Raw genomic sequence first — 57,671 nt, forward strand, 5'->3', positions numbered from 1 at the left:
AAAAGACGAAAAAAAACCCCTGTTGGATCACCAACAGGGGTTTTTAGTATAAGAGCTTGACGATGACCTACTTTCACAGGCGCACAGCCCACTATCATCGGCGCAAAGGCGTTTCACTGTCCTGTTCGGAATGGAAAAGGAGTGGTGCCACCTTGCTATGGTCGTCAAGCGTAAAACGGTCACTGGGCTGCTGGACGCAGCGCAGTCAATCTGGGAAAAAGCACACGTTGATCCGTACGGATCAACGGGGTAGTGTATTCGTGAATTTGGATTGCGTGTTAAGTTTTTTGATGTACGACACTTGAAACTCAGTAACCTAAAAGGTTATAGGATCAAGCCGCACGGGCAATTAGTACTGGTTAGCTACGTGCATTGCTGCACTTCCACACCCAGCCTATCAACGTCCTGGTCTCGAACGACCCTTCAGGGGGGTCAAGCCCCCGGGATACCTAATCTTCAGACGAGTTTCCCGCTTAGATGCCTTCAGCGGTTATCTCTTCCGTACTTAGCTACTCGGCGATGCCATTGGCATGACAACCGATACACCAGCGGTACGTCCACTCCGGTCCTCTCGTACTAGGAGCAGGCTCCGTCAAGTATCCAACGCCCACGGCAGATAGGGACCAAACTGTCTCACGACGTTTTAAACCCAACTCACGTACCTCTTTAAATGGCGAACAGCCATACCCTTGGGACCGGCTACAGCCCCAGGATGAGATGAGTCGACATCGAGGTGCCAAACACCGCCGTCGATATGAACTCTTGGGCGGTATCAGCCTGTTATCCCCAGAGTACCTTTTATCCGTTGAGCGATGGCCCTTCCATACAGAACCACCGGATCACTATGTCCTACTTTCGTACCTGTTCGACTTGTCAGTCTCACAGTTAAGCACGCTTATGCCATTGCACTATCAAGACGATTTCCGACCGTCTCTAGCGTACCTTCGAACTCCTCCGTTACACTTTAGGAGGAGACCGCCCCAGTCAAACTGCCCACCATGCACGGTCCCCGATCCGGATAACGGACCTAGGTTAGAACCATAAACAGACCAGGGTGGTATTTCAAGGTTGGCTCCACGCAGACTAGCGTCCACGCTTCAGTGCCTCCCACCTATCCTACACAGGCCGGTTCACGATCCAATGCAAAGCTACAGTAAAGGTTCATGGGGTCTTTCCGTCTAGCCGCGGGTAGATTGCATCTTCACAACCACGTCAACTTCGCTGAGTCTCAGGAGGAGACAGTGTGGCCATCGTTACGCCATTCGTGCAGGTCGGAACTTACCCGACAAGGAATTTCGCTACCTTAGGACCGTTATAGTTACGGCCGCCGTTTACCGGGGCTTCGATCAAGAGCTTGCACCCCATCACTTAACCTTCCGGCACCGGGCAGGCGTCACACCCTATACGTCCACTTTCGTGTTTGCAGAGTGCTGTGTTTTTAATAAACAGTCGCAGCCACCGATTCACTGCGGCCCCTTCATGCTTTGCGCGCAGGCGCATCACACTACCAGGGCATACCTTCTCCCGAAGTTACGGTATCAATTTGCCGAGTTCCTTCTCCTGAGTTCTCTCAAGCGCCTTGGAATATTCATCCCGTCCACCTGTGTCGGTTTGCGGTACGGTCTTGTAAAGCTGAAGCTTAGAGGCTTTTCTTGGGACAACTTCCAATCAGTTTGGGTCCGTAGACCCATTCAGCGACACCCTTGAATTACGCGCCCGGATTTGCCTAAGCGCCTTCTATGATGCCTCAACGAGGTAATCCAACACCTCGATGACCTTCCGTCATCCGTCCCCCCATCGCACTTTACAATGGTGCGGGAATATTAACCCGCTTCCCATCAGCTACGCATCTCTGCCTCGCCTTAGGGGCCGACTCACCCTGCGCCGATGAACGTTGCGCAGGAAACCTTGGACTTACGGCGAGGGAGCTTTTCACTCCCTTTATCGCTACTCATGTCAGCATTCTCACTTCTGATACCTCCAGCATGCCTCTCGACACACCTTCGCAGGCTTACAGAACGCTCTCCTACCACGTGAATAAATTCACGTCCGCAGCTTCGGTAACTGGCTTAGCCCCGTTACATCTTCCGCGCAGGACGACTCGATCAGTGAGCTATTACGCTTTCTTTAAAGGGTGGCTGCTTCTAAGCCAACCTCCTGACTGTCTATGCCTTCCCACTTCGTTTCCCACTTAGCCCGTTTTAGGGACCTTAGCTGGCGGTCTGGGTTGTTTCCCTCTTGACACCGGACGTTAGCACCCGATGTCTGTCTCCCGTACTGTACTTGTCGGTATTCGGAGTTTGCCATGGTTTGGTAAGTCGCTGTGACCCCCTAGCCATAACAGTGCTCTACCCCCGACAGTAATATACGAGGCACTACCTAAATAGTTTTCGAAGAGAACCAGCTATCTCCAAGCTTGTTTAGCCTTTCACTCCGATCCACAGTTCATCCCCTAATTTTTCAACATTAGTGGGTTCGGTCCTCCAGTAAGTGTTACCTTACCTTCAACCTGACCATGGATAGATCGCCTGGTTTCGGGTCTACACCCAGCGACTGAATCGCCCTATTCGGACTCGCTTTCGCTACGCCTCCCCTACTCGGTTAAGCTTGCCACTGAATGTAAGTCGCTGACCCATTATACAAAAGGTACGCAGTCACACCACGAGGGTGCTCCTACTGTTTGTATGCATACGGTTTCAGGATCTATTTCACTCCCCTTCCGGGGTTCTTTTCGCCTTTCCCTCACGGTACTGGTTCACTATCGGTCGATTACGAGTATTTAGCCTTGGAGGATGGTCCCCCCATATTCAGACAGGATTTCACGTGTCCCGCCCTACTTATTCGACGCTTAGTACCACCAGTTAGATTTCGCTTACGGGACTATCACCCACTACGGTGTGCCTTTCCAGACACTTCAACTATCTAACTGACTATCTCGTCCAGGCTGCTCCGGTTTCGCTCGCCACTACTTCCGGAATCTCGGTTGATTTCTTTTCCTCGAGTTACTTAGATGGTTCAGTTCACTCGGTTCGCTTCACTGCTCCTATGTATTCAGAGCAGGATACTGTTTAAAAACAGTGGGTTCCCCCATTCGGAAATTTACGGATCAACGCTTGTTTGTCAACTCCCCGTAACTTATCGCAGACTACCACGTCCTTCATCGCCTGTAATCGCCAAGGCATCCGCCGTATGCACTTATTCGCTTGATCCTATAACGTTTTAGGCTATAGGATTATGAGTTTACGTATTTGTGCCGTTCATCACTCAAGTGCTTTGAGTCGCTACATTGCTGTAGCTATTCAATCTATTGAGAACTATTTGAACAAAATTGTTAATTTGCAATCACAACCCGTCTATTCAGAGGTTAACTAGTTAGTTAACCGCATGAATACACTTTTCGTTGTGCTTTTTCCAGATTGTTAAAGAGCAGAACTGCATTGGGCCTCAACCCAACGATAAGAGCAGTAGTGTATCAGGGTAAACCCGAAACTACAACGCTTATCGTTGAACTGATATGTCACCATACCGTGTTCTGTGTTCCATACGACCGTACCGCAAAGGTAGTGGTGGAGGATGACGGGATCGAACCGACGACCCCCTGCTTGCAAAGCAGGTGCTCTCCCAGCTGAGCTAATCCCCCGAGGTATTTCGTGGTGGGTCAAGTTGGAATCGAACCAACGACCCCCGCCTTATCAAGACGGTGCTCTAACCGACTGAGCTACTGACCCAACTGATTCACCAGTAGGTGATAACCTTGGTCATGGAACCAATACTAACAGCCAATAAGTGTGGACGCTTTCGCTTTGTGAGCTTCGCTCTTAAAGGAGGTGATCCAGCCGCAGCTTCCGCTACGGCTACCTTGTTACGACTTCACCCCAGTCATGAATCCCACCGTGGTAAGCGCCCTCCTTGCGGTTAGGCTACCTACTTCTGGTGAAACCCACTTCCATGGTGTGACGGGCGGTGTGTACAAGACCCGGGAACGTATTCACCGCGGCATTCTGATCCGCGATTACTAGCGATTCCGACTTCATGGAGTCGAGTTGCAGACTCCAATCCGGACTACGATCGGGTTTCTGGGATTAGCTCCCCCTCGCGGGTTGGCGACCCTCTGTCCCGACCATTGTATGACGTGTGAAGCCCTACGCATAAGGGCCATGAGGACTTGACGTCATCCCCACCTTCCTCCGGTTTGTCACCGGCAGTCTCATTAGAGTGCTCTTGCGTAGCAACTAATGACAAGGGTTGCGCTCGTTGCGGGACTTAACCCAACATCTCACGACACGAGCTGACGACAGCCATGCAGCACCTGTGTTCCGGTTCCCTTGCGGGCACAATCCAATCTCTTAGATCTTCCAGACATGTCAAGCGTAGGTAAGGTTTTTCGCGTTGCATCGAATTAATCCACATCATCCACCGCTTGTGCGGGTCCCCGTCAATTCCTTTGAGTTTTAATCTTGCGACCGTACTCCCCAGGCGGTCAACTTCACGCGTTAGCTGCGCTACTAAGGCCTATTGGCCCCAACAGCTAGTTGACATCGTTTAGGGCGTGGACTACCAGGGTATCTAATCCTGTTTGCTCCCCACGCTTTCGTACCTGAGCGTCAGTATTATCCCAGGGGGCTGCCTTCGCCATCGGTATTCCTCCACATATCTACGCATTTCACTGCTACACGTGGAATTCTACCCCCCTCTGACATACTCTAGCTAGGCAGTTAAGAATGCAGTTCCAAGGTTGAGCCCTGGGATTTCACATCCTTCTTTCCTAGCCGCCTGCGTACCCTTTACGCCCAGTAATTCCGATTAACGCTTGCACCCTACGTATTACCGCGGCTGCTGGCACGTAGTTAGCCGGTGCTTATTCTACAGGTACCGTCATTGGCACCGGGTATTAACCGGTGTTGTTTCTTCCCTGTCAAAAGTGCTTTACAACCCGAAGGCCTTCATCACACACGCGGGATGGCTGGATCAGGGTTCCCCCCATTGTCCAAAATTCCCCACTGCTGCCTCCCGTAGGAGTCTGGGCCGTGTCTCAGTCCCAGTGTGGCTGGTCGTCCTCTCAAACCAGCTACGGATCGTTGCCTTGGTAGGCTTTTACCCCACCAACTAGCTAATCCGACATCGGCTGCTCCAGTAGTGAGAGGTCCTAAGATCCCCCTCTTTCCTCCGTAGAGAATATGCGGTATTAGCCACTCTTTCGAGTAGTTATCCCCCGCTACTGGGCACATTCCGATGCATTACTCACCCGTCCGCCACTCGCCACCAAGAGAGCAAGCTCTCTCGTGCTGCCGTTCGACTTGCATGTGTAAAGCATCCCGCTAGCGTTCAATCTGAGCCAGGATCAAACTCTTCAGTTTAATCTCTGTTTTAAGTTGTTTTGGTTAAAAACCAAAACGGAGTGTACTCAAAGAAATATTCAGTTATTTGCACAAGGCAAAACCTATATTTCTTTATGCGAGCACTTGATATAACTATGTGGCGCATCCTCGTGAGAGGATGTTAGCTCACTCATTCCAAGCGCCCACACTTATCGGCTGTTAAATTGTTAAAGAGCAAAGTAAACCCAAAAGGTTAACTTTAAATCGCAACCACTGCAGCAAACGTGTTTGCATTGCGGTGATCAGCGAAGAATTAAATTATGACTTAATTCTGAAACACTGTCAAGTGTTTTTGAGAATATCTTTATTAAGACATTTTCAAAAAAACCTGTTTGTTTGAAGTAGTAATTATAACAAATTTATTAAAACTTGCAAACATACCGGGAAATAAAACCCCGTCGGATCACCGACGGGGTTTCGGTATAAGAGCTTGACGATGACCTACTTTCACAGGCGAGCAGCCCACTATCATCGGCGCAAAGGCGTTTCACTGTCCTGTTCGGAATGGAAAAGGAGTGGTGCCACCTTGCTATGGTCGTCAAGCGTAAAACGGTTACTGGGCTGCTGGACGCAGCGCAGTCAATCTAGGAAAAAGCACACGTTGATCCGTACGGATCAACGAGGTAGTGTATTCGTGAATTTGGATTGCGTGTTAAGTTTTTGATGTACGACACTTGAAACTCAGTAACCTAAAAGGTTATAGGATCAAGCCGCACGGGCAATTAGTACTGGTTAGCTACGTGCATTGCTGCACTTCCACACCCAGCCTATCAACGTCCTGGTCTCGAACGACCCTTCAGGGGGGTCAAGCCCCCGGGATACCTAATCTTCAGACGAGTTTCCCGCTTAGATGCCTTCAGCGGTTATCTCTTCCGTACTTAGCTACTCGGCGATGCCATTGGCATGACAACCGATACACCAGCGGTACGTCCACTCCGGTCCTCTCGTACTAGGAGCAGGCTCCGTCAAGTATCCAACGCCCACGGCAGATAGGGACCAAACTGTCTCACGACGTTTTAAACCCAACTCACGTACCTCTTTAAATGGCGAACAGCCATACCCTTGGGACCGGCTACAGCCCCAGGATGAGATGAGTCGACATCGAGGTGCCAAACACCGCCGTCGATATGAACTCTTGGGCGGTATCAGCCTGTTATCCCCAGAGTACCTTTTATCCGTTGAGCGATGGCCCTTCCATACAGAACCACCGGATCACTATGTCCTACTTTCGTACCTGTTCGACTTGTCAGTCTCACAGTTAAGCACGCTTATGCCATTGCACTATCAAGACGATTTCCGACCGTCTCTAGCGTACCTTCGAACTCCTCCGTTACACTTTAGGAGGAGACCGCCCCAGTCAAACTGCCCACCATGCACGGTCCCCGATCCGGATAACGGACCTAGGTTAGAACCATAAACAGACCAGGGTGGTATTTCAAGGTTGGCTCCACGCAGACTAGCGTCCACGCTTCAGTGCCTCCCACCTATCCTACACAGGCCGGTTCACGATCCAATGCAAAGCTACAGTAAAGGTTCATGGGGTCTTTCCGTCTAGCCGCGGGTAGATTGCATCTTCACAACCACGTCAACTTCGCTGAGTCTCAGGAGGAGACAGTGTGGCCATCGTTACGCCATTCGTGCAGGTCGGAACTTACCCGACAAGGAATTTCGCTACCTTAGGACCGTTATAGTTACGGCCGCCGTTTACCGGGGCTTCGATCAAGAGCTTGCACCCCATCACTTAACCTTCCGGCACCGGGCAGGCGTCACACCCTATACGTCCACTTTCGTGTTTGCAGAGTGCTGTGTTTTTAATAAACAGTCGCAGCCACCGATTCACTGCGGCCCCTTCATGCTTTGCGCGCAGGCGCATCACACTACCAGGGCATACCTTCTCCCGAAGTTACGGTATCAATTTGCCGAGTTCCTTCTCCTGAGTTCTCTCAAGCGCCTTGGAATATTCATCCCGTCCACCTGTGTCGGTTTGCGGTACGGTCTTGTAAAGCTGAAGCTTAGAGGCTTTTCTTGGGACAACTTCCAATCAGTTTGGGTCCGTAGACCCATTCAGCGACACCCTTGAATTACGCGCCCGGATTTGCCTAAGCGCCTTCTATGATGCCTCAACGAGGTAATCCAACACCTCGATGACCTTCCGTCATCCGTCCCCCCATCGCACTTTACAATGGTGCGGGAATATTAACCCGCTTCCCATCAGCTACGCATCTCTGCCTCGCCTTAGGGGCCGACTCACCCTGCGCCGATGAACGTTGCGCAGGAAACCTTGGACTTACGGCGAGGGAGCTTTTCACTCCCTTTATCGCTACTCATGTCAGCATTCTCACTTCTGATACCTCCAGCATGCCTCTCGACACACCTTCGCAGGCTTACAGAACGCTCTCCTACCACGTGAATAAATTCACGTCCGCAGCTTCGGTAACTGGCTTAGCCCCGTTACATCTTCCGCGCAGGACGACTCGATCAGTGAGCTATTACGCTTTCTTTAAAGGGTGGCTGCTTCTAAGCCAACCTCCTGACTGTCTATGCCTTCCCACTTCGTTTCCCACTTAGCCCGTTTTAGGGACCTTAGCTGGCGGTCTGGGTTGTTTCCCTCTTGACACCGGACGTTAGCACCCGATGTCTGTCTCCCGTACTGTACTTGTCGGTATTCGGAGTTTGCCATGGTTTGGTAAGTCGCTGTGACCCCCTAGCCATAACAGTGCTCTACCCCCGACAGTAATATACGAGGCACTACCTAAATAGTTTTCGAAGAGAACCAGCTATCTCCAAGCTTGTTTAGCCTTTCACTCCGATCCACAGTTCATCCCCTAATTTTTCAACATTAGTGGGTTCGGTCCTCCAGTAAGTGTTACCTTACCTTCAACCTGACCATGGATAGATCGCCTGGTTTCGGGTCTACACCCAGCGACTGAATCGCCCTATTCGGACTCGCTTTCGCTACGCCTCCCCTACTCGGTTAAGCTTGCCACTGAATGTAAGTCGCTGACCCATTATACAAAAGGTACGCAGTCACACCACGAGGGTGCTCCTACTGTTTGTATGCATACGGTTTCAGGATCTATTTCACTCCCCTTCCGGGGTTCTTTTCGCCTTTCCCTCACGGTACTGGTTCACTATCGGTCGATTACGAGTATTTAGCCTTGGAGGATGGTCCCCCCATATTCAGACAGGATTTCACGTGTCCCGCCCTACTTATTCGACGCTTAGTACCACCAGTTAGATTTCGCTTACGGGACTATCACCCACTACGGTGTGCCTTTCCAGACACTTCAACTATCTAACTGACTATCTCGTCCAGGCTGCTCCGGTTTCGCTCGCCACTACTTCCGGAATCTCGGTTGATTTCTTTTCCTCGAGTTACTTAGATGGTTCAGTTCACTCGGTTCGCTTCACTGCTCCTATGTATTCAGAGCAGGATACTGTTTAAAAACAGTGGGTTCCCCCATTCGGAAATTTACGGATCAACGCTTGTTTGTCAACTCCCCGTAACTTATCGCAGACTACCACGTCCTTCATCGCCTGTAATCGCCAAGGCATCCGCCGTATGCACTTATTCGCTTGATCCTATAACGTTTTAGGCTATAGGATTATGAGTTTACGTATTTGTGCCGTTCATCACTCAAGTGCTTTGAGTCGCTACATTGCTGTAGCTATTCAATCTATTGAGAACTATTTGAACAAAATTGTTAATTTGCAATCACAACCCGTCTATTCAGAGGTTAACTAGTTAGTTAACCGCATGAATACACTTTTCGTTGTGCTTTTTCCAGATTGTTAAAGAGCAGAACTGCATTGGGCCTCAACCCAACGATAAGAGCAGTAGTGTATCAGGGTAAACCCGAAACTACAACGCTTATCGTTGAACTGATATGTCACCATACCGTGTTCTGTGTTCCATACGACCGTACCGCAAAGGTAGTGGTGGAGGATGACGGGATCGAACCGACGACCCCCTGCTTGCAAAGCAGGTGCTCTCCCAGCTGAGCTAATCCCCCGAGGTATTTCGTGGTGGGTCAAGTTGGAATCGAACCAACGACCCCCGCCTTATCAAGACGGTGCTCTAACCGACTGAGCTACTGACCCAACTGATTCACCAGTAGGTGATAACCTTGGTCATGGAACCAATACTAACAGCCAATAAGTGTGGACGCTTTCGCTTTGTGAGCTTCGCTCTTAAAGGAGGTGATCCAGCCGCAGCTTCCGCTACGGCTACCTTGTTACGACTTCACCCCAGTCATGAATCCCACCGTGGTAAGCGCCCTCCTTGCGGTTAGGCTACCTACTTCTGGTGAAACCCACTTCCATGGTGTGACGGGCGGTGTGTACAAGACCCGGGAACGTATTCACCGCGGCATTCTGATCCGCGATTACTAGCGATTCCGACTTCATGGAGTCGAGTTGCAGACTCCAATCCGGACTACGATCGGGTTTCTGGGATTAGCTCCCCCTCGCGGGTTGGCGACCCTCTGTCCCGACCATTGTATGACGTGTGAAGCCCTACGCATAAGGGCCATGAGGACTTGACGTCATCCCCACCTTCCTCCGGTTTGTCACCGGCAGTCTCATTAGAGTGCTCTTGCGTAGCAACTAATGACAAGGGTTGCGCTCGTTGCGGGACTTAACCCAACATCTCACGACACGAGCTGACGACAGCCATGCAGCACCTGTGTTCCGGTTCCCTTGCGGGCACAATCCAATCTCTTAGATCTTCCAGACATGTCAAGCGTAGGTAAGGTTTTTCGCGTTGCATCGAATTAATCCACATCATCCACCGCTTGTGCGGGTCCCCGTCAATTCCTTTGAGTTTTAATCTTGCGACCGTACTCCCCAGGCGGTCAACTTCACGCGTTAGCTGCGCTACTAAGGCCTATTGGCCCCAACAGCTAGTTGACATCGTTTAGGGCGTGGACTACCAGGGTATCTAATCCTGTTTGCTCCCCACGCTTTCGTACCTGAGCGTCAGTATTATCCCAGGGGGCTGCCTTCGCCATCGGTATTCCTCCACATATCTACGCATTTCACTGCTACACGTGGAATTCTACCCCCCTCTGACATACTCTAGCTAGGCAGTTAAGAATGCAGTTCCAAGGTTGAGCCCTGGGATTTCACATCCTTCTTTCCTAGCCGCCTGCGTACCCTTTACGCCCAGTAATTCCGATTAACGCTTGCACCCTACGTATTACCGCGGCTGCTGGCACGTAGTTAGCCGGTGCTTATTCTACAGGTACCGTCATTGGCACCGGGTATTAACCGGTGTTGTTTCTTCCCTGTCAAAAGTGCTTTACAACCCGAAGGCCTTCATCACACACGCGGGATGGCTGGATCAGGGTTCCCCCCATTGTCCAAAATTCCCCACTGCTGCCTCCCGTAGGAGTCTGGGCCGTGTCTCAGTCCCAGTGTGGCTGGTCGTCCTCTCAAACCAGCTACGGATCGTTGCCTTGGTAGGCTTTTACCCCACCAACTAGCTAATCCGACATCGGCTGCTCCAGTAGTGAGAGGTCCTAAGATCCCCCTCTTTCCTCCGTAGAGAATATGCGGTATTAGCCACTCTTTCGAGTAGTTATCCCCCGCTACTGGGCACATTCCGATGCATTACTCACCCGTCCGCCACTCGCCACCAAGAGAGCAAGCTCTCTCGTGCTGCCGTTCGACTTGCATGTGTAAAGCATCCCGCTAGCGTTCAATCTGAGCCAGGATCAAACTCTTCAGTTTAATCTCTGTTTTAAGTTGTTTTGGTTAAAAACCAAAACGGAGTGTACTCAAAGAAATATTCAGTTATTTGCACAAGGCAAAACCTATATTTCTTTATGCGAGCACTTGATATAACTATGTGGCGCATCCTCGTGAAAGGATGTTAGCTCACTCATTCCAAGCGCCCACACTTATCGGCTGTTAAATTGTTAAAGAGCAAAGTAAACCCAAAAGGTTAACTTTAAATCGCAACCACTGCGGCAAAACGTGTTTGCGTTGCGGTGATTAGCGAAAGATGAATTATGAAGTGTTTTTGAAAACATGTCAAGTAATTTTTACTAGACCTTCATTTCATCGTTTAAATCAAAAGGCTTGGAAATAAAATAAAGCACTTTAATTTAAACCCTGGTAACCAGGTAAGCATTAAACTATAACAAGTATTTTTTAATGCTGCAAGTTATTTTTAAATATATTTAAAAGTAACTGCGCTGCGTTTGAAGCAAGGAACGTATAGTAAGCTAATATCGTTGCCGCTGTCAAGCGGCCAAAAAATAATTTTTTTGGCCTGCCGCTTTGCTTGTTAGGGTTAACCCCTAGGTGTTCCGCGACAGAAAAGTAACTATAGCACTAAGTTTATGAAACTGACAAGTCTTTTTTTAAAAAAATCATAAATAATCTTTAAAAGGCTTTGAAAACACATAGAGTCGCGTACTTCTCTTTACGCATAATCGTGCTGCCCTCTATATATATAGCAATGCTGCCCTCTTATATATAGCAGCGTTGTCCTCTCCTCTATATATAGAGCAATAATTTTCGTGCTTTTCATAGAGACGCTTTTCAACCACGGGGTTCACTACCTATAAAGACTTCATTGATACAATACGCCCTACTCTTTTGGAGCTCATTTATGTTTGCTTATCTCTCTCAGGTGGCACAGCGTAGCTGGCGCATGTTTTTAACTGTGGCCAAAATTATGGTGCCTGTTTTATTTATTGTGCATCTAGCAGATCAACTGGGCTTAGTAACATGGATTGCCCAACTGCTTTCGCCTGTAATGGCTCTGCTGCATCTACCTCCTGAGGCAGGTATTGTGTGGGTAACCACTATACTCACTAATATATATGGCGGCATTGCCACCCTAGGAGCCTTATCTGACTCATTAAGCTTGAACGCAGCACAGTTAAGCGCTTTAGGTGCCATGATGCTTATTGCACATAATTTACCAATGGAGCAGGCCATAGCGCAGCGAGCAGGTGCTAGCGCATTTATCACCGGGGCATTGCGGATAGGGGTCGCTATGATCTATGGTGCCTTTGTGACTTGGACTCTAAGTGCTATGAATGTGTTGGCTGATCCTGTTAATTTAAGCTGGCTAAGCACAGAAATACCAAAAGAAGATTTAGGTTTTTTTGACGCATGGGGTGTTTGGCTAATAGGTACGTTACGAACTTTGGGTATGACGGCACTTATTATTACGATGCTAGTTGTGATATTGGATCTGTTAGAGCGTGTCGGTTTCACCCGATTGCTAGCCAAAGCCCTAACGCCCCTTTTAAGACTATCTGGTTTAGATCAGCGTGTAGCCCCTGTAACCACAGTAGGTGTACTACTAGGTTTAAGTTATGGTGGAGCACTAATAATAGAAGAAGCACAAAAAAGTAACTTTGATGCCAAAACACGGTTATTGGCTTTGTCGTGGCTTTCGTTGTCCCACTCGTTAATTGAAGACACCTTGTTAATTGCTGCATTAGGCGCTGATGTCTGGATTATTTTGGCTGGGCGCGTCGCCATTACCTTAATTGTAATGGCGGTTATGGCATGGATACTAAAACGCATGCAGTTTGGCTCTAGAACCGTCACACCACTGCATTAATCATTGCGAGTCTTAATTAATGTTTTATACGCTTTGGAAAACTCGCGCAGTTTAGGTTGAATCACCTTCATACTATAAGGCTGAGTAGAATTTAGCAGGTAGTAATCTGAATGTTCGGGCTCGGCCGGCCAAAAAACAGAAGCGGGTATCAGGCGCGTTACGATGGGTTTTTTAAGTTTAAGCTCGAGCTGATCTATACGCGCCTGAGCCGCTGCGTGTTGTTCGGGCAAAGTATAAAAAATAGCAGATGCGTATTGACTGCCCTCGTCTGGGCCTTGCTTATTAAGACTAGTGGGATCGTGCAGTGAAAAAAACACGTCTAATAAGGTTTCAAAAGTAATCCTGTCTGGGTCATAGCGTACCTGTACTACCTCGATGTGTCCGGTATTGCTGTTGTGTACTGTCTGCCGAGTGGGGTAATGCGTTTTCCCACCACTGTATCCTGGGTATACATAAGTGACCCCTCGTAATGCGCCAAATGCGGGCTCGATTGACCAGAAACAACCCGCCCCAAATAAAACAGCTGCAGTCATCGTGTCTCCTTTTGTGTATGATTTGGTATTCATTCTTATTTCACACTGCAAAGCCTAGCTTATCGTTTGAGCTCGTTTCCGGCTATTTAGTATTTCTACCGTAGGATCTGAAAATCATGCTCCATCATCCACAGTTTGATCCCATTGCTATTCAATTAGGGCCTTTGGCAGTGCACTGGTACGGATTGATGTATTTAATTGGCTTTGCTTTGGTTTGGCTGTTGGGAAACTATCGCATACGGCAGGGGCAGGCTCCTCTGGATAAGAAAGGACTAGAGGATTTAATTTTTTATTGTATTTTGGGCGTAATCTTGGGTGGTAGGCTGGGTTATGTCTTTTTTTATCAGGCCGCTTATTATTTGCAACCGGACCATTGGTGGCACATTTTTTATCTGTGGGAAGGCGGCATGTCCTTTCACGGTGGTCTGATTGGCGTGCTTACCGTTTTGTTTTGGTTTAGCCATAGACGCAACATCTCTTTTTTTCGCCTAGGCGATTTTCTGGCCCCACTTATACCATTAGGGTTAGCTGCAGGGCGTTTAGGTAACTTTATCAATGGTGAGCTATGGGGTCGTCCCACTGATGCACCTGGGGGGATGGTATTTCCTCAGGCCATGGATGGCTTAGCACGCCACCCTTCGCAGCTTTATCAGATGCTGCTTGAAGGCATTTGTTTGTTTATTATTTTATGGTGGTTTTCAGCTAAGCCTAGGCCCAAAGGCCAGGTCAGCGGTTTGTTTCTAATAGGCTACGGCTTATTCCGCTTTATTGTGGAATTCAGCCGTGAGCCTGATGCTTTTCTGGGACTTCTGTGGGCCAACCTTTCCATGGGGCAATGGCTTTCTATCCCAATGATGATCTTAGGGTTGGTTATTTTTTATCAAGCAAGTAAATCGAACCGCTAAGACTCAAGCTAAGTTCCTCTGTACCTGAATCTATAGGTAAATCTTGTGCAGCACCCACCGCAGAGGCGGCCATCATTTCATACTGTGCACGTGGTGCTTTAAATACAGCGCCTCTGCCACCAAGATTCACTTCTTTGAGTCGGTACGAACTAAAGCCTAACGCTTGTGCCATTGCTAGAGCGCGCTGCTGGAAAGCTTGGGCTGCGTCTTGCATTAATTCACTCTCAACCTGCATGCGCGTTTTTTTCGAAACAGAAAAATTCACATTTGCCACAGGCATTTGATCTTGATAAGTGGCTGCTAATTTTGAAGCCGCTTCAATATCTGTGGACTCAAATAACAACTGTGACTGACCAATCCAACCCGTGACTTTGCCGTCTTTATCGTGCTGCGGTCGTACATAATAATTGCCACTGCTGACTTTTACTTTGTCTTGTTTTTTAGCTTCGGCAAGCACGTGGCTGACAACCTCTGTTAGTTGCTGAGTCACTACGGCCTGCTCGCTGCTTTGACGTGTTGCCTGCAAAGTAATAGTAACAGTGTCTTGTTGTACCTCGGTGTAGGCTTGAGCTTCGAGGTTTAAAATAGGCAACTTTCGAAGGGAAGACGGCTCTGCATGAGCAGCACTAAGTAAACTCAAAGTTAGTGAAGTTACCGCCAATGAAGATAACCATGTAGTACGCATTAAAAGGCTCCTAGAAAAAAAGCCGGCAAAAGCCGGCTTTTATAAGAAATGCCCCACCTGTGGCGTCAAGGCCGGCATCCTGGGAACCTAGGGTTCACAAGGTGGTTGCCATCAAACAAGTTTCGGGATCACTAGACAAAGTAGCGATGCACTCCTGCTTGTTAATCCAGCAACCTAATGCCATAAGCATTGGTTCAAGGAATATATGGCCACGTCTCGCACACGGCAGGGACTTAAACGATACTACCTATATATCTTACCAAAATCTGTAAGTTTTATTTAACGATTTTGATCATTTGTTCCGAGCACACCATCCATCAGACGGTGCATATCATCTATTTTACGCTTAAAGTCGCCTAAAGCAAGATCACCAAGAGGACCATTCGGGGCTTTCATGGACAAAAGCTCGACAGCAATTTGAATAGCTGCCATTACTGCAATGCGCTCGTTGCCGCTAGTGCGACCAGCGTCTTTAATGCGCTCCATGTGCTGATCCACATGCTGGACTGCTTCAAGCAACTTGGCTTTTTCTGATGGGGGGCAAGCCAACGTGTAATCACGCCCAAGTAAATTGATATCCAAGCGTTCCATTTAAGGCTCCAGCTGTTCAGGAACAAGACTAATAGCACCACTGGGCAAACGATCGAGGATATGACTGACGTGATCTCGCGCCAAGGTAGCGGCCTGCTCTAAGGTAGCAGCTCTGGTTTCGCTATGCTGTAATCGCTGACGTAGCTGAGCGAGTTCCTCTTGCTGCTGTATAAGTTCGTTGTATAAGAGTTCTTGTGCCTCTTCAGCGGTTTGCTTTGCGCTTTGCATTTCAACCTGATGGCGAGTTACTACCTCGGCCATCGAAGCGTACTCATTTTGCTGAGTGCTGAGTTGGTCACGCAATGTCGTGCGCTCTTGTTCAAGAAGCTTAACGCGCGACAGAAGCTCAGAGCGTTCACTTTTTAAACGTTCGGAGTACGAAACCAAACGACTAATGCGATTGGCTAATTGGTCTAGATCCTGCAGCATAGGCATAATCAGTAAAAAGAGAACCCAAAAGAATAAGACGAGGATTTATCATAACCCCATGTAAGCACATAGGGCTATGATTAACTAGTTATTATGCGTAAGATTTAACTCTGTGTTTTGGCGCTGCCTATAGGCGGCATAACCTCGTTGACGTAAAAAACGAGTTTCTTGCTTGTGTTTAAAAACATGCACCGATAATTCATTCAGTGCTTGGAAATAAACTTCTCGCTTAAAATCAATGACTGCGTCTAAAGGTACCCAATACTCACTCCAGCGCCACGCATCAAACTCAGGGGTTTCTGTAGCTCTTAGGCTAACATCACTATCGCGTCCAACCATGCGAAGCAAAAACCAAATTTGTTTTTGTCCCTTGTAATGACCGCGTGCCTCTCGGCGCACGAAGTGATTGGGTACGTTATATCGCAACCAATCGCGCGTCCGTCCTAAAATGCGGACGTGTTCGGGTAGTAATCCGACCTCTTCGTGAAGTTCTCTGTACATAGCTTGTACAGGACTTTCACCTTGTTGGATACCGCCTTGAGGAAACTGCCAAGCGTGTTCCTTTATGCGCTTACCCCAAAACACTTCATTCTTGCGATTCACAAGAATGATTCCTACATTTGGACGGTAGCCTTCACGATCTAACATAGGCCACCTCTATATAATTTCAATACAATTACTTAGATTATACGTACCTGTTGAGTTCACTACCATGTATGCAAGCCACTATCACATTAATACCTTAAAAGAAGCCCCTTCTGAAGCCGAAGTTGCTAGTCATCAGCTCATGACACGTGCCGGGATGATTCGACGTGTAGCAGGTGGCATTTATACCTATATGCCACTTGGATTAAAGGTTTTACGCAAAATTGAAAATATAGTACGCGAAGAAATGGATCGCGCCGGCGCTCTTGAGCTATTGATGCCTGTGGTTCAGCCTGCAGAACTTTGGCAGGAAACAGGACGTTGGGACGAGTACGGTGCAGAATTACTGCGTATTAAAGACAGACATCAACGTGACTTTGTCTTACAGCCCACCTCTGAAGAGGTAGTTACCGATATTGTGCGCAACGAAATTCAAAGCTGGCGTCAATTACCCGTTAACTTCTATCACATCCAAACTAAATTCCGCGATGAGCGTCGTCCTCGCTTTGGCTTGATGCGTGGTCGCGAATTCACCATGAAAGATGCGTACTCATTCGATCGCAACGAAGAAGAGGCGCAAAAAAGTTATGACATCATGTATGCGGCCTATACCCGTATTTTTGAGCGGCTTGGTCTGACTTTCCGCGCGGTTGCAGCAGACACTGGCTCGATTGGTGGCTCACGCAGTCACGAGTTTCAAGTGATTGCAGATACTGGTGAAGATGAAATTGTATATAACCCGAACAGTGATTATGCTGCCAATATAGAATTGGCCCCTGCACCTGGTTTAATTGCTGAGCGCGCTGCGCCAACGGCTGAACTAGAAAAAGTGGCTACACCCGATGCGACTAAATGCGAGTTAGTTGCCGCACAACTTAAACGTCCACTCAGCGATACAGTTAAAGCCGTCGTACTCGCTACCGAGCCCACCAGCACCCAAGCTCATTCCCAAATTTGGCTCTTGTTAGTGCGTGGTGATCATGATCTTAACGAGGTCAAAGTCGGCAAGCTCCCCGGTTTTGAAGAAGGGTTTCGCTTAGCCACCGAAGAAGAAATCCAAACGCATTTTGGTTGCGTACCAGGCTATCTTGGCCCTGTTGGACTGTCGGATACGGTCAAAGTCATTGCCGATACAACTGTATCCAACATGAGTGATTTTATCTGTGGTGCAAACGAAGCCGGCTATCACTACGTAGGGGTAAACTGGGGTCGTGATTTAGCTCAGGCTACTGTTGCGGACTTACGCAATGTAGTTGCTGGCGACCCTGACCCACAAGGTTCGGGACAACTAGCTATTCAGCGTGGTATTGAAGTGGGTCATGTTTTCTTTTTAGGCGACACCTACTCCAAAAAACTCCAAGCCACCTATCTGGACAAAGACGGTAAACCGCAACTCATCCAAATGGGGTGTTATGGAATCGGCGTCAGCCGTATTGCAGCGGCAGCCATAGAGCAAAATCATGATGCTAAAGGTATTATTTGGCCTAAAGCTCTTGCACCATTCGAAGTGGTCATTTGCGCCTTAAATTGGAACAAAAGTGAAGAGGTACAAAAAGCCGCAACCAGCTTATACAATCAACTAAAAGAACAAGGCATTGATGTAATTTTAGATGACCGTGATGTGCGACCAGGTGTAATGTTCGCGGACTGGGAGCTAATCGGTGTGCCAATACGCGTTACCATTGGCGACAGAGGCCTCAAAGATGGCATTATCGAAGTGCAACAACGTCGTGGCGGCGACATAGAGAAGGTTATTACCGCTTCAGCTTTAAGCCATATTCAACAAAACCTAGCCAGCTTATAACCCTAACCTAGCCGAGACGACTTCAGTCTCGGCCTATTTTCTTCACATTATTTACAAAGACATGCCAACTGAAATGAGTCAAAATGCCAATGAGCTTCAGATTCGCGTATATTACGAGGATACTGATGCAGGCGGCATTGTTTTTTATGCCAACTATCTTAAATTTTTTGAGCGTGCTCGTACGGAGTGGCTCAGACGTTTAGGTATTAATCAATCGCAATTGGCTCAAACTGATCACCAACTCTTTGTAGTAAAACAAGCAAGTATCGACTATATGCGCCCAGCACAGCTAGATGATCTGCTCACTATACGTAGTGAAATTACTCACATCGGGGGGGCTTCGGTTCACTTTGCCCAAGAAGCTTGGTGTAACGAACAGCTTTTGTGTCAAAGTACTATTGTGGTGGTGTGTGTGGATGCCAATGCCATGCGCTCTACAAAAATTAAACCTCATCTTCGATCCATTTTAGAACAAGCTCAGGGTTGACCATGCAAGCTAGCAGTGAACTATCACTAATCTCATTATTACTTGACGCCAGTATTCCAGTTCAGCTTGTAATGCTGTTACTGGTAGGTATTTCCATCGTGTCGTGGAGCTATATTTTTAGCAAGCGCGCAGCCATTAAGCGCACCGAGGAGCAAACTCGTCGCTTTGAAGATGACTTCTGGACAGGGGGTGACTTAACCGTGTTGCAACAAGCCATAGCAACACGACGTGAAGAGCACGGAGCCCTCGCGCGTATCTTTGAGGCTGGTATGTCCGAGTTCATTAAAGCGCGTCGTAGCAACCAAAAAGGTGATGCGCTTCTAGACGGGCCGCGCCGCGCTATGCGAGCCACCTTCCAACGAGAACTGGATCAGCTTGAGTCCAGACTAAACTTTTTAGCCTCAGCGGGTTCAGTTAGCCCTTATATTGGTCTATTGGGCACCGTATGGGGAATTATGCATGCGTTTATTGGTTTGTCCGGAGCCCAATCCGCAACCTTAGCTTCGGTAGCTCCAGGTATTGCAGAGGCATTGATTGCAACAGCCATTGGCTTATTTGCGGCGATCCCTGCAGTCGTAGCCTACAATCGTTTTACAAATGAAGTCGATCGTATTGCTGTGCGCTTCGAGGGGTTTGTAGACGAATTCCTTAATATTTTGCAACGTCAGGTGTGACATGTCTTCGCTACGTGGTAATTCAAGACGTCAAAATCGTCGCCTAAAAAACGAAATTAACGTCGTACCCTATATCGATGTCATGTTGGTGCTGCTTGTTATTTTTATGGTCACCGCACCAATGATTACACCAGGCCTCATTGATTTGCCCTCTGTAGGGCAAGCCTCTGAAGTTCCTGCCGTTCCCATTGAGGTGCAGATCGATAAAGATGGGCAAATGTCTATTCGCTTGCGCGAAGGCGACGCTCAGTTTCATTCAATAACAGCAGAAAACCTGGTTAATGAAGTCAGTGAGCTTGCTCTAGATCAAAACCCAGTAGTTATTGCAGCGGATGGTGAGGTTCCCTACGCTTCTGTAATGGAAATTATGGATCAATTGCGTAGCAACGGCTTTACCCGTTTAGGTTTCTTGGTTAATCAAGACACAAGCCAATAAGTTATTAAGCACGAATGCGTTTATTTAATCGAACAAAGTACAGCTTGTTAACACCCGAAGAGCGCGAACAGCGGCGTGGTCTGATTTATGCTATTGCTTTGCACCTTGGTCTGTTGCTTTTGCTGCTTATCGGTTTGTTCAGTATGCCTAAAGACCCAAGTCCAGTTCAAATTGAGCTATGGGCCGAAGGCGAAATGGCTATTGCTGAAAATAAGGATGAGCCTGCTACTCAGCCTGAGGATGAGCCTATTGTTGAGCCCACGTCAGAATCGGAGCCTGAGCCTGAGCCCACCCCTGAACCTGAACCAGAGCCTACGCCGGAACCTGAGCCTGAAGCTCCCGCTCCTACAGAGCCCGATGTCACTCCACCACCGGCCGAAGACCCTGAAATTGCTTTAGAAAAAGCACGTCAAGAAAAAGCGGAAGCAGAGCGTAAAGCCAAAGCAGAAGCCGAGCAAAAAGCTAAAGCCGAAGCAGAACGTAAAGCCAAAGCAGAGGCCGAGCAAAAAGCTAAAGCCGAAGCAGAACGTAAAGCCAAAGCAGAGGCCGAGCAAAAAGCTAAAGCCGATGCAGAACGTAAAGCCAAAGCAGAAGCCGAGCAAAAAGCTAAAGCCGAAGCAGAACGTAAAGCCAAAGAAGAAGCCGAGCAAAAAGCTAAAGCCGAAGCAGAACGTAAAGCCAAAGCAGAGGCCGAGCAAAAAGCTAAAGCCGAGGCAGAGCGTAAAGCCAAAGCAGAGGCCGAGCAAAAAGCTAAAGCCGAGGCAGAGCGTAAAGCCAAAGCAGAGGCCGAGCAAAAAGCCAAGGCAGAAGCACAGCGTAAGGCCAAAGCAGAAGCCGAACGTAAAGCAAAAGAAGACGCTTTCCGTGCCGCACTCTTAGGCGATGGTAAGCAAATAGCAGGTGCTTCGGGTGGTACGGCCAATCGCAACCAAGTTGCAGGAAGTGGTGGTGATGACGGTTATGGAGCTAAAGTACGCTCATGTGTACGTCCTCGTGTAATTTATAACACCCCGCCTCGCAGTGGATCACAAAACCCTGCATTACAATATCGTGTAGATTTAAATCCTGATGGCACAGTACGCAATGTGCGTATTACACGCTCCTCAGGGATCGCACTATTTGATGATGCGGTACAAAAAGGGATAGCCAAATGCTCACCCTTCCCCAAACCAGCTAATGGACGCTACCCACCATCAATTGAGGGTGAGTACCGTATGTATGACTAAACAGGAGATTGCCATAATGACCGCAACCCTATCCCCAAATGTAAAACGCAGTAGTCGTGTTGGTGCTATAGCTGCTGTATTAACTACTGCCATGCTATGCAGCCAAACAGTGCAAGCCCAGCTGCGCGTCGACATTTCTGGCGTAGGTGCTACTCAGTACCCTATCGCGGTAGCCGATTTTGAAAATAATCCAGCCGCCCAACCTATTGCTGAAATTATTCGGGCCGACCTAAGTCGTTCTGGACAGTTTCAGTTAGTAAATGCTACAGGCGCTAATCTAAACAGTGAAAGCCAAATTGACCATTCTGCGTGGCGTAATCGTGGCGCGGACTACCTTGCTTATGGTTCTGTTAATCAAAGCGGCGGTCAATACAACATCACGTACAGATTGGTTGATGCAGTAAATGGCGTCGAGATGGATGGTATTGCCTTTGCTGGCAATGAAAAAGAATTGCGTCGTTTGTCTCACCGAATTGCTGACCGTATTTATGAAAAAATTACGGGCATTCGTGGAGTGTTTTCTACACGCATCGCCTATGTGTTGCAAACAGGAGACAATTATGAGTTACAAATTGCAGATGCTGACGGCCAAAACCCTCAAGTAATGCTACGCTCTAAAAGCTCCATTATATCGCCAGCTTGGTCTCCAGATGGGTCTAAACTTGCCTACGTTAGCTTTGAAACGGAAAAACCAGTGGTCTATGTACAGACCTTAGCTACGGGCAAGCGCGAACCTGTTGCCAACTTCAAAGGTAACAACAGTGCGCCTGCATGGGCACCTAGCGGAAACCAACTAGCTGTGGTGCTTTCACGCGATGGCATCTCGCAAATCTACACCATCAATGCAGATGGCTCAGGCTTGCGTCGTGTTATGCGCTCACCACTCATTGACACAGAACCTTCCTACTCTCCAGATGGTGGTTCACTGGTTTTCACAAGCGATCGTGGTGGCAACCCCCAGATTTATCAAGTTGACCTCAGTGGAGGTGATGCTCGCCGTATTACATTTAACGGTAGTTACAATATCTCACCCGAAGTCGCTCCCGATGGTAATAATCTTGTTTATGTGACACGGAGAAATGGCGCGTATCGCATTGCTCTGCAAAACATGCAAACAGGCAGTGAACAACTGTTAACCACGGGGCCGGATGATTTATCACCTAGCTTTGCGCCAAATGGAATGCAAGTTTTATATAGTTCAATCCAAGGTGGACGTAGTGTGCTAGCGGTAACCTCTGTTGACGGACGTGTACGTCAAACCCTGTCGTCGTTGAATGGTAAAGTTCGCGAACCGACTTGGGGGCCGTTTACAAACTAATTTCTGTGTGACTCTTTTTTAAAGGAACGCTAATGAGCTCGCGCATTTTTAAAGGCTTTACAGTAGCCTCTTTGGCTTTAGCTTTAGCCGCATGTAGTTCTGTACCACTCGATGAGTCTGCTTCAGGCACAACAGGTACTGGTGGCATGACAGATCCTAGCACTGGTGTAGTGATGGATCCGTTCAATCCACAGAGCCCTTTGGCCCAGCAGCGTTCAGTTTACTTTGACTTTGATAGCTATGTAGTCGCTGATCAGTATCGCAATACCGTAGAAATGCACTCTACTTATTTGCGTAACAACCCACAACAAGCTGTTCGCATTGAAGGTAATGCTGATGCTCGTGGCGGTGCTGAGTACAACTTAGCTCTAGGCCAACGCCGCTCCGACGCTGTGGCCCGCATGATGGCTCTTATGGGTGTTAATGCAGGTCAAATCGAAGCCATCAGTTTTGGTAAAGAACGCCCTAAAGCGTTTGGCAACACCGAAGCTGATTACGCTGAGAACCGTCGTGCAGATATCAACTACCAGCGTTAATCACGCTAAAGTATGATAAATTGACGCCGTAGCGCTACCACGCTACGGCGTTTTTTCTACAAGGAATCATCATGAGCGTACACCACCTGTTTAGCAAACCCCGTCTTGCCCTACTTTGCGGTACCTTGCTGTTTGGCACAGCCATGCCTACTCATGCCTTTGCAGACGATGAGGCGCGACGGGCTATCATCGAACTGCGTCAGCAAATTCGCCAAATTAATGAGCAAAACCAACATGCCCGCCTTATGTTGGCTGATCAAATTGAAATGATGCAACAGGAAATTGCTCAATTACGCGGCAAAGTTGAAACACTAGGGTGGCAGAACTCACAAAACCAACAAAATGAGCAAGCTACTCAAAGCTTAATTAGCGACCCTCAAGAGCAAGCCGCTTACGAGGCTGCCATGGATTTATACCGTAATGGTCAGTACCAAGAAGCAGCGAGTGGATTTGGCACATTTATAGAAGCCTACCCAAATAGCTCACAAATTGAAGATGTACGTTTTTATGAAGGTAGCAGTCTGTATGCCACTAAACGTTTTTCTGCGGCCATACAAAAGCTACAAACCTTGATTAACTCTAACCCTACTAGCCCACGCGCTCCAGATGCACTAATGGTTATAGCATCTAGCCAAGTAGAAATGAATGATCTGGCTTCAGCACAAAAAACCCTAGCGCAAATTGTAAAAGACTACCCTGACTCACCAGCTGCAGAAACAGCAAACAGCCGCTTACAGCTTCTTCAATAAGTGACATGATAGAGCCTCTTACCCAACTCACACTTCATCAAGCACCAGCTCAGTACAGCCAACATGATGTGTATTATGTGCAGCAAGGACAAGGGGATTTAGTTCTTTTTGTTCATGGGTCATTATGTGACTTGCGCTATTGGCGTTGGCAGCTTAATAAGCTTGCATCCTCTGCCCAAATAGTCAGCCTAAGCTTGCCAGGCTGTTGGCCTTCTGAGCCACTGTATATGGCTTATGATTTTGAGTTAGAAAACCACTGTGCAGCGCTTCATGATGTTATTGAGGCAACGCAACAAAGAGGACAGCACATTCATATAGTCGGGCATTCGCGTGGCGCTCAAGTCGTAACGCATTACCTTAAACAATTTCCCAAAACGGTCGCTAGTGTGGTGTTAGCAGACCCTGCTTTTATACCCCATAAAAAATCTACACCCTTAACTGTTTTAGATAAAGCAGCAAAGTTAATTGCAGCAGGGGCTGACTCAGAGGGATTAGAGCTGTTTATTGACGCCGTCAGCGGAGCAAACACCTGGTCGCAGATGGTGGGTTGGTTTAAGACCATGATTCAAGACAATGGGCACACACTCATTGCACAAAGTCGGGAAACGTTAACGATGATCGACTCGACGCATTTACAGGCCTTGGCCCAACAACCGGTATTGCTTGTAGGCGGAGCTTTGAGTCCAGAACGTTATCAGCGTAGTATCAAAGCCCTAAAAGAAGAACTGCCACATGCCCAGTATGCCCGCATAGCTAACGCATCCCACGGTATGAATTTGGCAAACCCCAAGGGATTTAATCAGGCCTTAATGCAATTTTTTCAAACTGTGGTTTAAGACGGCAGTAAAACACGAGCCAGACCTATATAGACTAAATATAGAAGTCAGCCCCGTTTACTGCCTGTTGCCTAAACGTAGTTAGTAACTACGTGCATTCGCTGGGTTCACCTTGCAGCTCATGGCAACTTTTTTCTGATTAGAAAAAAGCAGCTCCATGTCCATAGTTTGTCCTTGTGTCAATGCTTGCGTGGGCTGCTCAAACATAGCATGTAGACCGCCGGGCTTGAATTCAACCATACTCTGGGCAGGAATCACCATTTTATCTGCCATTACCATTTTAGCCATGCCGTTTTCTTCGATGGTCTCATGCAGCATCACATGGCCATAACTAGGCGTGGCACCAGCAACCAGCTCCAGCTCTTCGTTACTGTCATTGTGAATCACAAAATAACCAGCAGATGGCACAGTAGGCGGTAGCAATCGCACCCAACACTGCTCTACACGCACCCCAACAGCTGGTTTGGCAGCAGCAAACTGAGCTGCATAATCAACCATTTCATGGTGATGTGCAGAGTCATGATGATGACCGCCATGAGCTAGAGCTAAAGAAGAAAAACCACACAATATCGCAAACGTTACGTTTCGCATTTCATTATCCTAAATAAATTTATAAAAAAAACAGTATTTAGGAATTAATAGGTGGGCCTCTAGCCCCTAAAGAAGCGCCTATGAATCTGCTGCGTCGAACAGGAGGAAAGGCTGTCCATACGAGTAGTGCGCTAACAAAACACACAATTAAGGCCAAGGTGGGTGTATCGGCCGGTAAGCTTTGTAAACCTAGCGCAGCACCTAAAGCACACTCTAAGACGGGATGATCATTGTGCTGATGCGACTCGGGTAAGCCCAAGTCTAAATAAACCACAGTAGGCGTGGACAAGCCCACTGCACACATCGTAATCGCTGGACCCTGACCACTGCGATCGGCATTGGGCATAAAGCCAGCCGGAATCAAAGCACGCACCAACACCGCCATGATAATAATTACGATCATGTGTCGAGGCGGGCATAACGAATGCAGTGTGTGTGGATGCCTCATCTGAAGCCTAAAGGTTATACTATTAGAAGAGCAATAAGCCTGACAATTTAAGGTAAAAGCAAGAAATGAGTCAAACAGCAACTTTGCGCATTAGTCTATTTAATGAGCTTAAAGCCTCTTTGAAACTGGGCTCGCCCATTATTCTAACTAATTTAGCGCAAGTCGCTTTACTTACCACAAATTTAATTTTTATTGGGCGGCTCGGCAAAGTCGAATTGGCTGCTGGCTCTTTAGCTGCTAGCTTATACCAAGCCTGTATGATTTTTAGCTTGGGTTTAGTGTCTGCTACCATCCCCATGCTTGCTACTACCCTAGGCAAAGACCGTTCCAATCTATCCGCAATTCAGCAAATTATTCGGCATGGCTTTTTAACCGCTTTTATTATTTGCCTGCCCTTTTGGCTTCTGATGAGCCAAGCACAGCATATTTGGCTCGCCTTAGGACAAAACCCTGAAACCGCTCAATTAGCCACGTCTTATATTCACTCCATTCAATGGTCTTTATTGCCTTATTTGGGCTATATCGTTTTACGCTCATTTTTTGCTGCATTAGAAAAGCCCCTTTGGACACTCAATGTGGCTCTTGTTGGTATTGCGTTGAACGCGTTGCTGGGTTGGCTTTTTATCTTTGGCGAAATGGGTTTTCCACAGCTAGGACTGATTGGTGCGGGCCTAGCCACTACCTTGACCAATGTGCTCATGCTAGGGGGGATGCTTATTCTCGTTTATAAGCACCCTACTTTTAAGCAATATAAAATTTTCACCCAGTTTTTGCAGTGGAATATGCAGCAGCTATATCAGCTCTGGAAACTAGGGATCCCTATTGCTATTACCTTCACTCTTGAAACCTTAGTGTTTTATGCTGCGGTAATTATGATGGGCATTATTGGCGACACTTCACTTGCTGCACACGCTATTGCTATGCAAATTAGCTCAGTGTCGTACATGATTCCTTTAGGTTTTGGTCAAGTCGCTACCATACGCGTAGGTCTTGCTATGGGTCGAGCTGCACCTCACGATGCCGTACAAGCGGGTTGGGTGTCTTATGTGTTGGGGGTAGGTTTTATGGGCCTAGCTGCATGCGTGATGTGGCTAAAACCCGAGTTTCTAATCCAATTTTTTATTGATTTAAGCGCCCCTGAGAACCGAGCCGTTATTATTACAGCTACTCAATTTTTATTCTTTGCTGCGCTTTTTCAATTGACGGATGGAGCACAAGCCGTAGCAGCAGGTATGTTACGGGGACTCTATGACACGCGCACCCCTATGCTTTTAGCCTTATTGGGCTACTGGGTGCTGGGCGTACCAATAGGCGCTTTTTTAGCCTTTGTCTTAAACATGGAAGGCATAGGCATTTGGATTGGGTTTGTTACTGGGCTGAGTGTAGTCGCCGTATTGCTAACGTTACGTTGGTGGCGTCATAGCAAACGTTTATTAACGCGCTTGGCGTAAAAATAAAGGCTTGGGTTAACCAAGCCTTTTAAGTATTAGGTATTAGAGCAGTTCTTTGCGTAGTTCCGCCGCAGATTTAGGAGACAATAACCCTGGCGCAATATCAAATACCGTTTTTGCACCAAACTGTTTTTGCTCTGCTAAGCGGTGTGCCGCTCGAGCATAAGCAACCAACACACTGGAGGTAAACTCTGGGTTGCTGCCTAGAGCTAAGGAGTACTCAACGGTTTGCTGTACTTCATTGCCAGAAGTACCACTACGAATAACAAAACCGCCGTGGGGCATAGCAGCATGGTCGCGCTCTAGCTCTTCAAGACTAATAAAATGCACCGTGGTGTCATAGTCCGCAAAGTAATTTGGCATCGTCACAATAGTATGGCGCACCTGATCTGCATCGGCACCGTTCTCGAGCACCACAAAACACTCACGACGATGTTTTTCTCGGGTGCTAAGCTCTGGAAGCTCGCCGGCACGTACTCGCTCTACGGCGGCCTCTATGGGCAAGGTGTACTGCACACCAGCTTTCACACCCTCGACACGTCGTACAGCGTCAGAGTGACCTTGACTGAGACCTTTACCCCAGAATGTATACGTCTGACCTTTAGGCAATACCACTTCGCCCATTAAGCGATTAATAGAAAACAAGCCTGGATCCCAGCCTACTGCAATAATATTGGTATGTTGAGTTGCTTGAGCCACAGCATCGACCGCAGCAAAATAATCAGGGATGGCTGCATGGGTATCAAAACTGTCAATGGTATTGAACCATTGAGCCAAATGCGGCCCTTGTTTGGGCAAATCGTCTTTAGAGCCCCCACATAAAATCAGCACATCAATTTGGTCTTTGTATTGCTCTATCGTATCTAATGCATAAACCGGGACATGACCAGAAAGCAGCTTAACGCTATTGGGCTCGCGACGGCTAAAGACCGCGACCAGCTCCATGTCGGGGTTTTGCCCTAGAGCAAGCTCAACGCCGCGGCCTAAATTGCCATAACCAGCTATACCAATACGAATTTTTGCACTCATTGTCTTTCCTTTAATGCAGTTGTCCATAAGTCAATTAGGCTACACCAAAAGCCATACGCACCGCAAAGACTATAAATAAAATAGCCACAGCAGCATTACAACAAATGGCTAAGTAGCGATGTTTTCTAAACGTCGCCGCTAAATGTGTACCACCAAAAATCAACGTTGATAAATAAATCATACTAAAGAGCTGCAAGAACGCACCAAGCACCATAAAAGCAAGCCACGGATGGCCTTGTGTTGGGTCTACAAACTGCACAAAAAAAGACAACAAAAACAAAATGGCTTTAGGGTTTAATAGACTTAGAACTAAAGCCTTAGAAAAGTAATTATCGTATTTAACTTTTTGTTCTAACAGTTCGGGCGTGGAATTACTTTGCTGTGCGGTAGGTTTAAACAAAGACCATAAAATTCGTATACCTAAATAGCCTAAGTACCCGGCTCCTAGAGCACGCAGTGCATAAAACAACACTGGGATGGTTTGCAATAACGTCCCCGCCCCCGCCGCGGTAAGTGCAATGAGAATAGAGTCACCAACAAAAATACCACCGGCTGCTAGATAGCCTGGCCGTACCCCTTTAGCTGCGGCAGTCGCTAAAACAAATAGTGAATTTGGGCCTGGCAGCAAAATAATAAAAACGGCCCCCACCAAATAGGCACCTAAATTAATAACGCCGACACTCTCAAACACGACAACCTCAGCAGGCAAAATATAAATAGTACTCTAAAGTGCTTTTTAAGCGTGAGCTTATTTAAATAGCAGCATACAAAAAAACCCACCCTTATAAAAAAGGTGGGTTTTTGAATGAAGCGACCTAGATTGAGTTATTCAACCGAAGAGCGGATTAAGTAATCAAATGCACTCAAGGCTGCTGTGGCACCTTGGCCTGCTGCAATAATGATTTGTTTATATGGCACAGTGGTTGCATCGCCCGCCGCAAATACGCCTGGAATAGAAGTCTGACCACGTTCATCAATAACGATTTCACCGTGTTGACTGCGCTCTACAACATCACCTAACCATTCATTATTAGGAACTAAACCAATTTGTACAAAAATACCATCTAATGCTAGCTCATGGCTTTGCTGTGTATCGCGATCTAAATAACGTAGGGCAGTCACTTTGGAGCCATCACCAAGTACCTCTGTGGTCTGCGCTTTTTTAATGACTTTTACGTTAGGTAGACTATGCAATTTACGCTGCAACACTTCGTCAGCACGCAACTCGTCACCAAACTCAATTAAGGTGACATGCTTAACCAAACCAGCAAGGTCAATAGCCGCCTCTACACCAGAGTTACCGCCACCAATGACAGCTACATCTTTACCTTTGTATAAAGGACCATCACAGTGTGGGCAGTATGCCACCCCTTTGTTACGGTACTCTGACTCGCCAGGCACACCCAGCTCACGCCAACGCGCGCCAGTAGCCAAGATTAATGATTTGGTTTTTAAGGTGGCACCATTTTCCAGCTGCAACTGAATTTCCTTGCCCGGAATCAGCTTTTCAGCACGTTGCACATTCATGATATCCACATCGTAATCACGTACATGGGCTTCTAAGGCTGCGGCAAACTGAGGCCCTTCTGTGTATTGAACAGAAATGTAGTTCTCTATAGACATAGTATCTAGAACTTGCCCCCCAAAGCGCTCAGCGACCACACCAGTACGAATACCTTTACGCGCGGCATACACAGCAGCGGCAGCACCTGCTGGACCACCCCCTACAATTAATACATCAAAGGCTTCTTTTTCGTTAAGAGCTGTAATTTGCTCTTCACTGTTGCCCGCCCCTAATTTAGCCAATAGCTCCTCGGCATTAGCTCGGCCGTAATGGAACTCTGCCCCGTTCAAAAACACTGCCGGTACGGACATGACCTCGCGCTCTTTTACCTCGTCTTGGAACAATGCCCCATCAATAGAGGTATGTTTGATACGTGGATTAAGCACAGCCATTGCGTTTAGTGCTTGCACTACATCTGGACAGTTTTGGCAGCTTAATGAGTAGTAGGTTTCAAATACCAAGTCCTGATCTAGACTGCGGATTTGATTTGCTACCATTTCATCCATTTTGATTGGATGCCCACCTACTTGTAACAATGCCAATACCAACGAGGTGAACTCATGCCCCAAAGGAATGCCAGCAAAATCCACAGCCACATCACTTTGTGTACGCTGAATTTTAAAAGACGGTTTGCGCGCATTATTTCCGTTTTCGCTGACTGAAACTTTAGCGGGGCTAAGCTCTGCTATTTCTTGCAGTAATTCGCGCAACTCGACTGACTTATCGCCCTCATCGAGTGACGCAATTAGCTCGATTGGATGCGTGATATTTTCTAGGTACGCTTTAAGCTGTGTTTTTAAACCTGCATCTAACATAATGATGGCTTCCTTTTAGACAATAATGGGGGGCATAGAAAAATTTTGGGCAAAAAAAGCGCCCGAACAGATCGGGCGCCTTTACAAGGCGGTAGTTATACCGCCTGCAACCGGATCCCGATTAGATCTTGCCAACTAGGTCTAGGGAAGGAGCTAGTGTTTTCGCGCCTTCTTCCCATTTGGCTGGGCAAACTTCGTTGGGGTTTTTAGCAATGTACTGAGCTGCTTTCACTTTACGTAGCAATTCTTTTGCATCGCGACCAATACCGTTGTCGTGAACTTCCATGGTCTTGATTTGACCTTCAGGGTTAACGATAAAGGTGCCGCGTAGTGCTAGACCTTCTTCTTCAATCAGTACTTGGAAGTTGCGTGCCAATTGATGGGTAGGGTCAGCAAGCATTGGGTAGTTCACTTTACCGATAGCCTCGGAAGTATCGTGCCAAGCTTTATGAGCGAAGTGGGTATCAGTAGATACGGAAAATACTTCAACACCGTATTTTTGGAACTCTGCGTAGTTATCGGCTAAGTCTTCGAGTTCGGTAGGACATACGAAAGTGAAATCTGCTGGGTAGAATACGAAAACAGACCATTTACCGGCGATGCTTTCGTTGGTGTACTCTTTAAACTCACCATTGTGGTAAGCCATAGCTTTAAAAGGTAGGATCTGTGTATTGATCAAAGACATCTGTAATCTCCCGTTCTTGGTTAATTTGTGACAGTGATTTCATTATAGGAATTCACTATCGATTTGTAAAATTGATTAATTTTATTGATGTGATAGCTTTTAACTATAGAACAACTATAAAAAAATCAATCAGCACAAAAAAGAGTAGCAGGGCTTGATGACAAAATAAACCCTTTAGAACAAAGATTAAAACTCAAGCTAAGATTGAAGCTCGTGGTAACGACGTAAGGTCTCACGCGCAATAACTAGCTCTTCGTTAGTGGGAATCACCCAAACGCCAATGGCGCTATCTGGAGCCGAAATTTTCTTTGTGTTTTTTGCATTGAGCTCTGGATCTATTTTAACGCCTAACCATTCTAAATGGTGGCAAATTCTGGCACGTATCTCTGGACTGTTTTCCCCTACCCCTGCTGTGAATACAAGATTATCCATACCCTGAGTAGATACTGTGAGCCCAACCAAACTTTCAGCCGTGCGTAAAGCAAAATAATCAAGCGCTAAGCGAGCCGACTTGGCTTCGCTAGCCAATAAAGTACGCATATCACCACTTATGCCTGATAAGCCTTTAAGCCCAGACTGGTTATACAGCAGATCCTGAATTGCAGTGCCATCTTTTTTCTGCTCCTGCATCCACCACAATACTACCCCAGCATCAAGCTGCCCGGGGCGTGTACTCATGGGTAAGCCATCGAGCGCTGTAAAACCCATAGTGCTTATCACACTTTGACCTTGCTGCATCATACAAGCGGAACAACCAGAACCTAAATGCGCAACAACGGTACGACCTATATATACATCTGGCAGATGTTGACCTAAGTATTCAGAGATATATTGATAAGACAGCCCATGAAAACCATAACGCCTTACACCGAGCTCATAATAACGTTGAGGCAATGCGTAGTACTTATGTAAAGTCGGTTGCTCTGCATGAAATGCTGTGTCTAAACAAGCGACTTGGGGCAAATTCGGCCAATGCGCGCGTACTACACGTACTGGAGCCAAGTTATTTTCTTGGTGCAAAGGGGCCAGTGGTGCCAATGTCTGTAAATAGTGCAACACCTCATCATCAATCACTACACTTTCTTTAAGCTGCGTTCCACCATGCACAATACGATGGCCTACCGCTAAGGGTGCTTTAGATAAGTGCTGTTTAAGCCAACGTGTTAGTAAGTCTTGAGCTGAGTGCAGGCTTTGCCCTTGATGCTGATTGAGTGCTTGGTCCTCGAGTATTTGTCCTACCGCTCCTTTAACGGCAAAGTGAGCACGCTCCGTGCCTATGCCAGAGACTTGACCGCCGTACAAAAAAGTTAACTCATCTACATCCCGTGTTTGAGCGACGGGTAATTGGTAGACGTTAAACTTCAAACTGGAGCTACCTGCGTTCACAACAATCAGCGTTTCACTCATAACACACCTTTTAAGTCGATTAGAAGTTGGGCCACAGCCTATACCACGAGCACCGCACAAGTCAGAGGATGAATTAAATTTTTTTCTTTTCTTTCAATACCTTAAATGAGGCAAGCGATTTTGCCATAACGCCCCTTTAATTTTTATGAGTACAAACAAGAATCATAATGCGCTCGCCCAATGATAAATACCCAGATACAAAAATAATTTGGCTCCCTGCTCTTGAAATAACAAAAGTCGCCCTTATAATTAGCACTCAGAGGGGTAGAGTGCTAACACTCACTCTTAAACTATTTAAAATACATCAATTTTCAATTGACCAACTTGTTTTAGAACAGGAGTTCATCTCATGAAATTACGTCCTTTAGGCGACCGCGTGATCGTCAAGCGTTTGGACAACGAGCGTCAAACAGCGTCTGGTATTGTTATCCCTGAGAGTGCCACCGAGAAGCCGGACCAAGGTACTGTGGTTGCAGTAGGTCCTGGTAAACGCTCTGATGACGGCACCGTTCTACCTTTAGACTTAAAAGTTGGCGATAAAGTGCTATTTGGTAAATACGCTGGGCAAAGCGTTAAAGTAGACGGTGAAGAAGTTCTAGTCATCCGCGAAGAAGAAATCCTCGCTGTTTTTGAATAAGACCTCCCGTCCATACGTATTCACAATTACCAAATTTAAGGAATTATCATGGCTGCTAAGCAAGTTTATTTTGGCGATGACGCCCGCACCCGCATTGTACGTGGTGTAAACACTCTAGCAAACGCTGTTAAAACCACCATGGGCCCTAAAGGCCGCAACGTGGTTTTAGATCGTGCATTTGGCGCACCTACCGTAACCAAAGATGGTGTATCGGTTGCCAAAGAAATCGAACTCAAAGACAAATTTGAAAACATTGGTGCTCAACTCGTTAAAGAAGTTGCCTCCAAAACTTCTGACAACGCTGGTGACGGTACCACAACCGCAACAGTACTAGCCCAAGCTATCGTAGAAGAAGGCCTAAAATACGTTGCCGCTGGTATCAACCCAATGGACCTCAAGCGTGGTATTGACCGCGCTGTAGCAGTTACTGTAGACGAGCTACGTACTCTATCCCGTCCTTGCACCACCACCAAAGAAATCGCACAAGTTGGCTCCATCTCTGCTAATAGCGATGCTTCTATTGGTAAGATCATTGCCGACGCAATGGACAAAGTAGGTAAAGAAGGTGTGATCACTGTTGAAGACGGCAAGTCTTTAGACAACGAACTCGACGTAGTTGAAGGTATGCAGTTTGATCGCGGTTACCTCTCCCCCTACTTCATCACAAACACTGAAAAGCAAGTTGCCGTTCTAGATAACCCCTACATCTTGATTTTCGACAAAAAAATCAGCAACATCCGTGACTTGCTACCTATCTTAGAGCAGGTTGCTAAAGATAGCCGTCCTTTGTTGATCATTGCTGAAGACGTTGAAGGCGAAGCCCTAGCAACACTAGTTGTTAACAACATCCGCGGTATCCTAAAAGCCACTGCAGTGAAAGCACCTGGTTTTGGCGATCGTCGTAAAGCCATGTTGGAAGACATTGCTGTGTTAACAAACGGTACCGTCATTTCCGAAGAAACCGGTATGTCTCTAGAAAACGCTGACGTGACCCACCTAGGTCAAGCCGTACGCGTTGAAGTAGGCAAAGAAAACACCACCATCATTGATGGCGCTGGCGACAACGTTTCTATCGAAGCTCGCGTAAAACAAATTCGTGCTCAAATCGAAGAAGCCACCTCTGACTACGATCGTGAAAAACTGCAAGAGCGTGTTGCCAAACTCGCTGGCGGTGTGGCCGTGATTCGTGTTGGCGCAGCGACTGAAGTAGAAATGAAAGAGAAAAAAGCACGTGTAGAAGACGCTCTACACGCAACTCGCGCTGCCGTTGAAGAAGGTATTGTTCCTGGTGGTGGCGTGGCGCTAATCCGTGCTCGTCAAGCTGTTGCTGCCTTAACCGCAGACAACATTGACCAAGAAGCCGGTATCAAACTCGTACTACGCGCTATCGAAGCACCACTACGCACTATCGTTAGCAATGCTGGCGAAGAAGCCAGTGTGGTGGTCAATCAGGTCGCTCAAGGCGAAGGTAACTACGGTTACAACGCCGCTACTGGTGAGTACGGCGACTTGGTAGAGCAAGGTGTTCTAGATCCAACTAAAGTAACACGCACAGCTCTACAAAACGCAGCCTCTGTAGCCAGCTTATTGCTTACTACTGAAGTAGCAGTTGCTGAAATTGCTGAAGAAAAACCAGAAGCCGGTATGCCTGATATGGGTGGTATGGGCGGTATGGGTGGCATGGGTGGTATGGGCTTCTAAGCTCAATCTGACCTTGAGGGTGCATTATGCACCTTCGCCCTTCAGTCTAAAAGCCCCTGTTTTAAACGGGGGCTTTTTTTGTAGTCACGTATAATAGACGCTATTACTTTAGACTCAGCCCTATTATGACTTTTACCTCTCTTTTACATACAGCGTGGACTCAGCAAAACTCATTGCTGACTTTAGGCTTAGATCCTGACCTAACTCGTTTACCTGCTTCGCTCCAAGGCTCTGCTACGGGCGTATATGATTTTTGTACCGGTATGGTAGATGCTTGTGCACCGTATGTTAGCGCGTTTAAACCGCAATTTGCTTATTTTGCTTCGATCAAAGCCGAAGATCAGCTTGAGCGTATTTGTGCCTACATTAAACAAAAACATCCTCAGCTGCCTATCATCATGGATTCAAAACGGGGTGATATTGGTTCTACAGCCCGCCATTACGCACTGGAAGCTTTTGAACGCTATGGTGCTGATGCAATCACCGTCAGCCCTTATATGGGGCATGATTCGGTTGAGCCCTATTTTGAATGGAAAGACAAAGGCGTCATTGTGTTATGCCGTACTTCTAATCCAGGTGGCTCTGATTTGCAATTTTTAGATGTGGGCGGCACCCCACTGTATTTACATGTAGCTAAATTAGTGGCTGAGAAATGGAATGCACACACAGGGCAATGCGCCCTAGTCGTTGGAGCCACTTTTCCAGATGAAATCGCCAAAGTCCGTGCGGTGGTAGGTGATTTACCTTTGTTAGTACCTGGCATAGGCGCACAAGGAGGCGACATTCCCGCTACTGTACAAGCAGGCCTTAATAGCCAAGGCGCAGGTATGATGATTAATTCATCGCGCGCTATTTTATATGCAAGCTCGGGCACCGATTGGCAAGACGCTGCGGCAAACGTTGCCAAACAAACACGCGATGCCATTAACGCAGCGCGTTAGTCTAAAACCCAGTGCGTTCTACACTGGGTTGTGGTGGCGCTAAATGAGGGGTCACCACATCAATAACTTGTGTAATGGCAAACTGCACTGCTTGCTCTCGCACGCTATCTCTATCGCCAGTAAAAACCTGCGTTAAGGCATGAGCGACAATACCTGTCTCTGTGCGTCGCGCAAAGCCAAAACACACCATACCTATGGGTTTGCCAGGGGTTGCACCGGTAGGGCCTGCTATGCCTGTAGTAGAAAGTGCCACATCAGCCTGGGCAGCCATTTCCAATGCTCCTTTAGCCATTTCCATAGCGGTCTGTTCGCTGACGGCCCCGTAGCGTTCTAAAGTGTCTATCAGCACGCCTAAGTCTTCTTGCTTAGCGCTATTGCTGTATGTGACATAACCACGCTCAAACCATGCACTAGAACCGCTAAGTGCGGTAAAAGCGGCAGCAACTAAGCCGCCTGTGCAGGATTCAGCCGTGGTGATATAGGCCTGTTGCGCCAGCAAACGTTGCGCTAAATTGTGTACAGCTTGATTAATAGAGGACGAAAACATGGCTTGTTACTCCTATAAAAAATAGGCAACCCCATACATCACAACTAAACTGTACAGAGCGGCAATAATATCATCTAGCATCACGCCAAAGCCGCCGCCTACGCGTTGATCAAACCAGCGTATAGGGGTTGGTTTGAGCACATCAAAAAATCGGAATAACACAAAGGCTAAGACTTGCATCCACCAGGTGTTAAACGGCATTGCCCATAACACTAGCCAAATAGCAACCGCCTCATCCCAGTTCATTCCACTGTGATCGGATACCCCCAGCTCGTCTCCGGTCTTTTGGCAAAGCCAGACCCCCAACACAAAGCTAACCAGCAGAAAAAGGGGAGCCAAAGATAAGGGCAGAAATTGCAAGGCGGCTAACCACACTAACCAACCCCATACCGTGCCCCATGTGCCTGGCCCTGGATAAATAACCCCAGACCCCATCCCAAAAGCCAAAAACCGCCACGGCTTGGCACATACCCAAGCAAGGCTAGGCCGTTTTATTGTTTTAACTGTCATGATAAAAAATGATCAAAGCCAGCCTGTTGAGGCAGGTTTAACTTTTGTCCCTGATGATAGACCACTAAGCCTGTCTGCTGGGTTGTGACTTGACCTATGCGACTTAATTGAATGTTGCACTGAGCCGCTAGCTCTAGGAAATACGCGCGATATGGGGCTGGAGCCGTAAAACAGAGCTGAAATACATCACCCCCCGCCAGAACGCATTGCTGCTGAAGGTGAGGATTTAGTCCTTGTAATGCCTCGTGCATGGGCAGACTGCCCCAGTCGAGTTGTGCTCCGCAGTGACTTGCAGTGAGTACATGGCCCAAATCTTGTAATAAACCATCAGATATATCGATGCCCGCATGCGCATAACCAAGCAATTGCGGTGCAAAGTGAATAGGAGGAGTGGGCTGCTCTAGAAGCGGACGGCTAGCGGCCAAACGTTGCGCATCAAGCGCTAAGGTGCCATTTAAATAGCGTAAGGCCAAATCCGGTGCCCCTAACGTACCAGTTAACCAGATATCATCCCCCACACGAGCCACGTCGCGCCGTAATGCTTGAGTTATAGGGACTTCCCCAAACACCGTTACTGTTAAGGTAATTTCGGACTGACTGCGGGTAGTGTCACCCCCTAATAAGGGACATTGGGCTTGCTGTGCTAGAGCATAAAAACCAGAACTAAATGCTTTTAACCAATTGTCTTGCACAGAGGGCAAAGCCAATGCCAGTACACAGCCTATTGGTTTTGCGCCCATTGCTGCCAAATCAGACAGATTCACAGCAAGTGCTTTATGACCAAGCTGATACGGATCTACATCGGAAAAAAAATGTCGCCCTTCGATAAGGATATCGGTGCTAACAGCAAGCTGATAACCAGGCTGCACCCCAAATACAGCGCAGTCGTCGCCTATACCTAGGTAACCCTCGGGGGCAGCTTGATTAAAATAGGTTTTAATTAAACTAAATTCACTCAAAGCTGCCATAAAAAGCCCCTAAGATCGTTTTTTTGAGCGATTAGCCTGATATTTTTTGAATTCGGCAGGACGAACCTGAGCCGCAACGCGGTCGAGCACACCATTAACGAACTTGAAGCCATCCGTACCACCGAAAGCTTTGGCTAGCTCGACGGCCTCGTTGATGGTCGCACGATAAGGCACCTCGATGTGATGCATTAATTCGTAGGTGCCGAGTAGCAGCACTGCGTGCTCTATAGGTGAGAGTTCCTCGATGCCTCGATCTACGTAAGGTTTGAACTGCTCTTGGAGCAGGGGCGAGTCGCGCATCACACCAAACAAGATGGTGCGATACCACTCGGTATCGCACGTATCAAAGCCTTTTTCACCACGAATATGGGCATCGATGGCCCCTGACTCCTGAAGCCCATCGGCACCACGAATAAGCCATGCATAGATGCCCTGCACGGCAAAAGCACGTGCGCGGTGACGAGGCGTACCGCTTAGTTCATCCTGTTCAAAATCAACAGAATTAGTTTTCATCGTCAAAATCTTCGTCCTCGTCGTCAAAATCGTCATCGCTAGGTTCAAGTAGCGATAATAAGTTAGCCATTTCAATAGCGGCTTGAGCACAATCACGGCCTTTTTCTGCGGCACGTACATTGGCTTGCTCTTCATTTTCTACAGTTAAAATGCCATTAGCAATAGGCAAACCTGTGCCAATAGACACTCGAGCAATGGCAGCCGCGCTTTCATTGCTGACCACTTCAAAGTGATAGGTTTCACCACGTACTACTGCGCCTAGGGCAATAAGAGCGTCGAACTCGGTAGTTTCAGCCATTTGAATAACGGCCACACCAACCTCTAGGGCTCCGGGTACACTGAACACCGTGATGTCTTGAGGATCCACCCCTAAGCGGATGAGCTCTTCTATACATGCCTCTTGTTGGGCTAGACCAATTTCCTCGTTAAATCGTGCGCGCACGATACCAATGTGTAGGCCTTCGCCATTTAAATCAGGTTCAACAAAATAGGGCTTCATAGGTAGACTCCAAACAAAATTAAGCGGTGGGTTCGGTCAAATAGCCCGTTACGGTAAGGGCAAAACCGGTCATACTTGGCATTTTACGAGGGCGAGCTAGCAGACGGGCTTGACCCACGTCTAGATCGCGCAATATCTGTGCACCAATACCGTAAGTGCGCAAGTCATAACGATGTTCGGAAGAGCGCGCAGGCGCTTCTGTTTGTTCTGGGCTGCGTAACGTAAATTGTTCGAAAATTTTATCTTCCGCACCCTGACAGTTTAACATTACCACCACACCTGAATCGGCTTTTGAAATGGTGGCTAACGCATCAGGAATGCTCCAGCTATGATCATCGCTATCGGCACAAAGCAAATCCAACACAGTGGTAGGCTCGTGCACACGAACTAAAGTTTCTACATCTGGGTTGATCTCACCATGCACTAAAGCTAGATGCGGCGCACCCGAAGCTAGGTCTTTATAACCAATAGCACGAAAACGTCCCCATGGTGTTGTCATGTCTCGTTCAAACAAACGCTCGACCATTGACTCATGAGCACTACGATATTGAATAAGATCGGCAATAGTACCGATTTTTAGGTTATGTTGCCGAGCAAATTCAATTAACTGTGGTAAACGCGCCATGGTTCCGTCGGCGTTTAAGATCTCACAAATGACTGCAGCAGGCGTTAAACCCGCTAGGCGAGTTAGATCACAGCCGGCTTCGGTGTGGCCTGCACGCACCAGTACCCCACCATTAGCCGCTTTAAGAGGGAAAATATGCCCAGGCTGAACTAAATCCGAAGGACGCGCATCGCGAGCTACGGCAGCACGCACGGTTTTAGCGCGATCTGCAGCAGAGATACCGGTTTCTACCCCTTCGGCGGCCTCGATAGAGACCGTAAAGTTGGTTCCAAAACGAGTGCCGTTGCGTACTGCCATTAATGGTAAGTCTAATTGTTGGCAACGCTCTTCGGTCAGAGTCAGACAAACTAAACCACGACCATGCGTGACCATGAAGTTAATGGCTTCGGGCGTGACGAACTCGGCCGCCATGATTAAATCGCCCTCGTTTTCGCGGTCTTCCTCATCAACTAGAATGACCATACGCCCAGCGCGAAGCTCGGCCACAATATCAGTAATAGGAGAAATGTCGTATCCGTCGCTGTGCGTCGTGTTTGTTTGCTGATTCATAATTGCCCTGCCAGATTAATTTAGGTCTATTTTAGCCTCTGCTACGCAATTAGGTACAATTTCTACAGTAAATACTCCACTAATTTTTTATCGCCTTTAACAAAGTCTCTTTTTATGACCACCGCCCCCCTTCTTGCCGATGCTGGACGACGTCGCATCCAGTCCGTTGAAACCGGTCATCGTCTTTTAGCTGCCTTAGTACAAGCTGCTCATCCCTTGCCTTTGGGCGAGCTTGCTGCTGCCGCTGAAATGACCTCAGCCAAAGCACACCCCTATTTGGTAAGCTTTATCAATGTAGGGCTGGTGCGTCAGGATGCCATTAGTGGTCACTATGAACTAGGGCCTTTCGCTATGCAAATGGGTTTGGTTAGTCTGCAACACTCAACCCCACTACGTACAGCGCATCCTATTGTGACCGAAACAGCGGCAGAAATAGGTCATACCTTAGCCACCGCAGTCCTTGGGTCACATGGACCTACTATTGTGCATTTATGCGAGGCCAGTTATCCCGTACACGTAAATATGCGCGCCGGCACGGTGATGTCAATGCGCTATACCGCCACCGGCCATGTGTTTGCCGCATGGCTAGCTCCCAAAGTAGCCCAGCACTATTTAGATCGTGAGTTTGCTGATACGGCGGTTTTACGTAGTACTCACCTCGATTTTCAAGAGCCCGACTTTCAAACATTACTGAGTGAAATCCGTACTCAAGGCGCAGCCCAAGCCCTTGGCAACCCATTACCTGGTATTGATGCCATTTCTGTACCTGTGTTCGATCATTCCGGTAATATTGTGCTTGCCCTAACAAGCATCGGCCCCTCTGCGGTATTTGATGTCAGCTTGAACGGTCCTATTGCCCAAGCCATTACCGCTTGTGCTCATAAAATTTCTTCAGCTTTAGGCTATAGTCCTACTTAATTATTACTACCGTGCTAGAACGCGAACTTAAACTCTATGTCCCCACAGCACAGCACGCTGCGGTGAATCAATTGATGGCGTTGATAAAAAATCAACCACCTCAGCGCTTGGCAGCGCATTATTTCGATACGGCTGAACGCGATTTGGCACGCCAGCAAGTCGCGCTGCGTCTGCGGCTTGAGGGTGACCAATGGGTGCAAACTTTAAAACTTCGAGCTCAAGACGAGCTAAGTGTGATTGAGCTAAACCACCCTCGCCCTGAACCGATCTTAGATTTAAATCTATATCAGGGAACAGTAGCAGAGACCGTATTCACCACACTCAATACACCTTTAGAAACACGCTATCAAACAGAGGTTTTACGTACGACGGCTGTACTGAACCATCAGGGCTCTGACATTGAAATTGCCTGGGACATTGGGCATATTCAGGCCAAAAACCACACCTTGCCCATCAGCGAAGTAGAGTTTGAGCTTAAATCCGGTAATATGGAAGCCATTTTTCAGCTAGGAGCCCAATGGTTAGCTGAGCTTCCATTAATAATAGAACTACGCTCTAAATCTGAGCGCGGGGACGCGCTCTATGAAAACACCTCTGCAGATAGCCCCCCCTTAAACGGCGCTGCTGCGGCACTTGCTATTGCTGGGCAGCCTTATCGTTTAGGCCAAGCTCCTGCTGTCTCTACTATTGCACTGGGCCCACTTTACCATCAATCCAGTCAGCGTTTTTTAACACAAATTATTCGTAATGCCGCCTTTTTAGCTGGGGTAGACGAAATTCAAGCTTCCGAATCACTTCAAGCGGATTACCTGACGTTGATGCGTGTAGGTATGCGTCGTTTGCGCTCATGCCGTCAGCTTTTCAAACCCTGGTTACGTAAATCAGAAAAAAAACATGCCAAATTACTGCTTAAACACTATCGCAAATTTGGACATTGGCGCGACAAAGACATGCTGTGGTTTGAATTACAGCCAAAAATTATCGCTGCGGGCTTACCTGCTGCACAAAAACTAGCGCCTCCTAAGCGAGCTAAACGCAGCCCACGCGTACTGGCCGCACGTCCCGCCTTCCAATTGTTGTTATTAGATAATTTGAAATGTCTTGTTTTGGGACAAGGCCTGAAAAAAAACGCGACTCAATTAGAAAATAATGCTCGTCTAAGACAACGTTTAGAGCAAAGCTGGACTAGTATCCAAGCTCTGTGTACACAGTTTGAAACCCTAGACCCTGTGGATAGACACAACTTACGAAACCAAATCAAACGCTTGCGCTACAACCTAGAGGCATTAGGCTATGACGAAACCACTAAACTATATGTATTTTTAGCCAAGGCTCAAGATCATTTAGGGGGGCTCTGTGATGCCTACGTAGCCCAAGATTGGTATACCGATCAAGCCGCCACCACCAAACAAAAGCAATTTGCCTTGGATTGGCTTCAACAAAAAATAAACAAGCACGAGATTAAATGCAAAAAAACGCTGGACTCATTACGAGCCCAACGTCTTATTCTGTGTCATTAAAACTAATCGCCTAGTAAAGCACCAGCAAACTCACTGGCTACAAAGGGCTGTAAATCATGCATGCCCTCGCCCACCCCAATCCAATAGACAGGTATAGGGCGCACGCCATTGCTGCCAGCAGCCACCGCAGCAAGAATCCCGCCTTTGGCTGTACCGTCAAGCTTAGTAACCACTAAACCGGTCAAGCCTACGGCAGCATCAAACGCTTTGATTTGAGCCAAGGCATTTTGCCCAGTATTGCCGTCAATAACCAATAAACACTCATGTGGAGCAGCAGCATCAGCCTTAGTAATAGCGCGCTTTACTTTTTTCAGCTCTTCCATGAGATGCAACTGCGTAGGCAAGCGACCCGCTGTATCAACCATCACTATATCTGCGCCTCGGGACTTACCCGCTGCCACGGCATTAAAAGCCACTGCACCTGGGTTGCCGCCTTCTTGGGCAATGACTTGCACATTATTGCGATTGCCCCATTCGACCAACTGCTCTCGGGCTGCAGCGCGGAAGGTATCGCCCGCTGCTAATAACACACTGGCCTGTTGCTGCTGAAAGGTATAGGCTAGTTTACCTATAGATGTGGTTTTACCGGCCCCGTTTACACCAGCAATCATTACAACTAGGGGTTGAGCTGCTTTTAATGGAAACGCTTTCTCAAGGGGTTTTAAATGCTGTGTTAAGGCCTCACGCAATGCAGTTTTGACTTCAGCCGCCTCGGTAATTTTTTCTTTGCGAACGCGAGCGCGTAGCTCTGTTAATAAGGAATCGGTTGCTTCTACCCCAGCATCCGCCATAATAAGGGCGGTTTCCAACTCTTCAAAAAGATCTTCGTCGACCTTAACGCCTACAAACAAAGTGGTTAGGCTTTGCCCAGTACGCGATAGACCTTGGCGCAGGCGCGATAACCACGACCCTTTGGTGGGTTTTTCTTGAGTTGAGGCCGCCATAGAGACAGGTTCTGGCTCTGGCTCTGGCTCTGGCTCTGGCTCTGGCTCTGGCTCTGGCTCTGGCTCTGGCAACGAGGTTAAATTTATTTCTGCCGGCTTAACACCAATTTCTGAAATGGGTTGTGCTTCTACCACATCCTCTGCTGACTCACGTTTTTTCTCAATAAAAATAGAGTCGGTGAGGGTGAGATCTGCCGTTTCAAGTAGACGCTGTTTAGGCGGCATAGGAGTAGGCTCGGCCTCGGGCGCAGCAGGGGTGGGCTCTACGTACTGCTCGTCTTTGTCTGTCTCGTGGGGTGTGACGACCGGAGTAACTGCCGGCACTACAGGAGGTACAGGAGACGAAACGGGTTCAATTGATACCGCCTCAGGGTCCGCCGTTTCTGTTGGGGCAACATCCTGTTCGCGTAGTTCGCGTTCTTGTTGTTCTTGCTCTTTTTTCGCTTTGCGTCTTTTAAAAAAACTAAACATGGCTTTACACTAAACCTAATTTGTTGGATCACGCGCTTATTGGCATGAAAAAAAATACTATTCGCATCGTGGGCGGTCAATATCGCCGCACGCCTATCCCTGTAGTCGATGCTCTCAGCTTGCGCCCTACACCCGATCGCGTACGCGAAACTTTATTTAATTGGTTGCGCTACTTTTGGGGCGATGACTTTAGTTCAAAACGTGTGCTCGACCTGTTTGCAGGAACTGGAGCCTTGGGCTTTGAAGCTGCCTCGCATGGTGTAGAGTTTGTACAAATGGTTGAAAAAAACCCCATCGCTGTTGCTGCCTTACGTGCTTTGCGTAATAAGTTACACGCTCATCAAGTTCGCATTCACCAAGGGGATGCTATGCATGTACTAGAGCGTGCAGACAAGCCCTACGACTTGGTTTTTTTAGACCCACCTTTTCATCAAGATTGGTTAGGAGCTATTTGGTCACATCTTCCTACTATTTTACAAGCAGATGCTTTAATCTATGTAGAAAGCGAAAGCCCAATTCACTTCCCACCAAACTTTAGCAGTTTACGCCAACAAAAGGCAGGACATGTTCACTTTCAACTCTTAGAGTTTGCTGTGAATACAAAAACAGACAATAATGCGGACAATACCCTCCCCATTCTGTGACACCCTCTTTAATAACAACAAGACGACAACTCAACTCTCTCTTTGAATTTATTATGATTACTGCTGTTTACCCCGGGACATTCGATCCACTGACACGAGGTCATGAAGACTTAGTTCGCCGCGCTGCGAACCTATTCGACCACCTAGTGGTCGCCGTGGCACATAGCCCAAACAAGCACCCTTTTTTCTCTGTAGAAGAACGAGTGGAAATCGCCCAAGAGGTGCTTAGCCATTACTCTAATGTAGAAGTCAAAAGCTTTGGTGGCTTATTGAAAGATTTTGTACGTGAGCAAAATGCCCGTGTAATTGTACGTGGCTTACGTGCTGTTTCTGACTTTGAATACGAGTTCCAAATGGCGGGTATGAATCGCAATTTATTGCCAGAGGTCGAAACCTTGTTTATGACTCCCTCCGAGCAATACCAGTTTATTTCTGGCACTTTTGTACGCGAGATCGCCTTGCTTGGGGGTGATGTGAGCAAGTTCGTTTTCCCCTCCGTCGAGCGCTGGCTGGTTACCAAGTCGGCTGAATATCGTAAAAACAAAGGCTAATTTCGCTTTTATGCCTAAAAGGGTTTACACTGAGATGTATCCCTTTTAGGCTTTAAGCGTTTATTATCATGGCCTTATTTATTACTGAAGAATGCATTAACTGCGATGTGTGCGAGCCGCAGTGTCCTAATACCGCTATATACATGGGGGCAGAGATCTATGAAATTAACCCTGATCTTTGTACTGAATGTGTAGGTCACCACGACGAGCCACAGTGTATTGTATTTTGCCCCGTAGAGTGCATTGAAGTCCACCCCGATCACCAAGAAAGCCAAGAGCAACTTTTGGTTAAATACGAGCGCCTGACTGGCACCTCAAGCTAAGTCTGTACCCTCTGGGTGGCCCGGGTCTTTTTTCAATAAAAGACAGGGCCGTCCTAGCACATGACTAAACCAGGTTGCAGCTAGCTGACCCTCATCAATAGCAGCTATTGTGTTTCCCTCTGGCGTTATAGCCTGCGTTCTGACACTATCGTCGTCCTCAATCACATCCAACATTAACTCTAGCCGTAACATGCCAGCAGCACGCACTTGCAACTGGCCTAGCTTGGTATGCAGCTCTATATTGGCTAAAGCTGCGCAATCCGAGGCTGTGAGCATATTTGCTTGTTCATCGGTTAAAAACCATTGATTGGCATAACAAGGGTCTAGCGACATCGTTGGTCCAAATAAAATAGGACTCACCATCTTTTTTCCTTTAGTTTTTTAATAAGCTTTTTAAGGTATCACCTAACGTTTTGAGCTCTGGGGTGGGTGCCGTTTCTTTCAAGCCAAGAGGCATACCGTTCAAATCGGGACGACCTAATAAACTAAGTAAGCCATTGTCGATGGCTTCAACAACAGAAGGCTGCTCTAAGCGCGACCACTGGACTCGCACTAGAGGCTGGCCCCATGCCCCACCAAGCCGAACGTAAAACGGATGAGAGCTAAGCTCTTGTAAGTTTTGTCTGTCTTCAGGTAATTTTTTAGGCTCTAGCTGTAATTGCACATCCATATCGAACTGTTGATTCACCGTATCGAAATATGAAGGTGACTGGGTTTTCAATGTTAAACCCTCCGCACTAAGCTGCCCCTCTTTAATTAGAGCTTGGCCTTGTTGCCACTCTAACGCTAACTGCAACGCGTTGAAAGGGGTGCGAGATTGAGCATCGGTGTGCTCATTGGGCTGCACAACTTGACCACTGAAAACATTGCGTACTGCATCGTGTGATTGCTCTAGGGTTTGCCATGCGCTCCAGCCTATTAGCTGTCCTGTACCCGCTTTAAGCATAGCTGTACCATCTAAATAAGCACGTCGCGCTAGAGGGGTGAAGCCATGAGTACTTAAATCTGCCTGAAGCTCTCCTTGGCCAGCTAAGCGTAAATGCCCACCTAATTGCTCGGTAAAAGCGGCAAGATCCATGTCTTTGACTACAGCACGAAGCTCAGCATACCCATCGCTATGACGCCAGCTCGCCTCGGCCTGTGCCGCCCCACCCCAAATCTGTGCAGTAGAGGGCTGCAAATACAAGCTTCTATCACGTTGTTCAAGTTGCATTTCGACGTTTTCGGCCTGCACTTTTCTATAGCGTAAAACATCGGCTTGTAGGTTCAGCTTTGTATGTAAGCCGGCCCAATCAAGATAACGAGGTAGCATTTTGGCATCAGAAGAGGATTTTTCCTGTGTGCTCGAGCGTTTAAGAGCTGCATCGGCTTGATGCAGCCATGGATTAAAGTCCAGCTCACTCGCTTTGACCCCAAGCTGCAATAGCCACTGCTCATCATGAGTTAAAGTAGACTGCAAGGCGGCCTGAGTATTAGCACTTTGCCATTGGCCTTCAAATGCAATGTGTTGCTCTGGTAGAGCCCATGACCCGCCCCCAGTTAACTTGGCTTGAGCGGGGTTTGGATTCAAGCTTTCATCCTCTAATACTAGGTTAGCCACCATATCTGACCACATTAGCGTTTTAGCCTGTTGTGCCCAAGTGGCTGAACTGAGTATCCCGAGTTTCCATGCGCGCTGGCTGTCTTTACCTGCTATATCCACCTGCAACTCTTGTGCTGTAAGTTGATCTATGCTGCCTTCTAGCTGTTTGCTGCGGACGTTAGCGCCAAACATTTGCTGGCCTTGGTTTTGCTTAAAAGAAAAAGCAATAGGGTCTGCGCTAACTTGGTCACTGTCTAAATTAATTTTAGGGGCATCAAGCGCCAGTTCTAGCTTGTGATCCGCCGCACCTTGGGGCACTGGCAGAAAAGCAGAGGCACGTAACTGCATTTTTTGTGTGTGCAGCTGTTGTAAATTACGCTTTAAGTTAAGTTGAGCCGCAGTTAAATTAACTTGGACTCTTTCTAGATCTAGTGTTTGATCTTGCCATTTGCCCTGTGTCACTAACTCGAGCTGACGCGCCCGTAAATCCTCGGTATGAGTTAAGACCTCTAGAGCACCACGTAGCGTGGCACTTTGTGCCATATAAGAACCCACTTTGCCCACTAAATTCATATTTATTTTTTGTGCACTGTAGCGATGCAAGTGTGGCTCAAGCTGCACTAGGGCTTGACCTTCGAGCGTAGCTTGGGCAATGGGCTGTTCACCCTGAAGATTACCTTTAAAAATCACATCAAATGGCTGTGCAAAGGTCATACGACCGGTATTGAGCTCTAGGTCTACCACCCGCATTTGGGTAGTGGTCTGTTGATCATAGAAATGAATTTCGCCCTCTTTTAGGTCCAAACCAGCAATATCAATTTGAAACTCGGCCTGAGCCGCATCTGGAACTAATGAAGAGGTTTTTGCTTGAGCAGTAGGGATAGGGCTTAGGGTTGCACTGGTTTCTTGACGCGGAGCAGCGGGCTTTTGCAGTAAGTCTGAAAAATTAAACTTACCCGCCTCATCCTGTTGCAACCAAACCTTAAACCCGCTAACTGCCACATGATCGACTACCAAGCGATTCCACAACAGCGGCCATACGGCAATGGCAAAGCGGGCACTGTCTACAGAGGCAAAGGTTGACTCACTCATGTGATCTGATAAAGACACGTGCTCTACAGCAAGGCCAATACGAGGAAATAAAGAAAGCTCGATATCCCCTTCAATGGTTAGATGACGTTGGTAACGCTCGTAGACAAGCTGCTCAACTTTATTTTTATACGCATTTGGGTCAAATGTTAGTAAAAAAACCGCTGCACCTACCAGCGCAACGATTACAAAGACCACTAAAGTGAATAACCCTCGTTTAAACCATTTTTTCATCTAGGTATCAAATCCTAAAACAGCTACTATATAAGCATCTTAGATGCTTAGGTGAACAAGTAAAAGAGCAGCAGCACTTGCTCCATTTACATATAACTAAAAATGCACATTCATAGTTTATATTGCTCTGCAGTATTTAAACCTTCAATGTGCATACTTTTCAATCTCTACTCTTACTATTGCCATGAAATTTGAAACTTTAGCCGTTCATGCTGGCTATCAGCCTGATCCGACCACAAAGGCGGTAGCCGTACCTATTTATCAGACCACTTCCTATGCGTTCGACAACACTCAGCATGGCGCTGATCTGTTTGATCTTAAAGTGCCTGGCAACATATACACGCGAATTATGAACCCAACCAATGCGGTACTCGAAGAGCGTGTTGCCGCTCTAGAGGGTGGGGTCGCCGCTTTAGCCGTCGCCTCTGGAATGGCGGCAATCACTTATGCTATCCAAACCATTGCACAAGCTGGTGACAACATTGTTTCGGTAAGTAAGCTTTATGGGGGTACCTATAACCTATTTGCTCACTCCTTGCCGCGTCAAGGCATTGAGGTGAAATTTGCACCCCATGATGATATAGCTGCTTTAGAAGCCTTGATTGACGATAAAACACGAGCCGTTTTCTGCGAAACGATTGGTAACCCCTCTGGCAATATTATTGACCTTAAAGCCTTATGCGCTGCAGCGGAGCGTCATGGTGTGCCTGTTATTGTAGACAATACCGTCGCCTCGCCTGCTTTATGTCGTCCCTTCGAGCATGGTGCAGCCATTGTGGTGCACTCACTAACCAAATACATGGGCGGTCATGGTACTACTATTGCAGGCGCAGTGGTGGACTCTGGCAAGTTTGATTGGGTCAAACATAAACAGCGTTTCCCTATTCTCAATGAGCCCGACCCATCCTATCACGGCGTAGTCTACACCGAAGCCTTTGGTCCAGCTGCGTTTATTGGGCGTTGTCGTGTAGCACCATTACGTAACACAGGGGCAGCACTATCACCCTTTAATGCATTCCAAATTCTACAAGGCATAGAAACACTCGCTTTACGGATGGAGCGCCATACCGAAAACGCCCTGAAAGTGGCCGAATACTTGGAAAAACACCCCAGTGTAAATTGGGTCCAATATGCGGGTCTAAGCTCTCATGCCGACCACGAACTAGCTAAAACCTATTTCGATGGTAAGCCAGCTGCTATTTTAAGCTTTGGTATTAAAGGCGGGCTCGAAGCAGGGGCAAAATTTATTGACGCACTACAGCTTATTTTGCGTTTGGTAAATATAGGAGACACCAAATCTTTGGCTTGTCATCCAGCCACCACTACCCATCGTCAGCTCAATGAGCAAGAGCTAGAAAAAGCAGGTGTCAGCCTAGACATGGTGCGCCTATCGATTGGTATCGAACATATTGATGATATTTTGGCTGATATTGAACAAGCCCTACAAGCCAGTCAATCCTAATTAAAAAAGCCTCTTTAACCCTAACCCCCCAGCCAACTAGCTGTATACCTAATTGGCTGGGGGGCAATTCATGAATAAACCAGCGCTATTTTTTATTTTTTTGTTAATAAGCCTAGTACAGTTGTTATTAACGAATTAGTGTCTAGTTTTTCAGGAATATTCGTTTCTGAAATAATGCCCTTTTTAGCTAACGTATTAATTAATAAGGGTAATAATTGCACCAAATACTGCACAACTAGCTGTTGATTTAATCCACTTTTAACAGCTAAATCGTTAATGAGTGATGCACCCATCGCATGCTCTAACTGCTTGGGCTGCACAGCCATGGGCTCAGCCTGTTGATTCATCCATGATTTCAATACCGTTTCTAAGCCTCCTTGTTTGAATTGCTCAAACAGCGCGGGTAGACCACCAGGATGCTGATTAGTGACTTGTAATAGTGCTGTTAATAGACTGGCTTGATCTTGTTTTTTTTGATCGCCCCCTAAAGAGGCTGCCATGGATAGCATAGAATTTAAAAAACTCATTCGAGGCTCTTGTAAAAAATGTTAAAAATAATACTTAGGCGTTTGCCCTAGTGTAAAAGATAGGCACGCTTATCTAAACAAGGTAAAATTAAAAATAAATTTGTTACTTTATTTTTCAATTCCATTCCGCTATGTCGCAAAACCTAGATCCTACTAGCTACGATCCTTATCGTATCGACTCCTTGCCCGAGGTCGATAAGATTTTGCGACAGCTCCTTGACCAAGGGGTACTCTTGCGTATGCATAGCGGCAATCCCCAACACGCCGTCATTACTACTTTAATCGATTTAGACTTCACTAACGACACCATTATTATTGATAGCGCCGCTCAGCAAACAATTAACGCCCAGTTAGTCGCTAGCGAAACAGCTTTTTTTGATGCGCTCCTTGATAGCGTAAGCATTAAGTTCCAAGTCTCCGCTCTGTATAGCACTGTATTCGAAGACCGCCCCGCCTTAGCCGGCCCTTTGCCCGCTTTTTTATACCGTATTCAGCGTCGAGAAAATTTTAGGGTTCGCCCTACCTTCGAGAGCGCAGCCCAATGCACTATTTATCTAGACGATCAAAGTCATCTGTTTGATGTTTATGACATCAGCGCAAGCGGGGTAGCACTTATTGATCCTGACGAGCGACTGACCCAGCTCGTTCACTCCACCTTAGAAGGGTGTGAATTACATCTACCTCAGATTGGGCGGGCCAAAGTGAATTTACATCTGATTCGCAGCCAAAACCAAATTCTTTATGCTGGCAAAAAACTACCTTTGGTGGGTTGCGCTTTTAGCAACACCGAGGCCACACAGCTCATCCGCATCCGAAACTTCATTCTGAGTGAAGAGCGCAAGCAAATTGCACGAGATCGTGGTTTGGCCTAGGTTTACTTGGGTTTAAATAACCAAAACGCCAACAACACACAACCCGCTACCGTAGCCACTAGACCAAACCAAGCAAATAACGGAATACCTAATACCGTAGGCCCGTACTCAAATAAGCGGGGCGCTAATCCCAGCACAAAAGCCGCTGTCACTGATGCCACACAGAGACGAATAGCCGATAGCTCAAAGATCTGCACAAGTCGATCTAATTGCCGCAGCTCCATGTCTACACCTACCCGTCCATGGCGCAAGCGATGCAAAATCAAACGCACAGCATTGGGAATTTCATCGCTGAGTTCGTACAGCTCGGCGGTCACATGCATAGCGCGCTCTTTAACGGCACCCACTGAGTAATACGCTTGAACTTGTTCTCGAACCATGGGTTCAGCCAAACGAACCACATCTAATTGTGGATCCACCTGAGTGAGCACACCATCAGCCGTAATAAAAGTTTTAAACAATAAACTTAAATCAGCGGGTAATGTAATTTTCTGCTCTCGGGCTAAGGCCATAAAATCCATTAACGCTTGGCTAATGCGTAAACGACCCACACTGTGTTGCGCCAAAAAGCGCTCTACCGCTAAATCAATTTGACTGGGATCAGCATCGTACTGGGCAGACCATGCCAATAACATGCCTGTTACTCGATCACTACGCCCTTCAAGTAAAGCCTGAAAAATGGCAAGCAGTTGTGTTTTACGCCGCGTCGACACATGACCAACCAACCCAAAATCAATAAAGCCTATTTGGTTATCGGGCAAAGCTAACAGGTTCCCTGGATGAGGGTCAGCATGAAAAATGCCGTCTTGAAATATCATTTGTAAAACAGCTAAGGTGCCGCGCTGAGCAATGATTTTAGGATCAATATCATAACGCGCTAATTCGGCTGGACGTGTGACGTTTACGCCCGCGATAAAGTCCTGCACCAAAAGACGTTCTGAGGTCCAAGCCCAGTAAATGCGGGGAAATACAATATGAGGATTGCCAACAAAACCTGCTGCGACCTGTTCGCAATTGTGGCCTTCACGTACAAAATCCAGCTCATCTCGCATAGCACTCGCCAAATAGCTCACCATGCTTTCCGGTTTAAAACGAGCCCACTCAGGACTGGCTTGCTCAAGCAATGCTGCTAAGTGACCTAATAAGCGCAAATCTGCTTCTATTTTAGGACGCAGCCGAGGTCTGCGTACTTTTAGTACCACCTCTTGGCCCGTTTTAAGGGTGGCTCTATATATTTGTGCCATTGAAGCCGCAGCAATGGGTTCAGGGTTAAATCCCGCAAAGAGCTCGTAAGGGCTAGCTCCTAAGTCCTCTGTTAACTGGGGCTCGATGTCCTCCCAAGCTACTGGAGCTACGTGGTTATGAAGCTTTTCTAATTCTCTGGTCCACTCGGGGCCCAGCAAATCATGGCGTGTTGCTAGAATTTGCCCTAGTTTGACATAGGTAGGCCCTAACGCTTCGATGGCGTGGCGTAAGCGCTCTGGAACAGATTTATTTTTATGGGCTAATTCAATCTGTTTTTGGCTTGGTAACAAAGTATGCAGCCCCAGCTGTGCCACCAAACCATCTACCCCAAAGCTAATTAAAACCCCAGCGACTTCAATTAAGCGGGCACGGTCGCGGGCAGCAACAAACGCAGTTTCAAGCATTAAGTCCTCCTGTGATGCCTAAAGCATAGCCCAATTTACGCAATAGCCTGCGGCTAGACGTAAAAAAAGCAGCCCGTAGGCTGCGTTGGCTTATTCGTAGTGCTCATCCAAAATACTACCAAATGCCTGTTCTGCTGTCATTCCGCTACGCATCATCGCACTGATGTCGTCGGAATAGTATTGAATATCATCCGGCAACCAGTCGCGATTCTCGCGGAAGTAGTTGTATTTATCTACTTCAATTTGCTCGGGTTGGGCTTGTTTACGGGCTCGTGTACCAGCACTCTTGCGAGCACGGGGCGCAGCCACCGGTGCCAACATAGCCTGTTGAACTTGCTCTGTAGAAAACTCAGCGGACAACTGATCACTTATATTGCCATTTTCATTGAGGCTATGCAGTAAATGCTTGCCATCAAAGCCCATCTTATAACCGCGGTGGTTGATAACCTGATAAATCGGCATTTTGGCATGACCAGGCAACTCAAACTGAACTGCTACGCCATACGCCTGCATTTTTTCTAGCACTTCTTTCAAATAATCTACTGACAACGATGAAAGCTCACCGTTCCAACGTTTAGCTCGTCTTGTAGTCAAAATATATACACCCAAAAATCTATTGTCTAACTTTGCTGTAGTACAGCGGCTAGATATTGTAAACGCTAGAGCTCGCTTTGTTGATGTTTTTATCCCAAGGGCTAGGAATGTGACGTTTTCCCCTCTAGGAACCAATAAATTTGTTGGTCTCAAAACACACCTTAGACAGGCTGAGGTTGACTCAACTGCCATGATTTTCTTTGTTTTTAAACTCACAAACGGTTTAAGCAGATCAAACCAAACAGAAAAATGACACCTTGCCCTTTTCCGCCCTAAACGACGCGGCTTTTCGCGCATTTTGCTAAGCACAACAGTCTGCGCTTATTGTGCTGCTTTTCGATTTATAGATGTTTTAAGTGTATAATATGCCTATCTTTTTTCATCAGATAGGTTTAACCGTGGCTACAGACGAAAGCAGTCAAACTCGTACCGCGCGTATCGCCTTTTAATCTTTCTCACACCACTTGTGTGTGTTGTGTTGCGATACGCTCTTTAGTATTCTGCCCAAAGGAACTACTATGCGTTTCGCTCAGTTTTTACGCTGCCTTAGTGGTAGCTCGCACCCCAAACATTCTCTTGCCCCATATCGCTTAACCATCGTGGGCTCAAGCCATGCCATCCAAAGCATGAAATCACCTGTTTACCAATACTTGCTTCAATCAGGGGTCTCGGTGTCTAAAGCCCACAGCACACTCGGGCACGAGGGGCAAAATCGCTATACATCGCTCACCATACATGGCACAGCGCAACGCGTTTTGCCTCTGTCGCAATTAGCCCAAGAACTCGGTCAAAAAGAAGGCATTCATCGCGTGCACCTAGATAGTTAACCACGGCTCACGCTTTTTCTTAGTCAGCAAATTGAACCGGATCCACAAGCAGTTGCTTTAACTTTTCAGCACCAGGGTCGTTTTGATAGAACATCACAAATAAATGACGCATTTTTTCCAGCAGCACATGTTCATTTTCTTTGTGAATCCATGCAGAAAGCCATAACGCGCCCAGCAAACGGTTGATGCTGGGCGGCACGTCTATCCACCCAAAGGGCACACTAGGTACAAATAAGACCTGCTTATTACGCACAGCAGGTACATCCTGCCACAAAGAGTCTTGATAAACGTTTTGGTAAAACTGTTTGTCTTGGGTCAGTATTAGCTCGGGGTTCCAGGCCAGAACCTGCTCCATAGACACCTGCGTCAAACCATCACTATCGCTGCCTTCGACAACATTCGTAGCACCGACTAATCGAATTATTTCACTGTGTATGGACTGTTCCGACGCTGTTTCTAAGCCTGTAGCCGAATGTGCTAAATAAATACGAGGCGCTTTAAATGAAGAGCTTTCGCGTTTCGCTTTGACATAATCCAACACACCTTGGGCTGCCTGAGCCAGCTGCTGTCCATGACGCTGTTGCCCCAGCAACGCCCCTACTATTTCTAGTTGCTCTGGTGTATCTTCAATACGCCCTTCTATTAAAATATAGGGAATGCCTGTTTTTTCAGAGAACTCTTTAGCTAGTGATGCGTAATGCTCATTCACCTCGCCTACATCTACAATCACATCAGGATGTAATGCCATTAATTGCTCTGAAGAAATTGTACTCCCACGCCCTGCTAAGCTTCCTACTACAGGCAACTGACGGCTGGTTTCAGAAAGCCATTGCTTGCTAGTTTCTGGAAGAGGAAAAGACCAACCCAGCAACTGAGCCGGTGCAACGCTATTTAACATCACGGCAGCCGAAGCTCGCGCCGCAAATATGCGTTTAACTTCAACGGGTTCGGGTAACTGACCAAAAACATGAAATAATGGGGAAGTGACATGAGGCTGCGTCAATGCTTGAGCTACTACCACAGAAGGTACCCAGCCCCCTGACAGCAACATTGAACAACCCAATGCTTTTAATAAAGCACGACGGTTCATAATAAGCCTTTAAAAACAATAGCTAGCCCCAGCAAACCAGATACGGCAGCCCGAGGGTAACCTTCTTTGTACTCGTAATTTTTGTCTCCTAGATTACGCACCCCTGCTTCAATTGACAAGTTATCTAGAGGAGAACAAATTGTTTTTAAAGCCAACACAGCAAAACCGCCAGTTTTGGTGTTATGTGTTTGTCCTTGAGACCTAGAGATTTAATAAACTCATCTACGCGTTCATTGGCTTCTGCCCCAGCACCAATCACTAGAGTGCCTAACTCGAACCCGCTGCTGGCCTGTGCATTGCCTAAAACTAGCACTACCGCCATAATGGTCGATACGCCTAAAGTAGCCCTCTAAGAATAAAAAAGTCGCGACCTACGGGTGCAGGCCACGACTAAACCCCTGACTGCAGGGCAACCAATAATAAGACGGTAGAACTTATTATCGGCATACAATCGCTATGTTACTACATACATAGCGATGTGAAATAAACTATCAACAATAATGCAACAATTCACTTATTTTTCTCGTCCGTAGACGCTTTTGGAATCACCTATGATTGATGTGCTGTTCCCTTTTCTTGGGGGGGTGGGCCTGTTTTTAATTGGCATGATGCTGCTTTCTCGTGGTTTGGTCGCTTTTTCAGGCCAAACGTTACGTAAAGCATTGATTCGTTTTACAGGAACTCCTCTTAAAGCCTATAGTTCTGGCGCAGTTTTAACCGCAATGATGCAGTCCTCCACCGCCACTACCGTTACTTTAATCGGTTTTGTGAGTGCAGGGCTCGTGTCTTTTAACCATGCGGTAGGCGTCGTAATGGGGGCTAGCCTAGGAAACACAGCGGCTAGTTGGGTGGTTTCAGGTATTGCACTAAAAGTTAACCTTAGCTTTTATACCTTACCGCTCATAGGAATCGGTGCTATTTGCAAACTGCTTTCTAAAGGCCGAACTGCTGATCTGGGTATGGCGATGGCAGGTTTTGGTGTGATGTTTTTAGGTTTGCGTACACTACAAGACGCCATGACGGGTTTAACAGGCCAGTTTGACTTAGCTGCCTTACCCGTAGGTGGCCTAGGTGCCCATTTAATTATTATGTTGATTGGCTTGGCTATGACCGCCTTGCTGCAGTCGTCAACCGCCGCCATTGCCACTACTCTGACTGCTGTGCATGCCGGTGCGATCAGCTTAGACCAAGCGGGTTCGGTAATTGTCGGGGCCGCCATTGGCACTACTATTACAAGTGCTCTAGTCACCATTGGCTCTACCAATGCTGCAAAACGCACAGCCCTAGCCCATGTATTGTTTAATTTAGTCACGGGGCTTATTGCTATTATTTTACTACCCGCTTATTTATATTTACTGCATAAAGTCACACGGTATTTCAGTATTAGCCCCGGTGCTGTCAGTTTGGCTCTGTTTCACTCCCTGTTTATTTTATTAGGCTCAATACTTTTTTTCCCTTTTATTGACCGCTTCGCCTCATTAGTAGAGCGACTGCTACCAGAAAAACAAGACGATCTTACACCGCACTTAGACAGCAGTTTACTTAATATGCCTGAGCTTGCTCTGGATGCATCCCAACGCACCTTAGTACAGCTTACTGAACAAATTATGGAAATTCATCAGGCTTTAGTTAGCAACAGTGGGCCTGTACCTCTGAGTCTTTTACAGCAAAAAAACAAAGCTCTGGAAAGCACCTTTGATTTTGTGACTCGCATTCAAGTCGACACCGATGACACCAAACTGAATCACATTCAAGTAGCTCAATTACACGCCATTGACCACCTGATTCGATTGGCGGCACGTCAATATTATTTTATTGATGAATCGCATCAAATTAACCAACGCGCTTTTGAAGAAGGCGTTGTGGTGGCCTTAGAGCAATTGCGTTTGTTAGAGTCGGGGCTAAGCCATCAAACTCCCCAAGACTGGGTGAAAAAGCTCAAAACCCAATCTAAAAGTCTTAAAGATATCTCTAACGAAGCCCGTACCAGCCTACTACAAGCTCCTGGGCAAACCGCATCAAATCGCGCCATTTTATTGGAAACGGATAATTACCGTTGGCTAGAGCGCAACGCGCATCA

Annotated in this window: 50 protein-coding genes, 4 tRNA genes, 6 rRNA genes and 1 other RNA gene (1 of these 61 running past the window's edge); 24 read left to right on the top strand and 37 right to left on the bottom strand. The window is 47.2% G+C overall.

Translation table 11 applies throughout. The features are described 5' to 3' along the window. Positions 1 to 54: 54 nt before the first annotated feature. The 10 genes from rrf (ACBP46_RS12175) to ACBP46_RS12220 all read right to left on the bottom strand — a co-directional run bounded on the left by rrf (ACBP46_RS12175) (position 55) and on the right by ACBP46_RS12220 (position 11,108). A 5S ribosomal RNA gene (rrf, locus tag ACBP46_RS12175) occupies positions 55 to 169 on the bottom strand. Positions 170 to 328: 159 nt separating this feature from the next. Beyond that, positions 329 to 3,209, bottom strand: a 23S ribosomal RNA gene (locus ACBP46_RS12180). A 355-nt stretch (positions 3,210 to 3,564) separates the two neighbouring features. After that, positions 3,565 to 3,640, bottom strand: a tRNA-Ala gene (locus ACBP46_RS12185). An 11-nt stretch (positions 3,641 to 3,651) separates the two neighbouring features. Then, a tRNA-Ile gene (locus tag ACBP46_RS12190) sits at positions 3,652 to 3,728 on the bottom strand. Positions 3,729 to 3,820: 92 nt separating this feature from the next. Continuing rightward, positions 3,821 to 5,357, bottom strand: a 16S ribosomal RNA gene (locus tag ACBP46_RS12195). A 449-nt stretch (positions 5,358 to 5,806) separates the two neighbouring features. Further along, positions 5,807 to 5,921: ribosomal RNA gene (rrf, locus tag ACBP46_RS12200) — 5S ribosomal RNA — on the bottom strand. Positions 5,922 to 6,079: 158 nt separating this feature from the next. Continuing rightward, positions 6,080 to 8,960, bottom strand: a 23S ribosomal RNA gene (locus tag ACBP46_RS12205). A 355-nt stretch (positions 8,961 to 9,315) separates the two neighbouring features. Beyond that, positions 9,316 to 9,391, bottom strand: a tRNA-Ala gene (locus tag ACBP46_RS12210). Between the two features lie 11 nt (positions 9,392 to 9,402). Continuing rightward, positions 9,403 to 9,479, bottom strand: a tRNA-Ile gene (locus tag ACBP46_RS12215). 92 nt (positions 9,480 to 9,571) lie between these two features. Continuing rightward, a 16S ribosomal RNA gene (locus tag ACBP46_RS12220) occupies positions 9,572 to 11,108 on the bottom strand. Together the 16S, 23S and 5S rRNA genes with 4 tRNA genes alongside form the textbook arrangement of a ribosomal RNA operon. Positions 11,109 to 11,994: 886 nt before the next feature. Here ACBP46_RS12220 and ACBP46_RS12225 point away from each other — a divergent pair. After that, the gene (locus tag ACBP46_RS12225) at positions 11,995 to 12,960 is read left to right on the top strand and encodes a nucleoside recognition domain-containing protein (protein WP_371016998.1); all 966 of its coding nucleotides are present in this window, start codon (positions 11,995 to 11,997) and stop codon (positions 12,958 to 12,960) included. On the opposite strand, the gene msrA is transcribed toward ACBP46_RS12225, so the two are convergent. After that, positions 12,957 to 13,493 carry a peptide-methionine (S)-S-oxide reductase MsrA gene (msrA, locus tag ACBP46_RS12230; RefSeq protein WP_371016999.1) on the bottom strand — a complete coding sequence of 179 codons (537 nt, stop codon included), beginning with the start codon at positions 13,491 to 13,493 and terminating at the stop codon, positions 12,957 to 12,959. The two genes, ACBP46_RS12225 and msrA, sit on opposite strands and share 4 nt — an antisense overlap. Before the next feature lie 116 nt (positions 13,494 to 13,609). Between msrA and lgt the strand changes: the two genes are divergently transcribed. After that, the gene (gene lgt, locus ACBP46_RS12235; protein ID WP_371017000.1) at positions 13,610 to 14,398 is read left to right on the top strand and encodes a prolipoprotein diacylglyceryl transferase; all 789 of its coding nucleotides are present in this window, start codon (positions 13,610 to 13,612) and stop codon (positions 14,396 to 14,398) included. On the opposite strand, the gene ACBP46_RS12240 is transcribed toward lgt, so the two are convergent. The 5 genes from ACBP46_RS12240 to ACBP46_RS12260 form a co-directional block, all read right to left on the bottom strand. Continuing rightward, the gene (locus tag ACBP46_RS12240) at positions 14,364 to 15,083 is read right to left on the bottom strand and encodes an SIMPL domain-containing protein (protein ID WP_371017001.1); all 720 of its coding nucleotides are present in this window, start codon (positions 15,081 to 15,083) and stop codon (positions 14,364 to 14,366) included. The genes lgt and ACBP46_RS12240 overlap by 35 nt on opposite strands. A 46-nt stretch (positions 15,084 to 15,129) precedes the next feature. Further along, positions 15,130 to 15,318: non-coding RNA, 6S RNA (ssrS, locus tag ACBP46_RS12245), on the bottom strand. Positions 15,319 to 15,362: 44 nt separating this feature from the next. Next, entirely contained in the window at positions 15,363 to 15,674 is a 312-nt protein-coding gene (locus ACBP46_RS12250; RefSeq protein ID WP_077733799.1) for a cell division protein ZapA, read from the bottom strand. Next, positions 15,675 to 16,103, bottom strand: coding sequence for a hypothetical protein (locus tag ACBP46_RS12255; RefSeq protein WP_371017002.1), 429 nt, complete (start codon positions 16,101 to 16,103; stop codon positions 15,675 to 15,677). An 84-nt stretch (positions 16,104 to 16,187) separates the two neighbouring features. Then, on the bottom strand, positions 16,188 to 16,751 hold the full coding sequence (locus ACBP46_RS12260; protein ID WP_371017003.1) for an RNA pyrophosphohydrolase: 564 nt from the start codon (positions 16,749 to 16,751) through the stop codon (positions 16,188 to 16,190). 64 nt (positions 16,752 to 16,815) lie between these two features. Here ACBP46_RS12260 and ACBP46_RS12265 point away from each other — a divergent pair, with 64 nt between their 5' ends. From ACBP46_RS12265 to ACBP46_RS12305, 9 genes are all read left to right on the top strand, one after another. Further along, a complete protein-coding gene (locus tag ACBP46_RS12265; protein ID WP_371017004.1) occupies positions 16,816 to 18,552 on the top strand; it encodes a proline--tRNA ligase in 1,737 nt (578 codons plus the stop codon). Positions 18,553 to 18,625: 73 nt separating this feature from the next. Beyond that, complete coding sequence (gene ybgC / locus ACBP46_RS12270; protein ID WP_371017005.1) at positions 18,626 to 19,039, top strand: tol-pal system-associated acyl-CoA thioesterase; 414 nt, start codon at positions 18,626 to 18,628, stop codon at positions 19,037 to 19,039. Positions 19,040 to 19,041: 2 nt separating this feature from the next. Next, positions 19,042 to 19,713: a protein TolQ gene (gene tolQ / locus ACBP46_RS12275; RefSeq protein ID WP_371017006.1), complete on the top strand. Its 672-nt coding sequence runs from the start codon at positions 19,042 to 19,044 to the stop codon at positions 19,711 to 19,713. 1 nt (position 19,714) lies between these two features. After that, positions 19,715 to 20,149 carry an ExbD/TolR family protein gene (locus tag ACBP46_RS12280; RefSeq protein WP_371017007.1) on the top strand — a complete coding sequence of 145 codons (435 nt, stop codon included), beginning with the start codon at positions 19,715 to 19,717 and terminating at the stop codon, positions 20,147 to 20,149. A gap of 14 nt (positions 20,150 to 20,163) precedes the next feature. Further along, a complete protein-coding gene (tolA, locus tag ACBP46_RS12285; RefSeq protein ID WP_371017008.1) occupies positions 20,164 to 21,375 on the top strand; it encodes a cell envelope integrity protein TolA in 1,212 nt (403 codons plus the stop codon). A 16-nt stretch (positions 21,376 to 21,391) separates the two neighbouring features. Continuing rightward, positions 21,392 to 22,693 (top strand): Tol-Pal system beta propeller repeat protein TolB, encoded by a 1,302-nt coding sequence (tolB, locus tag ACBP46_RS12290; protein WP_371017009.1) that lies wholly within the window; start codon positions 21,392 to 21,394, stop codon positions 22,691 to 22,693. A 32-nt stretch (positions 22,694 to 22,725) separates the two neighbouring features. After that, complete coding sequence (gene pal, locus ACBP46_RS12295; protein WP_371017010.1) at positions 22,726 to 23,229, top strand: peptidoglycan-associated lipoprotein Pal; 504 nt, start codon at positions 22,726 to 22,728, stop codon at positions 23,227 to 23,229. Positions 23,230 to 23,300: 71 nt separating this feature from the next. Continuing rightward, a complete protein-coding gene (gene ybgF, locus ACBP46_RS12300) occupies positions 23,301 to 23,978 on the top strand; it encodes a tol-pal system protein YbgF (protein ID WP_371017011.1) in 678 nt (225 codons plus the stop codon). Between the two features lie 5 nt (positions 23,979 to 23,983). After that, a complete protein-coding gene (locus tag ACBP46_RS12305) occupies positions 23,984 to 24,814 on the top strand; it encodes an alpha/beta fold hydrolase (protein ID WP_371017012.1) in 831 nt (276 codons plus the stop codon). An 81-nt stretch (positions 24,815 to 24,895) separates the two neighbouring features. Here the strand turns inward: ACBP46_RS12305 and ACBP46_RS12310 are convergent, their stop codons facing one another. After that, positions 24,896 to 25,405, bottom strand: a complete 510-nt coding sequence (locus ACBP46_RS12310; protein ID WP_371017013.1) for a copper chaperone PCu(A)C — start codon at positions 25,403 to 25,405, stop codon at positions 24,896 to 24,898. A 37-nt stretch (positions 25,406 to 25,442) separates the two neighbouring features. Then, entirely contained in the window at positions 25,443 to 25,808 is a 366-nt protein-coding gene (locus ACBP46_RS12315) for a hypothetical protein (protein ID WP_371017014.1), read from the bottom strand. Between the two features lie 110 nt (positions 25,809 to 25,918). On the opposite strand from ACBP46_RS12315, the gene ACBP46_RS12320 reads away from it, so the two are divergent. Further along, entirely contained in the window at positions 25,919 to 27,304 is a 1,386-nt protein-coding gene (locus tag ACBP46_RS12320) for an MATE family efflux transporter (RefSeq protein ID WP_371017015.1), read from the top strand. 42 nt (positions 27,305 to 27,346) lie between these two features. On the opposite strand, the gene ACBP46_RS12325 is transcribed toward ACBP46_RS12320, so the two are convergent. From ACBP46_RS12325 to ACBP46_RS12345, 5 genes are all read right to left on the bottom strand, one after another. Beyond that, the gene (locus ACBP46_RS12325) at positions 27,347 to 28,333 is read right to left on the bottom strand and encodes a diaminopimelate dehydrogenase (protein WP_371017016.1); all 987 of its coding nucleotides are present in this window, start codon (positions 28,331 to 28,333) and stop codon (positions 27,347 to 27,349) included. A 34-nt stretch (positions 28,334 to 28,367) separates the two neighbouring features. Beyond that, positions 28,368 to 29,024: a leucine efflux protein LeuE gene (gene leuE / locus ACBP46_RS12330; protein ID WP_371017017.1), complete on the bottom strand. Its 657-nt coding sequence runs from the start codon at positions 29,022 to 29,024 to the stop codon at positions 28,368 to 28,370. A gap of 134 nt (positions 29,025 to 29,158) precedes the next feature. Then, complete coding sequence (gene ahpF / locus ACBP46_RS12335; RefSeq protein ID WP_371017018.1) at positions 29,159 to 30,712, bottom strand: alkyl hydroperoxide reductase subunit F; 1,554 nt, start codon at positions 30,710 to 30,712, stop codon at positions 29,159 to 29,161. Between the two features lie 121 nt (positions 30,713 to 30,833). Continuing rightward, positions 30,834 to 31,397 carry an alkyl hydroperoxide reductase subunit C gene (gene ahpC, locus ACBP46_RS12340; RefSeq protein WP_371017019.1) on the bottom strand — a complete coding sequence of 188 codons (564 nt, stop codon included), beginning with the start codon at positions 31,395 to 31,397 and terminating at the stop codon, positions 30,834 to 30,836. 198 nt (positions 31,398 to 31,595) lie between these two features. After that, the gene (locus ACBP46_RS12345; protein WP_371017020.1) at positions 31,596 to 32,804 is read right to left on the bottom strand and encodes an acetate/propionate family kinase; all 1,209 of its coding nucleotides are present in this window, start codon (positions 32,802 to 32,804) and stop codon (positions 31,596 to 31,598) included. Positions 32,805 to 33,153: 349 nt separating this feature from the next. Between ACBP46_RS12345 and groES the strand changes: the two genes are divergently transcribed. The 3 genes from groES to pyrF all read left to right on the top strand — a co-directional run bounded on the left by groES (position 33,154) and on the right by pyrF (position 36,083). Then, the gene (gene groES / locus ACBP46_RS12350; RefSeq protein ID WP_371017021.1) at positions 33,154 to 33,441 is read left to right on the top strand and encodes a co-chaperone GroES; all 288 of its coding nucleotides are present in this window, start codon (positions 33,154 to 33,156) and stop codon (positions 33,439 to 33,441) included. A gap of 48 nt (positions 33,442 to 33,489) precedes the next feature. Continuing rightward, entirely contained in the window at positions 33,490 to 35,142 is a 1,653-nt protein-coding gene (groL, locus tag ACBP46_RS12355; protein ID WP_371017022.1) for a chaperonin GroEL, read from the top strand. Between the two features lie 125 nt (positions 35,143 to 35,267). Further along, positions 35,268 to 36,083 (top strand): orotidine-5'-phosphate decarboxylase, encoded by an 816-nt coding sequence (gene pyrF, locus ACBP46_RS12360; RefSeq protein WP_371017023.1) that lies wholly within the window; start codon positions 35,268 to 35,270, stop codon positions 36,081 to 36,083. Position 36,084: 1 nt separating this feature from the next. Here pyrF and ACBP46_RS12365 read toward each other — a convergent pair whose 3' ends face one another. Genes ACBP46_RS12365 through ribBA form a run of 6 tightly spaced genes read right to left on the bottom strand, consistent with a single transcriptional unit; the run spans position 36,085 to position 40,294 of the window. After that, positions 36,085 to 36,630, bottom strand: coding sequence for a CinA family protein (locus ACBP46_RS12365; RefSeq protein ID WP_371017024.1), 546 nt, complete (start codon positions 36,628 to 36,630; stop codon positions 36,085 to 36,087). Positions 36,631 to 36,642: 12 nt separating this feature from the next. Continuing rightward, positions 36,643 to 37,140, bottom strand: a complete 498-nt coding sequence (locus tag ACBP46_RS12370; protein ID WP_371017025.1) for a phosphatidylglycerophosphatase A family protein — start codon at positions 37,138 to 37,140, stop codon at positions 36,643 to 36,645. Next, complete coding sequence (thiL, locus tag ACBP46_RS12375) at positions 37,137 to 38,108, bottom strand: thiamine-phosphate kinase (RefSeq protein ID WP_371017026.1); 972 nt, start codon at positions 38,106 to 38,108, stop codon at positions 37,137 to 37,139. Before thiL ends, ACBP46_RS12370 begins: the two co-directional genes overlap by 4 nt. A gap of 9 nt (positions 38,109 to 38,117) precedes the next feature. After that, positions 38,118 to 38,621: a transcription antitermination factor NusB gene (nusB, locus tag ACBP46_RS12380; protein ID WP_371017027.1), complete on the bottom strand. Its 504-nt coding sequence runs from the start codon at positions 38,619 to 38,621 to the stop codon at positions 38,118 to 38,120. Beyond that, positions 38,611 to 39,120 carry a 6,7-dimethyl-8-ribityllumazine synthase gene (gene ribH / locus ACBP46_RS12385; RefSeq protein ID WP_371017028.1) on the bottom strand — a complete coding sequence of 170 codons (510 nt, stop codon included), beginning with the start codon at positions 39,118 to 39,120 and terminating at the stop codon, positions 38,611 to 38,613. Before ribH ends, nusB begins: the two co-directional genes overlap by 11 nt. 19 nt (positions 39,121 to 39,139) lie before the next feature. Further along, positions 39,140 to 40,294 carry a bifunctional 3,4-dihydroxy-2-butanone-4-phosphate synthase/GTP cyclohydrolase II gene (gene ribBA / locus ACBP46_RS12390; protein WP_371017029.1) on the bottom strand — a complete coding sequence of 385 codons (1,155 nt, stop codon included), beginning with the start codon at positions 40,292 to 40,294 and terminating at the stop codon, positions 39,140 to 39,142. 114 nt (positions 40,295 to 40,408) lie between these two features. Here ribBA and ACBP46_RS12395 point away from each other — a divergent pair, with 114 nt between their 5' ends. Further along, positions 40,409 to 41,212, top strand: a complete 804-nt coding sequence (locus tag ACBP46_RS12395) for an IclR family transcriptional regulator (protein WP_371017030.1) — start codon at positions 40,409 to 40,411, stop codon at positions 41,210 to 41,212. Positions 41,213 to 41,223: 11 nt separating this feature from the next. Continuing rightward, on the top strand, positions 41,224 to 42,732 hold the full coding sequence (locus tag ACBP46_RS12400; protein ID WP_371017031.1) for a CYTH and CHAD domain-containing protein: 1,509 nt from the start codon (positions 41,224 to 41,226) through the stop codon (positions 42,730 to 42,732). Positions 42,733 to 42,734: 2 nt separating this feature from the next. On the opposite strand, the gene ftsY is transcribed toward ACBP46_RS12400, so the two are convergent. Then, a complete protein-coding gene (gene ftsY / locus ACBP46_RS12405) occupies positions 42,735 to 43,748 on the bottom strand; it encodes a signal recognition particle-docking protein FtsY (protein ID WP_371017175.1) in 1,014 nt (337 codons plus the stop codon). A gap of 443 nt (positions 43,749 to 44,191) precedes the next feature. Here ftsY and rsmD point away from each other — a divergent pair, with 443 nt between their 5' ends. The 3 genes from rsmD to ACBP46_RS12420 all read left to right on the top strand — a co-directional run bounded on the left by rsmD (position 44,192) and on the right by ACBP46_RS12420 (position 45,665). Beyond that, positions 44,192 to 44,791 (top strand): 16S rRNA (guanine(966)-N(2))-methyltransferase RsmD, encoded by a 600-nt coding sequence (gene rsmD / locus ACBP46_RS12410; protein WP_371017032.1) that lies wholly within the window; start codon positions 44,192 to 44,194, stop codon positions 44,789 to 44,791. A 53-nt stretch (positions 44,792 to 44,844) separates the two neighbouring features. Continuing rightward, the gene (gene coaD / locus ACBP46_RS12415; RefSeq protein WP_371017033.1) at positions 44,845 to 45,342 is read left to right on the top strand and encodes a pantetheine-phosphate adenylyltransferase; all 498 of its coding nucleotides are present in this window, start codon (positions 44,845 to 44,847) and stop codon (positions 45,340 to 45,342) included. A 68-nt stretch (positions 45,343 to 45,410) separates the two neighbouring features. Continuing rightward, on the top strand, positions 45,411 to 45,665 hold the full coding sequence (locus tag ACBP46_RS12420; RefSeq protein WP_371017034.1) for a YfhL family 4Fe-4S dicluster ferredoxin: 255 nt from the start codon (positions 45,411 to 45,413) through the stop codon (positions 45,663 to 45,665). Here ACBP46_RS12420 and ACBP46_RS12425 read toward each other — a convergent pair. Both ACBP46_RS12425 and ACBP46_RS12430 read right to left on the bottom strand, forming a co-directional pair. Then, complete coding sequence (locus ACBP46_RS12425; protein WP_371017035.1) at positions 45,657 to 46,028, bottom strand: MOSC N-terminal beta barrel domain-containing protein; 372 nt, start codon at positions 46,026 to 46,028, stop codon at positions 45,657 to 45,659. The genes ACBP46_RS12420 and ACBP46_RS12425 overlap by 9 nt on opposite strands. 10 nt (positions 46,029 to 46,038) lie before the next feature. Continuing rightward, the gene (locus ACBP46_RS12430; protein ID WP_371017036.1) at positions 46,039 to 48,570 is read right to left on the bottom strand and encodes an AsmA family protein; all 2,532 of its coding nucleotides are present in this window, start codon (positions 48,568 to 48,570) and stop codon (positions 46,039 to 46,041) included. Between the two features lie 184 nt (positions 48,571 to 48,754). Between ACBP46_RS12430 and ACBP46_RS12435 the strand changes: the two genes are divergently transcribed. Beyond that, complete coding sequence (locus ACBP46_RS12435) at positions 48,755 to 50,032, top strand: bifunctional O-acetylhomoserine aminocarboxypropyltransferase/cysteine synthase (protein ID WP_371017037.1); 1,278 nt, start codon at positions 48,755 to 48,757, stop codon at positions 50,030 to 50,032. Positions 50,033 to 50,124: 92 nt separating this feature from the next. On the opposite strand, the gene ACBP46_RS12440 is transcribed toward ACBP46_RS12435, so the two are convergent. Continuing rightward, positions 50,125 to 50,559, bottom strand: a complete 435-nt coding sequence (locus ACBP46_RS12440; protein WP_371017038.1) for a YidB family protein — start codon at positions 50,557 to 50,559, stop codon at positions 50,125 to 50,127. A 131-nt stretch (positions 50,560 to 50,690) separates the two neighbouring features. On the opposite strand from ACBP46_RS12440, the gene ACBP46_RS12445 reads away from it, so the two are divergent. After that, on the top strand, positions 50,691 to 51,431 hold the full coding sequence (locus ACBP46_RS12445) for a flagellar brake protein (RefSeq protein WP_371017039.1): 741 nt from the start codon (positions 50,691 to 50,693) through the stop codon (positions 51,429 to 51,431). Between the two features lie 2 nt (positions 51,432 to 51,433). Here ACBP46_RS12445 and ACBP46_RS12450 read toward each other — a convergent pair whose 3' ends face one another. Both ACBP46_RS12450 and ACBP46_RS12455 read right to left on the bottom strand, forming a co-directional pair. Beyond that, on the bottom strand, positions 51,434 to 53,080 hold the full coding sequence (locus ACBP46_RS12450) for an ABC1 kinase family protein (protein WP_371017040.1): 1,647 nt from the start codon (positions 53,078 to 53,080) through the stop codon (positions 51,434 to 51,436). A gap of 90 nt (positions 53,081 to 53,170) precedes the next feature. After that, positions 53,171 to 53,674 (bottom strand): hypothetical protein, encoded by a 504-nt coding sequence (locus tag ACBP46_RS12455; protein WP_371017041.1) that lies wholly within the window; start codon positions 53,672 to 53,674, stop codon positions 53,171 to 53,173. 518 nt (positions 53,675 to 54,192) lie between these two features. Between ACBP46_RS12455 and ACBP46_RS12460 the strand changes: the two genes are divergently transcribed. Further along, on the top strand, positions 54,193 to 54,501 hold the full coding sequence (locus ACBP46_RS12460; RefSeq protein ID WP_371017042.1) for a hypothetical protein: 309 nt from the start codon (positions 54,193 to 54,195) through the stop codon (positions 54,499 to 54,501). 19 nt (positions 54,502 to 54,520) lie between these two features. Here the strand turns inward: ACBP46_RS12460 and ACBP46_RS12465 are convergent, their stop codons facing one another. Together ACBP46_RS12465 and ACBP46_RS12470 are read right to left on the bottom strand one after the other, a co-directional pair. Continuing rightward, on the bottom strand, positions 54,521 to 55,591 hold the full coding sequence (locus ACBP46_RS12465; protein WP_371017043.1) for an ABC transporter substrate-binding protein: 1,071 nt from the start codon (positions 55,589 to 55,591) through the stop codon (positions 54,521 to 54,523). Between the two features lie 145 nt (positions 55,592 to 55,736). Beyond that, entirely contained in the window at positions 55,737 to 55,913 is a 177-nt protein-coding gene (locus ACBP46_RS12470) for a hypothetical protein (protein WP_371017044.1), read from the bottom strand. 229 nt (positions 55,914 to 56,142) lie between these two features. Here ACBP46_RS12470 and ACBP46_RS12475 point away from each other — a divergent pair, with 229 nt between their 5' ends. After that, on the top strand, positions 56,143 to 57,671 hold the 5' portion of the coding sequence (locus ACBP46_RS12475) for a Na/Pi cotransporter family protein (protein ID WP_371017045.1). Its footprint extends 55 nt past the window's final position; only the first 1,529 of its 1,584 coding nucleotides appear in the window; its start codon is at positions 56,143 to 56,145; its stop codon lies beyond the right edge, outside the window.

Source organism: Paenalcaligenes hominis (genome assembly GCF_041359055.1).
Classification (GTDB): Bacteria; Pseudomonadota; Gammaproteobacteria; order Burkholderiales; family Burkholderiaceae_B; genus Paenalcaligenes; species Paenalcaligenes hominis_A.

Coding starts and splice junctions, on each gene's coding strand:
- ACBP46_RS12225 (WP_371016998.1), top strand. CDS start 11,995: ATGTTTGCTTATCTCTCTCAGGTGGCACAGCGTAGCTGGCGCATGTTT.
- msrA (WP_371016999.1), bottom strand. CDS start 13,493: ATGACTGCAGCTGTTTTATTTGGGGCGGGTTGTTTCTGGTCAATCGAG.
- lgt (WP_371017000.1), top strand. CDS start 13,610: ATGCTCCATCATCCACAGTTTGATCCCATTGCTATTCAATTAGGGCCT.
- ACBP46_RS12240 (WP_371017001.1), bottom strand. CDS start 15,083: ATGCGTACTACATGGTTATCTTCATTGGCGGTAACTTCACTAACTTTG.
- ACBP46_RS12250 (WP_077733799.1), bottom strand. CDS start 15,674: ATGGAACGCTTGGATATCAATTTACTTGGGCGTGATTACACGTTGGCT.
- ACBP46_RS12255 (WP_371017002.1), bottom strand. CDS start 16,103: ATGCTGCAGGATCTAGACCAATTAGCCAATCGCATTAGTCGTTTGGTT.
- ACBP46_RS12260 (WP_371017003.1), bottom strand. CDS start 16,751: ATGTTAGATCGTGAAGGCTACCGTCCAAATGTAGGAATCATTCTTGTG.
- ACBP46_RS12265 (WP_371017004.1), top strand. CDS start 16,816: ATGTATGCAAGCCACTATCACATTAATACCTTAAAAGAAGCCCCTTCT.
- ybgC (WP_371017005.1), top strand. CDS start 18,626: ATGAGTCAAAATGCCAATGAGCTTCAGATTCGCGTATATTACGAGGAT.
- tolQ (WP_371017006.1), top strand. CDS start 19,042: ATGCAAGCTAGCAGTGAACTATCACTAATCTCATTATTACTTGACGCC.
- ACBP46_RS12280 (WP_371017007.1), top strand. CDS start 19,715: ATGTCTTCGCTACGTGGTAATTCAAGACGTCAAAATCGTCGCCTAAAA.
- tolA (WP_371017008.1), top strand. CDS start 20,164: ATGCGTTTATTTAATCGAACAAAGTACAGCTTGTTAACACCCGAAGAG.
- tolB (WP_371017009.1), top strand. CDS start 21,392: ATGACCGCAACCCTATCCCCAAATGTAAAACGCAGTAGTCGTGTTGGT.
- pal (WP_371017010.1), top strand. CDS start 22,726: ATGAGCTCGCGCATTTTTAAAGGCTTTACAGTAGCCTCTTTGGCTTTA.
- ybgF (WP_371017011.1), top strand. CDS start 23,301: ATGAGCGTACACCACCTGTTTAGCAAACCCCGTCTTGCCCTACTTTGC.
- ACBP46_RS12305 (WP_371017012.1), top strand. CDS start 23,984: ATGATAGAGCCTCTTACCCAACTCACACTTCATCAAGCACCAGCTCAG.
- ACBP46_RS12310 (WP_371017013.1), bottom strand. CDS start 25,405: ATGCGAAACGTAACGTTTGCGATATTGTGTGGTTTTTCTTCTTTAGCT.
- ACBP46_RS12315 (WP_371017014.1), bottom strand. CDS start 25,808: ATGATCGTAATTATTATCATGGCGGTGTTGGTGCGTGCTTTGATTCCG.
- ACBP46_RS12320 (WP_371017015.1), top strand. CDS start 25,919: ATGAGTCAAACAGCAACTTTGCGCATTAGTCTATTTAATGAGCTTAAA.
- ACBP46_RS12325 (WP_371017016.1), bottom strand. CDS start 28,333: ATGAGTGCAAAAATTCGTATTGGTATAGCTGGTTATGGCAATTTAGGC.
- ahpF (WP_371017018.1), bottom strand. CDS start 30,712: ATGTTAGATGCAGGTTTAAAAACACAGCTTAAAGCGTACCTAGAAAAT.
- ahpC (WP_371017019.1), bottom strand. CDS start 31,397: ATGTCTTTGATCAATACACAGATCCTACCTTTTAAAGCTATGGCTTAC.
- ACBP46_RS12345 (WP_371017020.1), bottom strand. CDS start 32,804: ATGAGTGAAACGCTGATTGTTGTGAACGCAGGTAGCTCCAGTTTGAAG.
- groES (WP_371017021.1), top strand. CDS start 33,154: ATGAAATTACGTCCTTTAGGCGACCGCGTGATCGTCAAGCGTTTGGAC.
- groL (WP_371017022.1), top strand. CDS start 33,490: ATGGCTGCTAAGCAAGTTTATTTTGGCGATGACGCCCGCACCCGCATT.
- pyrF (WP_371017023.1), top strand. CDS start 35,268: ATGACTTTTACCTCTCTTTTACATACAGCGTGGACTCAGCAAAACTCA.
- ACBP46_RS12365 (WP_371017024.1), bottom strand. CDS start 36,630: ATGTTTTCGTCCTCTATTAATCAAGCTGTACACAATTTAGCGCAACGT.
- ACBP46_RS12370 (WP_371017025.1), bottom strand. CDS start 37,140: ATGACAGTTAAAACAATAAAACGGCCTAGCCTTGCTTGGGTATGTGCC.
- thiL (WP_371017026.1), bottom strand. CDS start 38,108: ATGGCAGCTTTGAGTGAATTTAGTTTAATTAAAACCTATTTTAATCAA.
- nusB (WP_371017027.1), bottom strand. CDS start 38,621: ATGAAAACTAATTCTGTTGATTTTGAACAGGATGAACTAAGCGGTACG.
- ribH (WP_371017028.1), bottom strand. CDS start 39,120: ATGAAGCCCTATTTTGTTGAACCTGATTTAAATGGCGAAGGCCTACAC.
- ribBA (WP_371017029.1), bottom strand. CDS start 40,294: ATGAATCAGCAAACAAACACGACGCACAGCGACGGATACGACATTTCT.
- ACBP46_RS12395 (WP_371017030.1), top strand. CDS start 40,409: ATGACCACCGCCCCCCTTCTTGCCGATGCTGGACGACGTCGCATCCAG.
- rsmD (WP_371017032.1), top strand. CDS start 44,192: ATGAAAAAAAATACTATTCGCATCGTGGGCGGTCAATATCGCCGCACG.
- coaD (WP_371017033.1), top strand. CDS start 44,845: ATGATTACTGCTGTTTACCCCGGGACATTCGATCCACTGACACGAGGT.
- ACBP46_RS12420 (WP_371017034.1), top strand. CDS start 45,411: ATGGCCTTATTTATTACTGAAGAATGCATTAACTGCGATGTGTGCGAG.
- ACBP46_RS12425 (WP_371017035.1), bottom strand. CDS start 46,028: ATGGTGAGTCCTATTTTATTTGGACCAACGATGTCGCTAGACCCTTGT.
- ACBP46_RS12430 (WP_371017036.1), bottom strand. CDS start 48,570: ATGAAAAAATGGTTTAAACGAGGGTTATTCACTTTAGTGGTCTTTGTA.
- ACBP46_RS12435 (WP_371017037.1), top strand. CDS start 48,755: ATGAAATTTGAAACTTTAGCCGTTCATGCTGGCTATCAGCCTGATCCG.
- ACBP46_RS12440 (WP_371017038.1), bottom strand. CDS start 50,559: ATGAGTTTTTTAAATTCTATGCTATCCATGGCAGCCTCTTTAGGGGGC.
- ACBP46_RS12445 (WP_371017039.1), top strand. CDS start 50,691: ATGTCGCAAAACCTAGATCCTACTAGCTACGATCCTTATCGTATCGAC.
- ACBP46_RS12450 (WP_371017040.1), bottom strand. CDS start 53,080: ATGCTTGAAACTGCGTTTGTTGCTGCCCGCGACCGTGCCCGCTTAATT.
- ACBP46_RS12460 (WP_371017042.1), top strand. CDS start 54,193: ATGCGTTTCGCTCAGTTTTTACGCTGCCTTAGTGGTAGCTCGCACCCC.
- ACBP46_RS12465 (WP_371017043.1), bottom strand. CDS start 55,591: ATGAACCGTCGTGCTTTATTAAAAGCATTGGGTTGTTCAATGTTGCTG.
- ACBP46_RS12470 (WP_371017044.1), bottom strand. CDS start 55,913: ATGGCGGTAGTGCTAGTTTTAGGCAATGCACAGGCCAGCAGCGGGTTC.